Genomic DNA, 53,532 nt, shown 5'->3' with positions numbered 1-53,532 from the left:
GACCAGCGCAATTCCGTGCTGACCCAATGGCTGCACCACTACAACTGGCACCGCCCTCACATGGGGATCGGTGGCCAGCCACCTATTTCCAGAGTCCTGCTGAACAACGTGGTGGGTTTACACAGTTAGTCGACTGCTCTTTCACCGGCCGGGAAAATCCCGCGCTGCGCGCGAGAGTCGACTGACAGTCGACTCTACAGAGTCGCAGGTCACCGGATCTCGGAGATCTCCACGCCATCCAGGCCCTGTGACAGCGTGCGTGCGTCGCCGCCCTGGCTGAGCTTGATGCGCAGGCGCACTTCGTTCTGCGAATCGGCGTAACGCAGCGCGTCCTCGTAGCTGATCTCGCCGGCCTGGTACAGCTCGAACAGGCTCTGGTCGAAGGTCTTCATGCCCAGCTGGACCGAGTCCTTCATCACTTCCTTCAGCTTGTGGATCTCGCCGTCGCGGATGTAGTCCTGCACCAGCGGCGTGCCCAGCAGGATCTCCATCGCCACCTTGCGCGAGCGGCCATCGGGCGACGGCACCAGCTGCTGCGCGACCACGCCCTTGAGATTCAGCGACAGGTCCATCAGCAGCTGGTTGCGGCGATCTTCCGGGAAGAAGTTGACGATGCGGTCCATCGCCTGGTTGGCGTTGTTGGCATGCAGGGTGCACAGCACCAGGTGGCCGGTTTCGGCGAACGCGATGGCGTGGTCCATGCCTTCGCGGGTACGCACCTCACCGATCATGATCACGTCCGGCGCCTGGCGCAGGGTGTTCTTCAGCGCGGCTTCCCAGCTGTCGGTATCGATGCCGACTTCGCGCTGGGTGATGATGCAGCCCTCGTGCTTGTGCACGAATTCGATCGGATCTTCGATGGTGATGATGTGGCCGGTAGAGTTCTGGTTGCGGTAACCGATCATCGCCGCCAGCGAGGTCGATTTACCGGTACCGGTGGCACCGACGAACAGGATGATGCCGCGCTTGGTCATCGCCAGCGTCTTGATGATCGGCGGCAGGCTCAGTTCTTCCACCGTCGGAATGCGCGTCTCGATGCGACGCAGCACCATGCCGACCTGGTTGCGCTGGTAGAAGCAGCTGACGCGGAAGCGGCCGACACCGGACAGGCCGATGGCGAAGTTGCATTCGTGGGTCTTCTCGAATTCCTCGCGCTGCGCCGGGGTCATCACGTTGAGGACCAGGTCGCGGCTCTGCTGCGGCGTGAGCGGGGTCTGCGTGATCGGCGAGATCTTGCCGTTGACCTTCATCGCCGGCGGCATGCCCGCAGTGATGAACAGGTCCGAGGCGCGCTGGTGCGCCATCAGCTTGAGGAACGAAGTGAAATCGATGGTGGTCGCAGTGGTGTTCACGGCAGGCTCCCGGAAAGCGGTTTACCAGGTAACGGTCGGTGGAGGAAACAACACGGGAACAGCAGCGCACTGGCGCACGCTGCCCCGTTACTGCCCCGCCTTACTCGAACAGGCGCTTGTCCTTGGCGTACTCACGGGCCTGGTTTCGGGTGATCAGGCTGCGCTTGACCAGGTCCTGCAGGTGCTGGTCCAGGGTCATCATGCCGTACTGCTGGCCAGTCTGGATGGCCGAGTACATCTGCGCCACCTTGTCCTCGCGGATCAGGTTGCGGATGGCCGGGGTGCCGACCATGATTTCCCACGCTGCGGTACGACCGCCGCCAACCTTCTTCAGCAGCGCCTGCGAAATGACCGCACGCAACGACTCGGACAACATCGAGCGCACCATCGGCTTTTCGCCGGCCGGGAACACGTCGATGATGCGGTCGATGGTCTTGGCCGCCGAGCTGGTGTGCAGGGTGCCGAACACCAGGTGGCCGGTTTCCGCCGCGGTCAGTGCCAGGCGGATGGTTTCCAGGTCACGAAGTTCGCCCACCAGGATGATGTCCGGGTCCTCACGCAGCGCCGAGCGCAGTGCTTCATTGAAGCCATGCGTGTCGCGGTGCACTTCGCGTTGGTTGATCAGGCACTTCTGCGAGGTATGCACGAATTCGATCGGATCCTCGACGGTGAGGATGTGGCCGTATTCGTTCTTGTTGATGTAGTCGATCATCGCCGCCAGCGTGGTCGACTTGCCCGAACCGGTCGGGCCGGTCACCAGGATCAGGCCCTGCGGCTGCTGGATCACTTCGCGGAACAGCGGCGGGCAGGCCAGGTCCTCGAGGGTGAGCACCTCGGACGGAATGGTACGGAACACCGCACCGGCACCGCGGTTCTGGTTGAACGCGTTCACTCGGAAGCGCGCCAGCGACGGGATCTCGAAGGAGAAGTCCACTTCGAGGAATTCCTCGTAATCGCGGCGCTGCTTGTCGGACATGATGTCGTACACCAGCGCATGGACCTGCTTGTGGTCCAGGGCTGGGATGTTGATCCGGCGAACGTCGCCGTCGACGCGGATCATCGGCGGCAGGCCTGCGGACAGGTGCAGGTCGGACGCTTTGTTCTTAACGGAAAACGCCAGCAGTTCGGCGATATCCATGAGCGGCTACTCCCCAATAACGGCTTCGACTGGAAGGATCTTTCCCCGGGCGGCAGTATAGCCTCCTGATTCAACGGAACGCGTTACGTGGCCACTCCCCTGCCCCAGATCCTGAGCAACCTGCATGCCGCCGCCGAGGCCGCTGGCAGGCCCGACCCACGCCTGCTGGCAGTGTCCAAGACCCAGCCGGCCGAGGCCGTGGCTGCGCTGGCCGCGCAGGGCCAGCACGCCTTCGGCGAGAACTACGTGCAGGAGGCACTGGCCAAGATGCAGGCGCTGCAGCACCTGGCGCTGGAATGGCACCTGATCGGCCACCTGCAGTCGAACAAGGCCGAGGCCGTGGCCAGCCATTTCGACTGGGTGCAGAGCGTGGACCGCCCCAAGCTGGTAACCGCGCTGGCACGCCATCGGCCGGTCGCGCGAGGCCCGCTGAACGTGCTGATTCAGGTCAACATCGACAACGAATCGAGCAAGCATGGCTGTGCACCGGAAGAAGTGGATGCACTGGCCGCAGCGATTGCCGCCGAACCCACCCTGCGCCTGCGCGGACTGATGGCGATTCCCGCGCCATGGCCCGAAGCCGAGCGCCGTCGGGATGCATTCGTGCGCATGCGCACACTTTTCCAGTCGCAGGCTGCCCAACACGCGCAGATCGACACGCTGTCGATGGGCATGAGCAGCGACTACGCCGAAGCCATCGCCGAGGGCGCCACCCTGGTGCGCATCGGCACCGCCCTGTTCGGCGCGCGCCCGCGCCCGGCCTGATTTTTCAAGGAGACTTCCATGGCAGCTGATTCCATCACCTTCATCGGCGGCGGCAACATGGCGCGCAGCCTGATCGCCGGCCTGATCCGCCAGGGCGTGCCGGCCCCGCACATCCACGTCGCCGAACCGGTGGCCGAACTGCGCCAGGCGCTGGCCGCCGACTTCGGCGTGCAGGTGCATGACAACACGAGCGATGCCGCCGCGCAGGGTGGCACCTGGCTGCTGGCGGTGAAGCCGCAGGTGCTGCGCGAAGTCTGCCAGTCTCTGCAGGCGCTGGCACAGGCGAGCCGACCGCTGGTGGTGTCGATTGCCGCCGGCATCACCAGTGCGCAGCTGCAGCGTTGGCTGGGGGGCGACCTGGCAGTGGTGCGCGCGATGCCGAACACCCCTGCCCTGCTCGGCGCAGGTGTGACCGGCCTGTTCGCCACACCGTCGGTGGACACGCAGCAGCACGCGCGGGCCGAGCAGGTGCTGGCCAGTGCTGGGCGCACGGTGTGGATCGACAGCGAGGGGCTGATGGATTCAGTGACTGCCGTTTCCGGCAGCGGCCCGGCCTATGTGTTCCTGCTGGCCGAAGCGATGGAAGCGGCGGGTATTGCCCAGGGCCTGCCGGCCGACGCCGCGCGCACGCTGGTGGTGCAGACCCTGCTGGGCGCCTCACGCATGCTGGATGAGGCTGGCGAAAGCCCGGCGGAACTGCGCCGCCGCGTGACCTCGCCCAACGGCACCACCCAGGCCGCGATCGAGAGCTTCCAGGCCGGTGGCTTCGAGGCCCTGGTGGATACGGCACTGCGCGCTGCGCAGGTGCGTGGGCAGGAACTGTCTGCGGCGAATGATTGATCCCGATGTGTGCCGACCAACGGTCGGCACCTACCATCATCCACGCATGGCGTGGATGCTCATTGCCCCAACGTGGTCATGACGAAATCGACGAAGCACTGCAACCGCGGGCGCGGCCTGCGGTCGGGCAGGTAGATCAGGTGCATCGGCCGCGGTTCGGGCAGGTAGTCGCGCAGCAGCGGCTTCAACCGCCCTGCTGCAATCTCCCCGGCCAGCAGTGCGGTCGGCTGCAGCACCAGTCCGGCCCCGGCCACGGCGGCTTCGCGCAGTGCAACACCATCATTGCAGGTCAGGCGCGCTTCCCAGTCCACCTGTTCACCGTTGGCCAGCTGCCAGCCGTGGCCACCGCGCCAGGCCAGATGGCTCAGGCAGTCATGCCCTTCCAGATCGGCGGGCGTACGCGGCGTGCCGCGCCGGCGCAGGTAGGACGGCGCCGCGCACAGGCTCATCGCATACGGTGGCAGCGGCCGCGCCACCACCTCCTGCGACGGCAGCGGCCCGACCCGGATCGCCACGTCGAAGCCGTCCTCGATCAGATCCACACGGCGGTTGCTCAGATCCAGTTCGACGTTCAGCTGCGGCTGCGCGCGCAGCAGGCCGGCCAGTTGTGGCGCCAGCACGCAGCTGCCCCAGGTGGTGGGTGCGCTGACCCGCAGCAGCCCGCGCGGTTGCACCTGCAGTCCAGCCACGTCGGCCTCGGCCTGCTGCACCTGCTCCAGCACCTGCCGGCACCCGGCCAGGTAGGCGCTGCCGGCTTCGGTCAGGCGCTGACGGCGGGTGTTCCGTTGCAGCACCGCGGTGCCCAGGTGCGCCTCCAGCTGCTGGATGTACTTGCCGACCATCACCGCCGAGACCTGCAACTGTTCAGCGGCCCCTGCAAAGCTGCCGCACTCGGCTACCGCGACGAAAGCCTGCATGCAGCGAAGGGTATCCATTGCTAATCCAGAGTTAGGAATCCGCAAAGCATACGCCGCTTACCTAACCCCGCTGTGACGGCGCAGACTGCGCTTACTCCCTCACGCAAGGAACGGCCATGAAGATCCTCCTCGTTGGTGCCAGCGGCACCCTCGGCCAGGCAGTCGCCCGCCAGCTCGGACAACAGCATCAGATTCTCGCCGCCGGCCGCAACAGTGGCGAACTGCGCGTGGACCTGACCGACGACGCCAGCGTCGCCGAACTGTTCTCGCGTACCGGCCCGGTTGATGCGGTGATTTCCACCGCCGGCAAGCTGCACTTCGGTCCGCTGCAGGACATGACGCCGGCGCAGTTCAACCTCGGCCTGCAGGACAAGCTGCTGGGCCAGGTGCGGCTGGCCCTGGCGGCGCAGCACCATCTCAACGCCGGCGGCTCGATCACCCTGACCAGCGGCATCGTCAGTGCACAGCCGATCCGCGATGGCGTCAACGCCACCTCGGTGAATGCCGCGCTGGAAGGCTTCGTGCGTGCCGCCGCGTTGGAACTGCTGCCGCGTGGCCTGCGCATCAACGTGGTCAGCCCGACCGTGCTGATCGAATCGATGGCGGCCTACGCACCCTATTTCCCGGGCTTTGAAGCGGTGAGCGCGCAGCGCGCGGCGCTGGCCTTCCAGCGTGCAGTGGAAGGCATCCAGAGCGGCGAGACGATCACGGTCTGGTAAGAAAGAAGGGACGGAGGGGATCAAGTCGTCAATGCACAAACGACATAATCCCCTCCGTCCCCTTTTCGCGGGTCATTCCCAGCGCATCGGGCCGTCGCCGCGTTCGCCAAGCACATCCCCCGGGTTGGCCAGGCGGCAGCGCTGCAGCGACAGGCAGCCGCAGCCGATGCAGCCGGTGAGCTCATCGCGCAGCAGTTGCAGCATGTGGATGCGCTCCTCCAGCTCGGTGCGCCAGCGCGCGGACAGCCTGGCCCAGTCGGCCTTGGTCGGTGCGCGCCCCTCGGGCAGGCTTTCGAAGGCACGGCCGACCGCTTCCAGCGGCATGCCCACGCGCTGCGCAACGCGGATCACGGCCAGCCGGCGCAGCACGTCGCGGCTGTAGCGGCGCTGGTTGCCCGAGGTGCGCAGGCTGCTGATCAGCCCCTTGCGCTCGTAGAAATGCAGCGCGGAAACCGCCACGCCACTGCGCTGGGCGACTTCGCCCACGCTCAGTTCCTGGGACACCATTGCTTGACCTCAACTGCTGTTGAGGTGTCATGCTGCTATCTTCGCCGCCAGTTGACAAGCGCGGCCCGCATCTGACCCGTATGACCCCGACCCTCTCGCCCGCCGCCGCCCACCTGCCGGCCGACACCTCGATCCTGTCCGCACGCTATCGCGCGACCACCCTCGGCATGGTCGCGCTGGTCGCGCTGCACGCCTTCGAGGCATTGGCCGTTGCGGCCGCGATGCCCACCGTGGCCGAGGCGCTGGATGGCCTGCGCCTGTACGCACTGGCCTTCGGCGGTACCCTGGCCACCAGCGTGATCGGCATGACCCTGGCCGGGCGCTGGGCCGATCACCATGGTCCGGCACGGCCGCTCTGGTACGGATTGGCCTGCTTCGTGCTGGGCCTGTTGCTGGCCGGCTTTGCGATGCGCATGGGCATGCTGGTGGCGGGACGCCTGCTGCAGGGCCTGGGTGCGGGTGCGATGTCGGTCTCGCTGTACGTGATGGTCGGCCGCAGCTACCCGGAGCACCTGCGGCCGAAGGTGTTCGCCGCCTTCTCGGCCGGCTGGGTGGTGCCTTCGATGGTCGGCCCGGCGTTGAGCGGCCTGATCGTGCAGCACCTGGGCTGGCGCTGGGTGTTCCTGGCGGTGCCATTGCTGGCGGTTCCGGCAGGCCTGCTGCTGCGCCCCGCGCTGGCACGCATGCAGCCCCGTCCCCCCGGCACCGCCGACGATGGACGCGGCAAGGTGGTGCGCTGGGCCAGCGGCGCCTCGCTGGCCGCGTTGCTGCTGTACTTCGGCGGTCAGCAACCGGCCCTGCCTGCCCTGCTCTGCATCGGTGTGGCGGTGCTGGCGCTGCTGTTCTGCGTACATCGACTGCTTCCGCCCGGAACACTGATCCTGCGCCGTGGCCTGCCCAGCGTGATCGCGCTGCGTGGCATCGCGGCAGCCGCCTTCTTCGCCTGCGAGGCCTACCTGCCACTGCTGCTGCAGCGCGAACGTGGCCTTTCGCCCAGCTGGGCCGGTGCCGTACTCAGTCTCGGTGCGCTGGGCTGGTTCGCCGGCTCGTGGCTGCAGGGCCACCAGCAGCGTGGCTGGTCACGCCAGCAGCTGCTGCGCGCCGGCACGATGATGATGACGGTCGGCATCGCCGCCACGCTGGCCGTGCTGTTCAACGCGGTGCCACTGCCGGTGTCGCTGCTCGGCTGGGCCGTGACCGGCTTCGGCATGGGCATGATCTACGCCAGCCTGTCGGTGTTGACGCTGTCGTTGTCGGCGCCGCGGGAGCAAGGTGCCAACACCTCGGCACTGCAGCTGAGCGAGGCCCTGTCGGTGACCACCGCGCTGGCGGCCTCCGGCGCATTGTTCGCATTGTTCGTGGAAAGCAGCCCGCACACCGGCTACCTGCTGTGCCTGACCATCACCTTCGGCCTTGCGCTGTTGGCCACGGTGATCGCGCGACGGGTGTAGGCCGCCGCATTACGGTAGTGCCGGCCGCTGGCCGGCAACCTCCGCGCACGCGGGAATCCCATGATGGTGACGGCCAGCGGCCGGCATTACCGCGTACCGGCCCCCACATCATCGATGTCCCGATGCAGGATGCGCCGCACTTCCAGCACCGCCTGCGGGGTCTCCTGCACGCTGTGGCCGGAAATGATCACCTTCTCGGACAATGCACCCGGCAGGTGCGCACTCCAGTACGGCACCAGCCCGTCATCGGATTTGTCCACCGGCAGTTCCGGTTTGCGCTGGGCGATGATCGAGTGGTACTTCAGGCCCGCTTCGATCGGCAGCTGTGCGGCGGCCTTCACGAACGGATCGCTGGCCTTGAGGTTGTCGATGCTGTTCGGAATCTTCGGCTTGGCCGTGCCATCGACCTGCTGTTCGGCCTGCGCCAGTGCCAGGAACACATCCTCGAATTTTCCGAGGATGGTCAGCGGCAGGCGTACCAGGCGACCGATCAGGCGCCCGACCTTGTTGCCGGCAATGTCGGTGCCCTGGTGCGGCGCGGCGATGAAGATCGCACGCTCCACGTTCGGCTGCGCCTTGAAATGCAGCAGCGGCCCCAGCTTGTTCTGCACCCGCTTCAGGCGCTCGCCCTTCAGGTCGTAGTTGGCCAGCAGGTCATTCCACAGTACGTCGCCCGAGTCACTGACCAGCAGGCGCGCCAGCACGCCGCCCATGCTGTGGCCGATGTAGACCATGTCCTTCGATGCACGCGTGCTGCCGTTGGGATCGAAGTGCTTCAGCGTGTCGTTGAACGCATTGGCGATCTCGTAGCGGTTCAACGCGATCGGCGCATTGGTCGGGTAGTACACCTGCCACACCTGGAACTGCTGGCGCAGCTCGGGGTCGCCCATGATCTCGTTGGCCAGGTTCACCCAGGCTTCCGGGCTGCTGGCCAGGCCGTGCAGCATGAAGATAATGCGACGATTCGGGTCCCACGGCTGCATCAGGTAGATGTGCGGTTCGCCGATGCCCTCGCTCATGCCGAACAGGGTGCGCAGCGATTGCCGGGCGAAACCGCTCTGCGCCAGCCACAGGCCATAGGCGGCGGTGAAGTTGCCGGCAAGCGGCACCTGCTCGCCATGCAGGGTGATGCGCTCGGTGGCTTCGGGCGAATAAGCGTCCAGCTCGACCCGGCGCGTACGCATCACATCGTCCAGGTTGCTGCCCTCGAAGCGCAGCAGTGCGGTGACGTTGATCGAGGACATCTCGCTGAACTCGGGCACCGAATCGTCATGGCGATGACGGCGGCCACGGCGTGCGTCGTCCTCATCCTCCTGCGGCGCCTCGGCCTTGGGGCCCTCGGGTGCGATCACCGGTGCAACCAGCTTCGGCGGGTCCATCACCATCACCAGCTCGGCACCGAAGCCATCGCGGCGATAGGTACTGCGCAGGCCGACGAAGCTGACCGTGCCGGCCGGCACCAGCTGCGCGGGAATGCTCTTCAGGTTCAGCTGCTGGTAGTTGGAGGCCAGCGACCAGCTGCCGACCGTGAGCGGCTTCGTGTAATCCTCGCCGGCCAGCGCAGCGGCGCGTGCGCGCACGAACAGCACCACTGCCGCCTTCTCGGCCGCGTAGTTGTAGTAGTCGCGCACCTGCGTCTGGCGGTCCTCGAAGGCACGGTCGGACGGTGAGCGGCCGCTGTAGAACAGGTAGGCATAGGCATAGCGCGCCGCTTCCAGCCAGGCATCCAATGCCGCATCGCTCATCGGCGGATCGCCGGCAGCCGTCTTCTTCGGCGTCATCGCCAGCGCGGCCTTCACCCACAGTTCGGACAGCGCCGACAACCGCTGCTCGACATTGAGGTCGTCGGTCATCAGCAGCGTGCTGCGGCAGACCAGGAAGTCCTTTTCGCACTGCGACTCGTCCAGGCCTGCCGCGCTGAGCGTTTCGCGCGCGGCCGGGCTGAGCTTGCCCGTGTTGAGCACGTCGGCACGCTTGTTGACCAGCGAATCGCTGGACTTGACCTGCTTGACGGTAACCATCGCGCAACCGCTGCTACCCAGCAGCAGGAAGGCAGCGAACAACACCGGCAGCAGGCGCTGCCAGCGGCGTGGGAGGAATCGGGTCATTACTGCGGGTCCTGCTCGGTGCCGGGCACGCCCTGGCGGATTACGGTGGAGAAGTGGTCGCCGCTGCCCAGGTCCAGCGCACGCTGGGTGATGCGGCCCTTGTCATGCAGCTCGGCGTACGGCACACCTGGAGCGAGCGCGCCGACCTCCTGCGCGTACTCGGCCAGGTAACCGGACAGCAGCAGGCGGTAATCCAGCGGCAGACGCGGTGCGATGTGCCGGGCCAGGTCGAAGACGATGGTGGTGCAGTTGCTGGTCAGCGTGTTGTAGAAGCCGGGCTTGGCATCCAGTTCGCGGGCCTGCGCGATGTACGCAGCGAACAGTTCCTTCAGCTGTGCGCGGTTCATGCCATGCAGGCGGTAGAGATAGACGTCCTCGCCGCGCGCGTTGGTGCGGGTGCGGATGATGTCGGTCTCCTCCGAAGCTACCAGGGTCATCTCGAACTTGCGGAAGAAGCCACCCAGCGCCGAGAACGATTCACCGCGCTCCTTGCGGATCTCCAGCGAGAACACCACGTGGCGACCGTCCTCGAAACCAAACGAGATCAGGGTGTGGGCGATGGCCGGGCCCATCCAGTACGACAGCACCAGATCGGCCGAGCGCAACTGGTCCAGGTCGTACTCGCGGCGCACCCAGCGGGCGTCGTAGTCGGTTTCGCTGCGCCAGCTGAAGTCACGTACGTTGTCCAGCACGACGTGGCGGCCATCGAAGGACACCACGTGCAGGCGCTGGGCCACGTCATCGGCCCACACGCGGTCCTGGCGCGGGGTCAGCAGCAGCCACCACAGGCCGGCCAGCGCCAGCGATGCCCCGAACGCCAGGCCCAGGCGGCACGAGACACGGCCCCGCGCGACCCGCCACGACGCCCACAGCGCTACCAGCAGCCACAGCCCGGCGACGCCGGTGGCCAGCCAGCCCGGCCCCGGCAACTGATAGGCCAGCAGCCCGGTCACCCACAGCGCCAGCAGCGCCGTGGCACTTCCCGTCATCCATCGTCCTGCGGCTTTCACTGGCATCCTGTCGCGGTCCTGAAGCCGCATAGTTAGCCACAAGCGGGTTCACCGTGGCATCTACGGCCCGTTCAGGCACACCGGCGCACCGTCTGCGGCGGCCCCCGCGGCCAGACGGATCACACAGGAGCAATGATGGGCATCACTTCCGTGGCCGGCGTTCCGGTCCAACCCCAGCACCGCGCAACCTGCCACTGCGGCACCGTCGAGCTGCTGCTGGACCTGCCGGACGGCATCGTCGATCCCCGCCGCTGCGACTGTTCGATGTGCCGGCGCCGGGGCGCCATCGCCGCCAGCGTCCCCCGCCAGGGCCTGCAGGTGCTGCGCGGGCAGAACCACCTGCAGATGTACCAGTTCAACACCCATGTGGCCGAGCACTACTTCTGTGGCGTGTGCGGCATCTACACCCATCACCGGCGCCGCTCCAACCCCGACCAGTACGGCTACAACGTGGCCTGCCTGGAAGGCATCGACCCGTTCGCGTTGGGGGTGATCCCGGTCAGCGATGGGGTCAACCACCCATCAGACCGCACCGGCTAGTGGCGCGTGCGCCGTGGCGGCGTGGCCACCTTCTGCCAGGGCGCCATGCCGCTGCGCCCCGCCCGCGCCGGGCGTTTCAGCCAGGGCCGGCGCGGCGGTGCCGGTGGCGCATCCGCGGCCGGGGGAGGAAGCGGTCGACGGCCAGGCCAGAGATGATCGAGCAGCCACATGGCAGGTCTCCGTGGGGGACGGGGACGACCAAGGCTAGGCCCGGGTGGGCATAGGCAGCGTGAGCGGGACACGACAACGGGATGACGGCGAAGGCGGGCGATGAGCCTGCTACGCAGTACGCCCGACCAACGCGTCTTTACGTTTCCGCAGCAACAGGTGCAACAACGCAGCACATGCGGCGGTCAGCAGCGCCAGTACACGCAGCAGTGTTGCCAGCGCCTCACTACTGGCGTGCTGCAGCTGCATGCGGCTCATCGCCGGTAGCAGTGCCTGCGCCTGTTCCCGCGCCCCCGTGGCCAGATAGGCACCGGCACGCGCCAGCGATGCCGGCGACGCGCCCTGCAGCTGATGGCCGATCAGCAGCGCAAGCAAGGCAGTGACTGCGGCCAATGCGATGCCCTCACCGGCTACACGCACGGTCCCGAAGATGCCGGCGGCCATGCCCGCACGCTGTACCGGCACCACGCTGACCGACAGCCCATCCATCAGCCCCCATGGCAAGGCCGTCCCTGCACCGACCAGCATCAGCCACGGCACCCACTGCGAAGGCGACGGCTGCGATGCATGGCGCGACAACAGGTACAGGCCAGAGGCACAGACCAGCAGTCCCAACGTGCACAGCCGCGCACTTCCAACGCGCTCCGCCCAGCGCGCAGCCAGCATCGGCAGCACCAGCATCGGCGCGGACAGGGCCAGCATCTGCAGCCCCACCAGGGTCGCGCTCTGTCCGTGCACACCCAGCAGCTGCAGAGGCAATACCACCAGCAGCACCACGTAGCCGAAGCAGGTCGCCACCGGCAGCAGCTGGACACCGAAGAACGCCGGTTGCGAGAACAACGAGAGGTCCAGCAGGGGTGAGCGGTGCAGCCGTTCGATGCAGACGAATACCCCTCCCAGCATCAGCGTCGCCAACAGCGCCAGTTGCACACGCACGGTATGCAGGCCGAACTCGCCCAGCCACAGCAGGGCCAGGGTCAACGCTGCCAGCATCAGGCTGAAGCCCAGCATGCCGCCGACATCCAGCCGCCCGCGTTCACCATGGCTTTCGGGCAGCACACGCGCGCCCAGTACGAAGGCGGCCAATGTCAGCACACCGCTGACGGCGAACACGCTGCGCCATCCCAATGCCTGCAGCAGCAGACCCGCAAGCAGCGGCCCCAGCGCCAACCCCGCACCGAATGTGGCGCCCAGCAGGGCGAACACACGGCCACGCATCGGCCCCTGCCAAGCATGCGCGAGCGCAGCCGTGCCGGACGCCAACGCCGCTGCGGCGGCAACGCCCTGCAGCCCGCGCGCCAGATCCAGCCACAGCAGCGTGGGCGCGAGGCAGACGACGATCGTGGCGACGGTGAAGCCTGCCGTGCCCAGCAGGAACAACCGCCGCCGGCCATAGCGGTCGGCCAGGCCACCGGCAGCGAGCAGCAGGCTGCCGAAGGTGAGCATGAAGGCATTGGTCACCCAGGCCAGCACGCTCGGCGACGACGTCACGGAACGGGCCAGCGCGGGCACCGCGACCGCACCGGCCGAGAAGGACAACGGCAACGCCAGTGCGGCCAGGCAGACGGCAAGCAGGGTCCAGCGCTGCTGCGTCTGGACAGGTACAGGGAGCATCGAAACCGGGGCCATGCGGGCCTCCATCCATCAGGGGCATTGATGATGGACAGGCCGCTATCCCTGAAAAACAGGCTCGATGGACGTTGATTGCGTCCAGATGTTCCGTAATCATATCCCGCATGGACTCCATTTCTGCCCTGCTCGCCTTCGTCCGCACCGCGGAGGCTGGCAGCATCGTCGGTGCTGCGCGTGTACTCGGCCTGTCCGCGTCGGCGGTCGGCAAGCGCATCGCCCGTCTTGAACAGGAGCTCGGCACCCGCCTGTTCCAACGCACCACCCGCCGCGTGCATCTCACCGACGAAGGCGAACTGCTGCTGCAGCGCTGCCGGCGTGCACTGGACGAGCTTTCCGAAGCACAGGCGGACCTGGCGCAGCGACAGCAAGCCCCCAGCGGGCTGCTGCGCATCGGCCTGCCCACCATCGGGTACCGCTTCCTGCTGCCGGTGCTGCCCGGCTTCCAGCAACGCTATCCGCAGGTGCAGCTGGAACTGGACTTCAACGACCGCATCGTCGATGTGGTCAGCGAAGGCCTGGACGCGGTGATACGCAGTGGTGAACTGGCCGATTCCAGCCTGACCGCACGGCGACTGGGCGGCTTTCGTTTCATCCTCTGTGCGGCGCCAGCCTATCTGCAGGCGCATGGCACGCCCGGTGATGTGGGCGAGCTGCGCCTGCATACCGCGCTGCGTTTCCGTTACCCCACCACCGGAAAGCTGCATCCGTGGCAGCTGCCGGGCATCGAAGGCGATGCGGGGGCACGCCTTCCCACGGCGATGACCTGCAACAACATGGAGGCCGTGCTGGCCGCTGCGATCGGTTGCATGGGCGTGGCCTGGATGCCTGACTTCCTCGCTGCTGACGCACTGGCCGATGGCCGCCTGCAACGGGTGCTGCCTGCACTGCCCACGCACCAGGGGCAGTTCTCGCTGCTATGGCCCGGTGGGCGCCATCCCAGTGCACGCCTGCGGGTGTTCATCGACTACGCCGTTGCGCATCTGTTCCAGGGCGACAAGGCGTAGCGGGTCCACAGAATCAGTTGGTGCCCGCCGTCTGCAGGAAATTGCGCAGCACCGGCGACGGCTGTTCCGGCTGCATGCAGAACGGCAGGTCGAAACGCGCTGCTTCGTCCTCCAGCACGCGATAGACGATCTCCTGCGGGCGGAAGCTGGCCATGCTGGCCGGGACGATCGCCACGCCGGCGTCCACCGCCACCAGCGACAACACCGCGTGCATGCCCTGCGCTTCCTGCACCACGCGCGGGGTGAACCCCGCCGCGGTGCACAGGCCCAGCACCTGTGCATGGAAGCCGATGCCCTCGCCCGCCGGCCATGAAACGAACGATTCGTCGGCCAGCATATCCACACTGACCTCCGGCGCGTCGGCCAGCGCGTGAGCGCGCGGCAGCGCAATCGCCAGGCGGTCGTGGTCGAAGTCGTGCAGCACCAGCTCGGCGGCGGGAATCGGTGGAATCAGCACGCCGACGTCGATGCGCTGCTCACGCAGCCACAACTGCTGCTGGCGTGATGTGGCTTCCTGCAGATGCAGCTGAACGTGCGGGTAAATCTGGCGAAAGCGGCGGATCAAACCTGGCAGGCGGCCATACAGCGCACTGCCGACATAGCCTACGCGCAGGCTACCGGACTGTCCGGCAGCAGCTTCGCGCGTGCGCTGCAATGCCTGCTCGGCCTGCTGCAGCGTTGCCCGCGCCTCCACCAGCAAGGTCTGCCCGGCCACGGTCAGGCCCAGCGTGCGGTTTCCACGCACGATCAGTTCACTTCCGAGCTCGTCTTCCAGCCGTCGTATCGCCGCCGTCAGCGGCGGCTGTGACATGTGCAGGCGGGCGGCGGCGCGGTGGAAATGCAGTTCTTCGGCCACGGCGACATACTGGCGAAGCAGGCGCAGGTCGATCATCTCAAAGCAGGCAGTGGGAACCCGCCTAGGGTACGCCCTCAGCCGCGCACGTCGACGCTGGCGCGGGCGATGGCCGGCCACTGCAGCGCCACCGACTCGATGCTGTCGGCACTGACCGCGCACAGATCCCTTGGGTACGCCACATGCTCGGCCTCCTGCAGGCGCAGTGCGTGGAACTGGCCATTGCTTGCGCGCAGCACCCAGCCGCCGTCCTGGCAGCGCGTGGATGCCAGATAGGCCACACCTTGCGCAACAGCTTCCGGATGCAGCTCATCGGGCTCACCCTCGATGCCCCACATGCGCGTCTTTGCCACCGGCGAAACCGCATTGACCACGATGCCATGCTCGGCGCCCTCCAGCGCCAGCACATTGACCAGGCCAAGCGCGGCCAGCTTGCCCATCGCGTAAGCGGACAGCCCGCGCTGTGCGTACTGCGGATACAGCGCGCGATCGGACGTGGTGATGACGATGCGCCCACCGCCCGCCGCGCGCATCGCCGGCCACGCCGCCTGCGCCAGCCACAGCGGCGTCTTCGCCGTCAGGCACAGCATCTGCTCCAACGTATCGTCCTCGATCACTTCCAGTGGCTGGTACTCGACCCAGCCCGCGTTGTGGATCAGGAAGTCGATGCGGCCGTGCGCCTGCAGCAGTTCCTGCATCAGCGCATGGCAACCGCTGCGATGATCGATGGGACCATTTGCGGCCTGCACTGGCAAACCCTGCCGCTGCAGCGCTTCGACGCTGCGCAGGATGCGCTGTGGATCGGCGCCGCGGCCATCGGTACCGGCACCGACGTCATGCATGACCACCTGCGCACCGCGCTCGGCCAGCAGGCGGCTGTAGGCCAGGCCCAACCCACCCGCGGCACCGGTCACCAGGCCCACCTGGCCCTCGAAGGAAATATGCGAAATCGGCTTCATGCGCACAGCTTCAGCCAAGCTCACCGGCCCCGCCAATACCGTTGACCATCGGCCACGATACGCTCTCGCTATCACCGAAAAAGGGGACGGAGGGGATTAAGTCGTAACTCGCCCTACCGTGCCTGAAACGACTTAATCCCCTCCGTCCCCTTTTTCGTTCAGCGGCTGAAGCGGCGCGCGCCGGCCACGCAGATCACCGCGACCACGGTCACCAGCACCATGCTGAGGCTGACCGACTCGTGCAGCAGCAGCGCGGCCAGGGCCAGGCCGAAGAACGGTTGCAGCAACTGCAACTGGCCGACGGCGGCGATGCCGCCCTGCGCCAGCCCGCGGTACCAGAACAGGAAGCCGATCAGCATGCTGAACACTGCCACATAGCCCAGCGCCCACCACGCCGAGGCACCAACCGCAGTGAACGAGGCCGGGCGCATCAACGCCGTCAGCGGCAGCATCACCGGCAAGGCCAGCAGCAACGCCCAACTGATCACCTGCCAACCGCCGAGATGACGGGCCAGCCGACCACCTTCGGCATAGCCCAGCCCGCACACCACGATCGCCGCCAGCATCAGCAGATCGGCCTGCAAAGATGCCTCGATGCCGTTGCGCACCGCATAGCCGACCACGCAGGCACTGCCCAGCAACGAAAACAGCCAGAACGCCGGGCGCGGCCGATCGCCACCGCGCAGCACGCCGAACACCGCAGTGCTCAACGGCAACAGGCCGAGAAACACGATGGTGTGCGCCGACGATGCGTGGCGCAGCGCGAGTGCGGTCAACAACGGAAAGCCGACTACCACCCCGAGGCTGACCACTGCCAGGCCTGGCAGGTCACTGCGCCGCGGCCACGGCTGGCGCAGCAGAAGGAGCAGGCCGAGGCCGAGCACGGCGGCAATGGTCGCGCGTGCAGCGGTGACGAATCCGGCGTCCAGCTGCAGAACCGCCAGGCGGGTGGCCGGCAGGGAGCCGGCGAAGATCACCACACCGATGAAGCCATTGATCCAACCACTCGCCGACCGTTCCACGCCTGTACTCCTGAAGGTGCCGGACGATGCCCGGCTGGACCTGCATGGAAGCATCCGGCGCGGGAAGACCCCAGCTACAATCCAGTACAGTCGCAAGTAACTGTACTGCCCACACTTCCACTACGGTTCCACCATGCCGCGCCCCCTTACCCGCATCGAATCGGTCATCCAGACCGTCCGCACCCGGATCAGTGCACGGGTCGATGGCCCCGGCTCCCGCCTGCCCTCGGTACGCGCGCAGGCGGCGGCGATGGGAGTTTCAGTCTCCACCGTGGTCGAGGCCTACGAGCGCCTGGCGGCCGAAGGCCTGATCAGTGCGCGCGCAGGCTCGGGCTTCTACGTCAGTGGCCCGGCCGCACCGCTGGCGCTGGCCGAACTGGAGCCACGGCTGGATCGCGCGGTGGATCCGCTGTGGGTATCACGGCAATCGCTGGAAACGCCCGCGGGCGACCTCAAGCCAGGGTGCGGCTGGATGCCCAGTGACTGGCTGTATCACGATGGCGTGCGCCGCGGCCTGCGCCGGCTGGCGCGTGCCGATGCCATGCAACTGGTGGACTACGCCGGCCCGCTCGGGCTGCCCGCGTTGCGCCAGCTGCTGCAAAGGCGCAGCGCCACGCTTGGCATCGATGCACCGGTGGAGCAGATCCTGCTGACCGAATCCGGTACGCACGCGGTCGATCTGCTCTGCCGTTTCCTGCTCAAGTCCGGCGACTGCGTGCTGGTCGACGACCCGAGCTACTTCAATTACCACGCGCTGCTGAAGGCGCACCAGGTGCAGGCCATCGGCGTGCCGTACACGCACAGCGGCCCGGACCTGGAGGCGTTCGCGCAGGCCCTGCAGGCACATTCGCCGCGGCTGTACATCACCAATTCCGGATTGCACAACCCGACCGGCGCGGTGCTTTCCGCGAGCTCCGCACACCGCCTGCTGGGCCTGGCCGAACGCAGCGAACTGATCATCATCGAGGATGACATCTTCGCCGACTTCGAACTGCAGCCGGCACCGCGGCTGGCCGCGCTCGATGGACTGTCACGGGTGATCCACGTCGGCAGTTTCTCCAAGACGCTGTCGGCAGCGTCGCGCTGCGGCTACATCGCCGCGCGCCACGATTGGATAGAGGCATTGACCGACCTGAAGCTGGCGACCAGCTTCGGCGGTGGCCATCTGGCCGCGCAGTTGATGCACATCGCGCTGACCGACAGCGGTTACCGCCGCCACATGCAGTCGATACGTTCGCGGCTGGCCGATGCACGCCGGCACACACTGCGGAAACTGCAGACGCTGGGTATCACGCCGTGGCTGCAGCCGGAAGCCGGCCTGTTCCTGTGGTGCCAGCTGCCCGATGGCCGCGACGCCGCCGCACTGGCGCGGCAATGCCTGCGCGAAGGCATCGTGCTGGCGCCGGGCAACGCGTTCAGCCAGTCGCAGCGCGCGGCCGACTATGTGCGTTTCAACGTTTCGCAGTGCCAGGACCCGAGGATCTGGCAGGTGCTGGCGCGCGCGCTGCGTTGAGCTGGTAATGCGCGACCAGCGCATCCACCACCACGCGGACGCCCGGCAACTGGCCGCGACGGTGCGGCAGCAACACGCTGGTGGTGACTTCGCCGGCATGCCACGCTGGCAGCACCTGCTGCAGGCGGCCGTCGGCGATGGCCGCAGCACACAGGCTGTGTGGCAGCACGGTGATGCCAAGACCCGCTTCTGCCGCCGCGATCAGCAGCTGCGATTCATTGCCGACCAGCGCCACCTGCGGCTCCACCTGCACGGTGTGGGCGTCGGCGCCGTGCAGCGTCCAGCGCGTTGCATGGCGCGCGGTCAGCAGGCCTGCATGCGCGCGTAGCTGTTCGGGCGTGTCCAGTGCCGGCGCGGCTGCCAGATAACCAGGGGACGCCACCAGCACGATGCGTTCGCTACCGAGCATGCGCTGCACCAACCCGGAATCCGGCAGCGGACCGAAGTGGCTGCGCAGGGCGATGTCGATGCCTTCCTGCGCCAGATCGATGAAACGATCACTCACTTCAACTTCGATGCGCAGCCGTGGATAGCGGCGGGCCAGTGCAGGCAAGCACGCGGCGAGCTCGCCCTGCACCACCGGAATCGAAGCGCTGATCCGCACGGTGCCGCTGGGTTCGGCCTGGCGGTCGCGGACAATGGCCTCGGCGGCCTCGACCTCGGACAACGCTGCGCGTGCGCGCTCGAAGAACTCCTGACCGACCTCGGTCAATGCGAAGCGGCGCGAACTGCGCTGCAGCAGCCGCACCTGGAGCTGTTCTTCCAGCAGCGCCACGCGCTTGCTCAGGGTCGAGCGCGGCAGGCCCAGATGGCGCCCGCCTGCAGCGAACCCGCCCTGCTCCACCGCGGTCACGAACAGGGCCAGATCGTTGAGGTTGAGCATGGACAACGTCCACAGATGTGGACTTCAGGATGCCATTCGAACGGCTTCCGGGGCAATGTCCACGCAGGCACGCTTCCCTCACCCGCCGCATCGCGGCTTGAACCGGAAATCTGCCATGACCCCGATCCTCTTCTACGGCGTGCCCTCGGGCTGCTCGTTCGGCTCCATCGTCGCCCTGGAATGGCTGCGCCAGCCGTATCACCTGTGCCGCATCGACATGCCCGGCCAGGTGCAGGGCGAGGACTACCGCCGCCTCAATCCACTGGGCGAAACCCCGACGCTGCGAACCGCGCAGGGCGAGCTGCTCAGCGAAAGCCTGGCCATCCTCAACCACCTGGCCGCGCTGGGTATCGCGCAGGGACTGGGCTTCGCACAGGGCACCTCCGGCTTCGATCGCCTCAACCATCGGCTGGCCTATCTCAACACCAGTTTCTTCGGTGCCTACGCGCCGCTCTGGCACGCACTGGAGCATGCGCAAGGCGATGACGGCGAGGCGCTGCGTGCCTATGGCACCACCAAGGTGCGCCACGCCCACCAGGCGCTGGAGCAGATGATCGGCACGGGCCCGTGGCTGCTGGGCGAACAGCGCAGCTTTGCCGATGCCTACTTCGCCGGCATCGCGCGCTGGAATGACTATCACCAGGTGGTCGATCGTCGCGAGTTTCCCAGGGTGCAGCAGCTGTTCGAGCGCCTGCAGGACGACGCCGGCGTGCAGTTCGCCCACGCCATCGAAGCGCAGCAGCCGGCAACCAGCAGCGGTGGCTTCCTCGGCGAGGTGCGGCTGGAAGACGTGCTTGAGGCCACAGCGGCCTGAGCCCTGTCCTGCCCGTGTGGCAGCGGCGCGCAATGCCTCTTGCGCGCCGCGCTACAGTGGTATGTCCCCCGCCGCAGGAATCCGCGCATGTCCACGTTCTCCGACCCGCAGGCGGTGGCCCGTTATGCCGAAGCGCCGCTGCGCCAAGTGCCCGGCTTCCTCGCCTTGCAGCAGATGAGCCGCCTGCTGCTGGCCGAACGCGTTCCCGCGCAGGGCCGTGTGCTGGTGCTGGGCGCCGGTGGCGGGCTGGAGCTGAAGGCTTTTGCCGAGGCGCAGCCGGGCTGGCAGCTGCTGGGCGTGGATCCGGCCGCGCCGATGCTGGCTCTGGCCGAGCAGACACTGGGTCCGCTGATGCCGCGCGTGCAGCTGCTGGAAGGCTACATCGACGATGCGCCCGCTCTGCGCTTCGATGGGGCCAGCTGCCTGCTGACCCTGCACTTCCTCGATGCCGGGCAGCGCCTGCACACGCTGCGCGAGCTGCACCGGCGCCTGCAGCCCGGCGCGCCGCTGGTTGTGGCCCACCACAGCGTGCCGCAGGAACCGGCCGGCAAGCTGCGCTGGTTGCAGCGCTACGCAGCGTTCGCCGAAGCCTCGGGCGTTGCCCACGCCGATGCACAGCGCGCGATCGAGGCCATTGCCGAGCGGCTGCCGCTGCTGGCCCCCGAACAGGAAGTGGCGCTGCTGCAGGAGGCCGGCTTCGACGGCGTGGAGCTGTTCTACGCAGGCTTCAGCTTCAAGGGCTGGGTGGCGTACGCCGGGTGATGCCTACGGCACCACGGTGATGCCGATGCGCTGCATCAACAGCGCCACCTGCTGCACGTCCAGCGTGGCACCACGCAGGTTGGTGCTGCGCAGGTCCAGCTCACCCAGCTCCGAGTTGGTCAGGTCGCAGTCGGTGAAGTTGGCGCTGTTCCAGTCGACGCCCTCGAACTGGCCGCCGGACAGGTCCGAGCCGGCGAAGCTGGCGCCACTCACATTCGCGCCATCCCATCGGTTTTCCCACAGCTCGCACTTTTCCAGCGTTACCCGCGAAAAATTGGCATAGCGCAGGTTCGACTTCTTGATGAACGCGCTGCAGAACCAGCTGCGCGTGGTGATCTGGTTCATGAAGCTGGCGTTGCTGAAATCCGCGCCCTGCGCACGGCACTCGCTGATCTCCAGGCCCAGCGCCTTGATGAAATTGAAATGGCACATGCTGATATCGCAGCTGTGGAAACTGGCTTCCTTCAGCGTGGCGCCATTGAAGCGGCAGCCGGCGCGGCTGTCGGCATCGTAGAAACTGCAGTTGATGAACTCGGTGCCGGTCAGGTCCGCACCGGAGAAATCGCACTCGTGGAACTGCTGGTCGACCACTTTCTGGCCGGTGTACTGGTCCGCGCCGATGCGCAGCTTGCGGTGAACGGTGGGAGACATCAGGGATTCCATGCCAAGTGCCCCGTCATGATGCCGGGCCGCGAGGCCGATCCATAGACCCCGGGGCGGGCGGGTTCACCGGCAGTCCAGCCGCCCTGTGCCCTCCCGACCAATGCATGTTGTTGCACGATTATGCACGAACGTGCAGACTTGCGGCATGAGCGCCGACCCCAGCCCCCTACCCGCCCAGCGCACCCGGCAGATCCTCGAGGAGCTGCGCCAGCAGGGCCGCGTGGTCGCCGCCGAACTCGCGCGCCGTTATGCCGTCTCCGAAGATTCGATCCGCCGCGACCTGCGCGAGCTCGCCGCCCAGGGCCTGTGCCAGCGCGTCTACGGCGGCGCCGTGCTGCCGCCGCCCAAGGAACGGCCGCTGCGCGAGCGCCTGACCCGCGACCGCGGCGACAAGGCCGAGCTGGCCGCCCGCGTCTGCGCGCTGCTGCAACCCGGCCAGGTGGTACTGCTCGATGCCGGTTCGACCAATCTGGCGATCGCCCAGCAGCTGCCGGCCGCTCTCGGGCTGACGGTGATCACCAACGCCCCGCAGATCGCCACCGCCGCCAGCATGCTCGAAGGCACTTCAGTGCAGCTGATCGGCGGGCGCCTGGCCAGCGGTGGCGGTGCGGTCGGTGCCGAGGCGTTGGCCCAGGTGCAGCGCCTGCGTGCCGACGTGTACCTGCCCGGCCCCTGCGCGGTGGACGGCGACACCGGTGTGTGGGCAATGGATTCGGAAGAAGCCACGCTGAAGCGCGCGATGGTGGCCTGCAGCAGCCGCGTCATCGTCGCCGCCACCACTGAAAAGCTCGGTGCCCGCGGCAACTGGCAGATCGCCAGCCTGGACGAGATCGACGACCTGGTGCTGACCACCACCGCACCGCCCGCCTTGGCGGCTCGCTTCCACGCCGCCGGTATCGCGGTGCACCCCACGCCTCCCTGACCGTACTGCTCATGTCCCTTGCCAACCGCGCGCGTGCCGAACAGCACGCGACCCGCGCTGCGTTCTTCATTCCCGGCTTCGCCACCGCGTTGTGGGCCACCCTGGTGCCATTCGCCAAAGCGCGCACCGGGATCAATGACGCCACGCTGGGGCTGGTGCTGCTCTGCCTCGGTGCCGGCTCGCTGCTGGCGATGCCCTTGTCCGGCGTGCTGGCCGCACGCCTCGGTTGCCGCCGGGTGATGGTGGCCAGCAGCCTGCTGATCTGCCTGACCGTGCCCGGCCTGGCGCTGGCGGGTTCGGCCTGGACGCTGGGCGTGGTGCTGTTCGTGTTCGGTGCGGCCGTGGGTGCGATGGACTGCACGATGAACGTGCAGGCCGTCATCGTCGAGCGCGAAGCACGGCGAGTGATGATGTCTGGCTTCCATGCTTTCTTCAGCATTGGCGGCTTCCTCGGCGCGGCCACCATGACCGTGCTGCTGTCCGCACAGTTGCCGCCCTTGGCATCGGTGCTGATCGGTGTCGGCACCATGCTGCTGGTGATGCTGTTGTCGGCGACGTACTGGCACAGCGAACGCATGCCGCACGACACACCGATGCTGGCCCTGCCGCATGGCATCGTGCTGTTCATCGGCGTGCTGGCGTTCGTCGCCTTCCTCGGCGAAGGTGCGATGCTCGACTGGAGCGCGGTGTTCCTCAGCGATGTACGTCGCGTCGATGCCAGCCTCGCCGGCGTCGGCTATGTGACCTTCACCCTGACCATGACCGTCGCGCGCCTGTTCGGCGATGCACTGGTGGCACGCGTGGGCCGCCAGCGCGCGATCGTGTTCGGCGCGCTGCTCGCCGCTGCCGGCGTGCTGGTGCTGACCCTGGTCACGCCGTGGCAGGCATCATTGGCGGGCTATGTGCTGATCGGCCTCGGTTGCGCCAACATCGCTCCCGCGCTGTTCTCGCTGGCCGGCCACCAGACCCGCATGCCCGGCGCGCTGGCCATCACCGCCGTTTCCACGCTGGGCTTTGCCGGCATCCTTGCCGGACCGGCGTTGATCGGCTTTGCCGCGAATCATTTCGGTCTGATTGCTGCGTTCATCGGTGTGGCCACGGCCTTGTTGCTGGTGGCCGCGTCCACACGTTGGCTGCGGGTTTAGTCCAAGGCATCAGCGCCGCCTGCGCCGCAGCTTCATCCGCAACCGGCGGTAGCCGATCACCGTGGCCGTTGCACACAACGCAGCGCCAGCCAGGCTCAGCAGCAGCAACACCGCCAGCCGGGCGGTGTCCTGACGCAGCATCGCCGGCAGGTCCCAGCTGTGCAGGAAGTAGAACAGCCAGCGACCCACGCGCTCGCGACGCCCCATCGTCAGCAACGGGTCGCCAGTGGCCAGATCGAGGTAGACCCGCGTCGCCTCGGCATCGCCGAAATCAGCCACCGCCACCGGGAAGCGGCGTACCGCTGCGCCGTTCATGGCTTCCGGTGCACGCGGGTAGAAGTACGCATCCGCTGCGAGCTGGACCCCGTACCCCTGCACGGGCGCATCGGACAACGCCCGCACCTTCTGCTGCAGCCATGCGGCCGGCAGCAACCGCGCAACCTGCAGATGACCATCACTGCCGGACACAATGCGGGTCTCGCCCTGCCCGTCCAGTAACACCGCGAACAGCTCACCATCGATGCGTCGCCACTGGATCTCCACCGGCTTGAAGCGCGCGTCGTCGACGGCCGCCAGCAGCGCCGCCGGTTCACCCAGCGCGCCATCCACCGCTACCGCGCCGCCACGATAGCGTCCGCTGTCGATCGCTTCGCGCGTACTGCTGAAGACGCCCAACGGGTTCATCGACATCAGCCCGCTGAAGATCCAGCTGAACACGAAAGCCGCAGCCACCAGCCCGATCAGATGGTGCCAGCGCATCCATGGTTCGACGTATGGCGTCTTCGCACCCGAACGGTAGTGCCCACGGAAACGCCAGCGCCACACACCCACCACGATGCCGCTGATCGCCGCCACCGTGCACAGCGCGGACAGCACGATCACCACCCACGTCCACACCGGGTCCACCGACTGCATGCGCAGGAAGTACAACCAGTGCAGCCAGGCGCCCACATAGTTCCAGCGCTGCTGCACATGCGGTGCGTCCTGCACCACTTCGCCGGTGTGTGAGGACACATACACATCCCCTGGCTGCGCGCCGCCCACTTCAACCCGGTACAGCGGCCGATGCGCATCCAGCGCACGCGAATGCGTCCAGCGGTCCTCGTCCACGCGTGTCGCGCCGACGAAGGCTTGGCCGCCCGCGAACTGTGCGGCGGATGCTTCGGCTCTCTGTGCCGACACCGGCAGCAGCGCCTGGCCGGTCACGGCAGACCAGGCGCCCACGTTGCTGCCATTGCGCACCACGTACGCAGGCTCGCCACGCAGCGTCGTCAGCGCCACAACCTCCGGCTCGGCCTGCACCACGGCAGGCAGTACCGACAGCCCCTGCAGATCGCGAGCATCCCCCAGCACCGGCAACGCCGCCAGCCGCTCACCGGGTGTCAGCTTCGGGTAACCAATGAACAGCATCACCATGCCGCTGACAAACCACAGCAACATCAGCAGGCATCCGCCGATGCCCAGCCAGCGGTGCACCAGATAGGTCCAGCGCTTGGCGGTGGATCGCAACGTCATCGCCAGCCTCCTCAGAAGCGATGATCGACGGTGAATTCGACGCGCCGGTCCGCACCCAGCAGCCACTGCGTGCTGGTGTAGTACGCGGTGGCGTAGTACGCCTTGTCGAACACGTTGAACAGCCGCGCCGACAGCCGCGTGCGCGGTGCCGCCTGCCAGGTCAGTGCCAGGTCGGTGGTGCTGTAGCCGGGCAGCTCCAAGGTGTTGGCGTTGTCGGCGTAGCGCTTGCCGACGTAACGCACGCCACCCGCCGCACTCCAGTCCGGTGCGAACTGCCAGCTCAGCCACACATTGGCCAGGCGCTCGGCCACGTTCGGTGGCACATTGCCATCACGCGACACCAGCACCGCCGGCGAACCGGTGGTTTCCAAGAAGTCCTCGAACTCGGCCTTCAGCACCGTGGCGTTGGCATCGAGCGACCAGTGCGGCGCGAAGTTCCAGTTCAAGGAGGCTTCAACGCCACGCGAGGTCTGTGCGCCCACCTGCACGCGGCGATCCGGCACCAGCGGATCGCGGCTGAGCAGCCCGGTCTTGCGGATGCGGTACGCCGCCAGCGTCCACTCGCCGCCATCGAAGGCCTGCTTCAGGCCCAACTCGATCTGCCGGCCCTTGGCCAGGTCGAAGGCCCCGTTGGCCGGGCTGATCATCAACAGGCCACTGACCGGGTCCGCCGCCTGCGAGTACTGCGCATACAGGTTCAACGTCGGCTGCAGCGCGAATACCGCGCCTCCACGCCAGCCGGTGCTGCGGTAGGTCTTCGAAAACGCGTTCTGGCCGCTGATCAGATCGGTACGATCAATGCGCGCGCGGTCGTGGCGCAGCCCACCCAGCACCGACCAGCGCTCGCTCAGCGCCAAGCGGTCTTCCACGAACAGCGCGTACTGCTCGGCACGATTACGGTAGCGCGGCAGGTTCGGCGCGTCGCTGGTGAACTGGCCCGGCACCGGATCGAACGGATCGACCGGGCCCGAGCTGCCGGCATAGGTGTTGTTGGTGTGCTTGAAGTGCGCGCGGTTGGCGTCCAGGCCCACCGCGAAGCTGTTTGCCCAACCGCCCACATTGCCCAGCACGCGCAGCGTCGAGGTCAGTCCGGTCTGGTCCTGGTTGTGGGTGATCTCGGTGTTTCCTGATCGATCGATCAAGCCGGTAGCGCGGTTGTAGACATAGGCTTCGGCATTGCGCCAATCGCGCTGGCTGTCGATCTGGTAGAGGCGCGTGCGCCATTCGACGCTTGCGTTCGGCGTCCATAGCGCATCAAGCTGGGTCCAGCGATCGCGATAGCGGATCTCGCTGTCGCCCACGTTGTAGTTGCGGTGGCGCAGCGCTTCCAGCTGGCGGCCATCCACCAGTGGCGTGCCGAAGTAGCGCATCGGCCTCTGCTGGCCCTGCGCGTGGGTCAGGGTCAGCTGCAGATCCGTGCGTGGCTGCCACAGCAGTGCGCCGGAGAAGGTGGCATCACTGCTGCGCCCGCGATCAACCCAGCCACCGCTGTAGTTGCCGCTCACGTCCAGCCGGTAGGCCAGCTCCGGCGCCAGCGCGTCGCCACTGCCGAAGCCCAGACGTGCGGTGTCCTCGCTGCCCACGGTCACGCTGATCTCGTTCTCGATGGCACCGCGCGTCGGCTTCTTCGGCACGATGTTGATGACCCCGCCAATGGCACCATCGCCATGGATGACCGAGGCCGGACCGCGCAGCACTTCGATGCGCTCGATGGACCAAGTATCGAACGGAAAGGTGATGCCCACGCCGCCATACTGGCGCAGCCCGTCGTACAGGCGCATCACGGAAGCGCCATCGGTGAAGCCACGGCTGGACAGCGCACTCAGGCCGTTGCCCGGGTGCGGCATCGCACTGATCGCACCGGCGCGGCTGATCGCATCATTGAGGTTGGTGTCGCCGCGCTGTTCCAGTTGCTCGCGCGAAATCACCGTCAGGCTGGCCGGTGTCTGCAGCACGCTCAGGCCCAACGCAGAGCCTGCGCTGGAGGTGGAAGACAGCTCGCCGCTGCGGGTATCGACCACGCGCACGGTATCCAGCGTGGTCGGTGGTGCCGCATCGGCGGCAAGTACAGAGGCGGTGTGCAGGAGCAACGCGCACATGGCAGGCAGCGTCGCCCGGCGCAGGCGCGCGGAGTTGGGGTTCGTTTTCATCTGTTCACGGCATGCAAGGCCCCCCTGCAATGGCAGGGCAGCAATCAGAAAGGGACAGACACGCGCGTGCGGGCACCGGCCGTGGCCGGCAACCTCATGAAAAAAGATCAATGCACCGCGCGTGTGGCTCAGGCAGCCATCAAGGCCGGCGGCCCACGCGCTCCCAATGTGCCGCTGATCCGTTGCGGCAACGCCCGCACCGCACCGCGCAGCGCGCGGCATATGGGCGCCATCGGCGCCAGCAGCAGCAATGCCGCCACCAGCAGGGTGATCAGCCGCGCGGCGATCAGGCAGTAATCGCAATCCACGCCCATCTCATGGTCGGCATGTGGATCGGCAGCTGGCTTCGGCGTCGATTCGCCGTGCTGCATCGCCATCGCGTGATGATCGTGGTGCCCTTCCATCGCGTGCTGCGCATGCTCTGCGTGCATCGCATGGTCCATCGCCGCCACCGGCGCAGCGGTGGCCACGTGACCGTGCGCCAGCCAACGGCTCACCAACGGGGCGAGCAGCACCAGCAGCATGGCAAGCCATGCCAGGGACTGGAACCGGCGGTGGAGGACAGAACGACGCACACCACCATTCTACGGGGCTGCCGCCAACCCTGGACCACGTTGAGGATTTCCAGAAGGGTGGTGCGACGTTATGACGCAGCCACGGACGCAAGCGCTCTCCATGGCACCAAGGGGGACGGAAGGCACCCATACGGCCCCTTCCGTCCCCGCATCACATCGCTAGAACCGCGCCGGTTGCTGCACCGCGCGCTCCAGGAACATGACACCCGCCTGCAGGCTGTTGCGGGCGTTCTCCAACCAGCGCTCCGGATCGGCTACCGCAAATCGCTCCTGTGCATCCACATCACCCGAGTCGGCCAGATCAGCCAGCTGCAGATGGATGTGGTTCTCCACCAGGCTCACCAGCACGGCGAGCTCGGCCGATAAACCGGCGATGCGTTCGGTGAAGCCAGCGTCGTTGCTGTTCAGAGACATGTCCCCTGTTCCTATGCGTTGCGGTGTTGATGGATGGCTTCGAAACGCTCGGCACAGGCAGGCCCGCAGAACAGTCTTGCCGGATCGTTGTCGAAGTCCTCGCTGCAGTCCGGGTTGTGGCATTCCCCCATGGGAGTGAGAGGGGCAACATTGCTGGCCCGCGTTGCGTGCTGGGCCAGGGCGCGCTGCAGGTGGCGCGCTTCCATTTCCTGCGCTTCGTCGATGGTGTCCGTCATGCGGGTTGTATTTTATCGAGGGGTGGTCGCACCGATTGAGAACGTCGCAACGACGGTCAACGACGCGGATTCCGCGGCGGATCGGCGTTCGTGGTTGCAGTGGATTTCAGGCATGCAGGCTCCTTGTGCACGGGCGCCCGAAGGCGCGATGGAGAGAAACGATGGGCCGTCGTTGACGGCGATCGCATCATCCGAAAACCGGTTCTCGCCAACTGCGACGCATCGGCACGATCACAGTGATCTGCGAACGCCATCGCAGATCCAACGCGTACTGGGTGGCGCCATCGCGGTCAGGGATGCAAGGTGCTGGAAGGTGTTGCAAATGAAGCCCCGTTCCGACACCATGACCGTATCACCACTCCCATCACATCCTGACCACACTGCGTCGGTCGGCCGCTGCGTGACCTGCGCACGCCGGACACTGCACAGCACGTTGGCCGCCATCGGCCGCCGTGGACCGATCCACGTTCCCAGGGGCCTTGTCGAATGCACACACCGCATCCCACGCAGGACATTGTTCCCGCGTTCCTGCAGGCCATGCACGCGCACGGCATCGTGCCGGACGCGCGCGGCCGCGACGCGCTCAACGCCGATGGCACGCTGGTGCGCTTCCATGTGGAAGGCGACCGTCGTGGCACGCGCAATGGTTGGGCGGTGTTGTTTGGAGACCACGTGCCGGCCGGCGAGTTCGGCAGCTGGCGGACCGGCACCCGCCATGCCTGGTGCGCGAAATCGCCGACCGCGTTGAGCGCCGCCGAGCAGCGTGCCATCAGGCAACGCCAGGAGGCGGCCCGCAGCGAGCGCGAACGGCATCAGCGCGAACGCGAGGACGCCGCCGCCAAGGCGGCCAACGTGCTGTGGAACCGAGCCATTCCTGCCGATGCCCACCACCCCTATCTCGTACGCAAGGGCATCCATGCACATGGCCTGCGTGTGGCGCCATGGCCGGTGCGCAACAGCGATGGCCTTGTCTTCCGCCACATCGACAACGCCCTGCTGGTACCGGTAATGAACAGCGCGGGCCGTATCGTCTCGTTGCAGGCGATCTTTCCCCGCGTGGATCCAGCACTTGGCCGCGACAAGGACTTCCTTTCCGGTGGCCGCAAGCAGGGCTGCTTCCATGTCATCGGCAAGCCGGTTACCGGCCAGCCGATCGCCATTGCAGAGGGCTATGCCACCGCCGGATCCATCCACCAGGCCACGGGCTGGTGCGTGGTGGTGGCCTGGGATGCAGGCAACCTTGGCGCGGTCGCCCGGGCCTGGCGCGGCGCCATGCCGGACGCGTCATTCGTGCTGTGTGCCGACAACGATCAGTGGACGCGGCAGCCGCTGGACAACCCTGGCGTCACCCTGGCCACGCAGGCTGCCGCGGACATCGATGCCCGCGTGGTCTGGCCCGAGTTCGCCACGCTGCATGGCGACGATGACCGCCCTACCGACTTCAACGACCTGCATCTGCGCGAGGGGCTGGACACCGTGCGTGCCCAGTTGTTGCCCCCCATGCCGCCGGCAGGGGGCGACGACGTGGCACTGGACGATGCGCCGTCATCGGCCAGCGCGCGCTACCAGGTGCCTGGCAACCTGTCCGCATTCGATGCCTTCACCCCGTTTCCCGATACCAGCGCGCGCGGGCGGCCGTTGCCAACCGCGCGCAACCTGGCCGAGCTGTGCCGTCGTACCGGTGTGACCGTGCGCTACAACGTCATCCGCAAGGATCTGGAGATTCTGGTCCCTGGGCTGCAGACGACCGTGGACAACGCCAAGGAGGTCGCGGCGGGCGAAGTGATGGATTGCATGCACCGCGCCGGCATGGCCACCGCCAGCTTCGAGACCAACCTGTGCCAGGTGGCCGAAGCCAATCCCTACAACCCGGTCGCCAGCTGGATCACCTCACGGCCGTGGGATGGCCAGTCCCGCCTGCAGGCGTTCTTCGATACCGTGCAGGAAGCCAAGCCCACGCACATGGCCGACGGCCGCGTGCTGAAGGAAGTCCTGATGCGACGCTGGCTGATCTCCGGCGTGGCTGCGGCGTTTGAGCCCGATGGCGTGGTCGCGCGCGGCGTGCTGACGTTCGTTTCGAAACAGAACCTGGGCAAGACACGCTGGGCGCGGCAGCTGGCGCCGGTAGAGCTGCAACTGATCGCCGATGGGGTGGTGCTGGATCCGGCCAACAAGGACAGCGTCAAGCAGGTCATCTCCAGATGGATCGTCGAGCTGGGCGAAGTCGATGCCACCTTCCGCCGTACCGATATCGCGGCACTGAAATCATTCATCTCGCGCAGCCATGACGAGATCCGTCGCCCCTACGCGCGCACCGAATCCCGCTATGCGCGGCGCACCATCTTGTTTGCCAGTGTCAACGACGAACGCTTCCTCCGCGATGCCACCGGCAACACCCGCTGGTGGACCGTGCACGCCGTGGCGCTGGGCGAACCGGCGCGGATCGACATGCAGCAGGTCTGGGCTGAGGCCCATGCGTTGTACTGCAGTGGCGAGACCTGGCACTTGAGTGCCGAGGAACTGGATGCGCTCAATGCCACCAACAGCGAACACGAGCCCATCTCGCCGATCGCCGAACTGATCGATCGTCATTTCGACTGGTCGCTCCCTGCCGAGCACTGGAGCGCGCACTACCGCGCCACCGAGATCGTCATCGCGGTGGGCATCGACAGGCCCAACCGTCGCGAGGTGAACGAGGCCGCCGCCTACGTGGTGAAGCGGCATGGTGTGCGCACCCGCGTGGTGGGCAAGGAGCGCGCCAAGGTCTGGCTGATGCCACAGCGCAAACGCAGTCTGGCCGAGCACGCGGCAGGGCCGTTCTAGATGCCGCGCCTCCATGATGGTCGCGACGTTGACAGCAGCAGCGGCGACTGGCGCCTGCACTGCGAAGCACGTCGCCTGCTGCAACTGGACGGCTACCGGCGCGTGGGCACCGACGGGCGCTGGACGGTGGTCAGTCCGCGCCGGCACCGCCAACAGTATCTCGAGGGTGTCCTGGCCGCACGCGGCCCGGTTGAGCGTGAGCGTCTGGCAGCAGCGGCATTGCGGCTGTGGATCGCCAGCCCGCCCGCCCAACCGCATCATGATGCAAGTAGATGAAAGGTGTTGACTAGAGGCGTCTACAGGGGCAAGATGCCGGTATCGGCCCGCCACCTTCCAGGAGCGCTTCCGCCATGTCCCGTCCCCGACTGCATGCCTTCGAAGGTGAGCAGCTGACCGTGCAGCAGATCCACCAGCGGGTACCGGTGCTGTCCGAGCGGACCATCCGCGACCACCTTGCTGCCGGCCGGCGTACCCGCACCGCCATGTTGTGCTTTGACCCGATCGCCGCGGCGGCCCGGGGCGGGCACATCACCCAGCGCATCCTCCGCGCCCGCAGCGTCGTCGGTCGCGATTCCTGATCCTCCGGCACCTGCCGCATTTCTCCAGGAGTAGATTCCGCATGATTCCCGCCTCCCTCGACAGCGGTCATCGCCTGATTGCCGACACACTGGCCGCGTTCCGTGCCGGCCCTGCACTGGGCAGCGTTGCCCTGCGGCCGGCGCCACGCTCTCGTGTGCCGCTCTACATCGGCATCGCCGGCAGCAAGCGCTCGGGCAAGGACACACTCGCCAATGGACTGGCGTCGGCGTTGTCACTGCCATGCGACAGCTTCGCGGCCCCACTGCGGCAATTGGTCGCCTCCCTCCTCGGGCTTTCCCTGCACGAACTGGACAGCCGCAAGGAGGACGCCATCGACTGGCTGGCCGAACTCACCCCGCGCCAACTGATGCAGACCGCCGGTACCGAGTGGGGGCGTGACCGCGTCCATCCCGAGCTGTGGGTACGCTCGCTGTTCGCACGCCTGCCCGAGGGCGGGCTGGTACCCGACGTCCGCTTCGCCAATGAGGCCCGCGCGATCCGCCGTCGTGGTGGTGTCGTGATCCGCGTCAATCGCCCAGGCCATCGCAGCAGCGACCCTCATGCCAGCGAGCAGCCGCTACCGCATGAGCTGGTCGACATCGAAGTCGACAATGACAGCACCGCGGCCGATCTGGTCCGCAGATCGCTGGACCAGCTGCGTTCGCGCGGTGTGATCTGATCCGGAATGCCGGCCCGCCATCCGGTCCATCCCCCGAACCCAGCGCAGGCCCCGACCCATCATCGGCGAAAATGATGTAAGGTCATCCCCCATCACCGACGACACCTGTCGTCACCCTGCATCCCCAACCCATTTCGCAAAGAGGAAACGCCATGGAGGTCGAACAGTTCACGTCGACGCGCCTGAAGGCCATCGAGTTGTTCAAGTCCCAGCCCAAGGGCAGCAAGGACATCGTGAGCCTGGATGCGATCTTCATCTCGCTGTGCACGCTGGCCACTGCCCGGGCAGGCGCAGGCAGCGCCCAGCAGACGCGTACCGTGGCCCGCCCGGGCAGCCAGCAGCCGCCCGCGCCATGGTTCGTCGAAACCCTTGCGGCCCTGAAGGGCAAGGGCGAGTCGATCACCGTGGCGCGCTTCCTGATGTTCGCCAACCGCTTCCCGGTCAAGCGCATGGACCAGGTCAACGCCGCACGCTGGCTGCGCGACGCCGGGTACATCCCCCGCAAGACCGGCGGCAACCTGGTGTTCGATCTTTGATCCAGCGCCCCCTGCAGTCCTGAAGCCCCGGCATCGTCCGGGGCTTTTTCGTTTCCGGCCAGTACACGGCGCATGAGGCTGTGTGGCAGGTGGCCGTCCTCACCCTGTACCTGCCCCATCCCCTTGATCTGCCTCTGTTCCTGCCAGGTGAGGACAACGAGTACGGATGTACAGGAAAACACCAGCGGCCAGAGCAAGCGGATTCGGCTCACTGCAAGCAGGCGTGTCGTGCTCCTCCCCCCTCCTCACGCACGACTGAACGTCTTCAGCGCACCGATATAAAAGTAGATGAAAGGTGTTGACTGGTCATGCGGGATGGCAACAGTGGAGATCAATGCCACTGAAGACATCCTCCATGAACGCCCTGCCCGACAGCATCCAGACCCTGGCCGAGGTCATCGGCGAATCCGCAGCCCTCACGCTGGTGCGTGCCTGGCCGCCGACCACCTCCAGCACCACCGGCCGTCACCGCGTCATCGTCTACGTCCCCTCCACCCTGCCCGACCAGCACCGGCTGATCGACATCCTTGGCCACGACGTCGCCCAGCGGCTGGTCGCGCACTTCGGCGGCGAACTGTTGTTCCTGGCATCCTGCTTCGCTGCCGGCGCGCACGAACGCCGCGAGCAGATTGCCCGCGCGGTCGCCAGCGGCATGCCACGCGACCATGTTGCGCGTGAGTTCGGCGTCTCACAGACCACCATCAAGCGCGCCCTGCGCGGTGCGCGCACCGCGTTGCCACCGGCTGTCCACCCGGCCCTGCTCAAGGGATACGCACGCGCATGAACGAGAGCGACCTGCTGGCCGGCGTGCCGGATTGGGCCAAGTACCTGGGCGGGACCTCGGGCGTGCTGATCGCGGTGTCGCTGTGGCTGCGCCAGTGGTTGTCGTCGGCCAAGGTCGACCGCACCGCCGATGAAGCCACCAGCAACACCCTGCGCACCCTGCAGGAACAGCTCGCGGCCGAACGTACACGCGCTGATGGGCTGATGCACGAGCGCGAGGCAATGGCCCAGGAGATCGGGCAGCTGCGCGGTGAAGTCAGCGCCCTGCGTGCACAGATCGCCCAGCAGAGCGTACAGATAGACGCTCTGTTGAACCTGGTGCGCAAGCAGCCGGGGGCCGCCGCATGACCGCCGCTGCAGCCAACGCCCTCGGTGGCACCAACGTTGCTGCGTTCCTGGACATGCTGGCGGTGTCCGAAGGCACCGACATACCCAGCCAGCGCTCGCGTGACCGCGGCTACGACGTCATCGTCGGTGGCCAGCTGTTCACCGACTACCGCGACCATCCCCGCGTGCTGGTGTCGCTGCCGCGCTACGGCATCAAATCCAGCGCCGCAGGCCGCTACCAGTTCCTGCGCAGCACCTGGGATGACCTGCGCGCGCGACTGGGCCTGCCTGACTTCGGCCCGGTTTCGCAGGACCGTGCGGCGGTCGCCCTGTTGAAACAATGCGGTGCCTACGAGCTGATCCGGCTGGGACGCTTCGATGCCGCCGTCACCGCGGCCCGGCGCATCTGGGCATCGCTGCCGGGCGCCGGCTACGGCCAGAAGGAGCACGCACTGGAAACACTGCGCGCGGCGTACCGTGCCGCCGGCGGAGCCCTGCAGTGACGCCCCCGGGACTGAGGTTGGGCATCGGGTTGCTGGTCCTTGCCGGTAGCCACGCGAGCTGCGCCTGGCTGGGATGGACCCTGCGCGACCGCACTGCGGACCTTGCCGTTGCCACCACCCGGGCAGCGCAGCAGGAGGCCCGCACCGATGCAGTCCAGCGCGCGCACCAGCAGGCCCTCGCCAACAGCGCCGCAGGCGCGCAGGCCGAATCACAGCGCCTGGCCCACCAGGCCCGGCACACCGAACAGTTCAACACCCTGCAACGGGACATCGAGACCCATGCCAAGACTCCTGGTCGTGATCGCGGCGACGCTGACGGTGAGTTCGTGCGCATCTGGCGCGAGGCCAACGCCGGCCACGCCCTGCCGCGCTGACCTCAGCATCGCACCTGCCCAGCTGCTTCCCCCACCCCGCCTGCCGGACCTGCACGCAGCCAGCGATGACGCGCTGCTGCGCAATCACGTTGCGGTCGCACAGCAGTACCACGCGCTGGCCGACCAGCTGAGTGCGCTGCTGTGCAGCCTCGGCAGCCAGCGCGGCATCACCATCAATGGCGCCGCGCCGGCAGCACCCGCCGACTGCGGCAGCAGTGCCACTCCCACGCACTGAGCCTTCCGGACAAGGCCACGCCTGCAATGCCGCCTCACTGCGGTGATGGCAACACTGGCTGCAGACCGTGCGCGCCTTGCAGCGCTACGCCCCTCCTTCCTTCCCTGCATGAGCTGACATGGCGAACGATTCCTTCCCTCCCACGCTCGATCCGCTGATTGCCGCGATCGAAGCCGCTATCCGCGCACGCTTTCCGGGGTTTGCAAGCGTCGAGTTCCATCGCGAGGCCAACGCTGAGGGGATGCCCCTGCCGGCCTGCCTGCTGGCGATGACCCGCTGTGACCGCAGCAGGGACAACAATGATGGCAGTGGCCTGCTGCAGGCCACGCTACGCTTCGAAGCGCGCATTGCGCTGCCGGCGACCGATGCAACCACAGCGCTGCAGCTGCGCAACGCGGCCCTCGCCCTGGCGACCTGGCTGCACCAGCTCGGCCGCTTCCCCGGCGTTGCCAGCGGTGCGATCGATGTGATTGCAGCATTGCCGGAAGACCCCGCGGCGGCACAGCCGGGCCTGCGCACTTGGATCGTCGAGTGGTCACTGCCGGTCGCGCTGGGCGACAACCCGTGGGACGACGCCGGTGGCGTGGTGCCGCAGGCGTCCTACAGCTTCGCGCCGGAGATCGGCCGCGCCCATGAGTCCCGCTACCAGCCGTTGCCGGAGCGCGCACGATGAGCGCCGAACACGCGCGGCTGATCGGCAACCTGCTGATGATCGGCGTGGTGCGCGAACTGGACGAGGCGAACGGGCGCGTTCGCGTCGATGCCGACGGCATGCTTACCGACTGGATTCCCTGGCTGGAGCGCCGCGCCGGACCGGGCATGCGCAGCTGGTGCGCTCCCGAACCGGGCGAGCAGGTCGTGCTGGCGTGCCCCTATGGCGACCCTGGCCAGGCACTGGTACTCGGCAGCCTGTACCAGGACCGCTTTCCGCCGCCGGCCGACTCGCGCCTGCGGCAACGCACCGAGTTCGCCGACGGCAGCAGCGTCGAGTACGACCAGGAAACCACCACGCTCAACGTCCATGTCGGCAGCGGCAAGGTCATCGTCACCTGCGCGAATGCACAGGTGATCGCCAGCGAATCGATCGTGCTCGATACACCCTCGATCAAGGCGACCGGCGATCTGGATGTCAGCGGCGCGATCAGCGCCGGCAAGGACATCAGCACACCGGGCGAAGTCAAGGCCGGTGCCATCGGCCTGAAGGCACACACACACACCGCACAGGGCCCAACCGCCCCGACCACGCCGGCCCAGGCCTGAGCGGCCACGCCTGCAATGCCCTGAAAGCCCGCACTCCACGACGATAGAGGCCATGCGAGGAATCGACGCCAACACCGGCAAATCACTGGATGGGCTCGCCCATCTCCACCAGTCCGTGCGTGACATTCTCACCACGCCCCTTGGCTCCCGCGTACTGCGCCGCGAATACGGTTCACGCGTATTCGAACTGATCGATGCGCCGACCAACCGCTCGCTGCGCATGGACCTGATCGCGGCCACCGTCGACGCGCTGGCGCGATGGGAACCGCGTCTCCACGTCGAGAACGTCGACGTCTCCCTCCCCGCCCCCGGCGTGATGATCCTGGCAGTGACCGGGATCCACCTGCCGGACGGCGAGGCCATCACCATCGAAGGAATCGAGGTTCGCTAACCGTGGCATCCGGCTCGTTCACCAGTGTCAATCTGTCCCAGCTGCCTGCACCGGCGGTCATCGAAGTGCTCGATTTCGAAGCCATGTTCGATGAATCGCTGACCGCACTGCAGGCCCTGGATCCCACCTTCGACGCGCTGCTGCCGTCGGACCCGGCCTTCAAGATCCTGGAGGTCTGCACCTACCTGCGCCTGCTCGACCGACAGCGCGTCAACGATGCGGCGCGTGGCGTGATGCTGGCCTACGCGGTCGGCAGCGACCTGGACCAGTTGGCCGCGATCTTCGGCATCGGCCGCCAGATGCTGGACCCGGGCAAGCCGCAGGAAGGCATTCCGCCACGCTACGAGAGCGATGAAGATTTCCGTCGGCGCATCCAGTTGGGTCCGGAAGGCTTCAGCGTGGCCGGGCCGGAAGGCGCCTACATCTTCCACGCGCTGAGCGCCGATCCGCGGGTGCTCGACGCCAGCGCGACCAGTCCGTCGCCGGGTGAAGTGGTGGTCTCGGTGCTGTCGCATGAAGCCGATGGCACGGCCACCCAGGCGCTGCTCGACGCAGTGGAAGCAAAGCTGAGTGCGGCCGACGTGCGGCCGCTGACGGACCACGTGCTGGTACGCACGGCGGCAATCATCAACTACGCGGTCACCGCCACGCTCTACACCTACGCCGGCCCGGATTCGCAGGTGGTGCTGGCCGAAGCACGCTCGCGCCTGGATCGCTACATCGCCGAGTCGCATCGGCTCGGCCGCGATGTCACCCGCTCCGGCCTGTTCGCCGCATTGCATGCCGAGGGCGTGCAGCGCGTGGAGATTTCCAGCCCGGCGGCTGACGTGGTGGTGGACCGGACCCAGGCCACCTACTGCACCGCGGTGACCCTGACCCATGGCGGCAACGATGAATGATTCCACCGCACGCCTGATCAATGCACGCCTGCGTGGCGTGATCGATGGGCACAACCTGCAGTTCCGCCATCCAGGTGGCGCACTGGCCACCCTGCAGGCGGTGTACCGCGCCGATTGGCAGGGGCGATTGAAGCTGTCGGACACGATGCGGCGCAACCTGCAGCGTTTCTCGGCAGCCTTCGACCATCCACGATGGAAAGGCTTCTACGTGAAGCCGGCGAACCTGTCGTACAGTCATCCCGCTCCGGATGGCAGCTCCAGTGCCTGGTCCTTCCCGGTCTCCGATGCGATCGGGGGCCCGGAGCAGAACTTCGCCGGCGTGGTGGACGAGGATGGAAGCGCGTTTCCCAATGGTGCCGTGCGCACCATCAGCATCTGGCTGCGTGCAACCGAACCCTGTGCGATCGACTTCGGCATGCGCACCACCGGTGCAGGCAGGACCCGTCTGCAGGTGGGCACCGAGTGGAAGCGCTACAGCTACACCTATGCCGCAACCGCGGATGACGCCCCCCGGGGCGTGAGCATCGTGCTGGATCGGCGGGCGGGCGGGAACGCTGGCCTGAAGCCGGACAGCCGCATCCACCTTTGGGGCGTGCAGGTGGAGGAAGGCCGCGAGGCGACCAGCTACATCCGCACCATGCCCGAGCCGGTGGGCGTGATCGATTACAGCGTGCTCAACAATGTGATCACGCTCAGCCGGCCACCCGCTCCCGGTTCGATCATCGACGCCGACGTGCTGATCAGGGTGCCGACGGCAACCACCCTGCTGCCGCCCAACGCCACCCGCGCGGAACGGGCGCTGGCCCGTGCTGCGGTAACCCGCCCGCTGCCGGTGGACATCACCGCGCTGTGGGATGCGGACCGCTGCCCGACCGCGTTGCTGCCTTGGCTGGCCTGGGCCTTGTCCGTCGACGAATGGAAGGCCTACTGGCCGGAAACGGTAAAGCGTGCCCGCGTGCGCGCCGCGATCGCGATCCAGCGCCGCAAAGGCACCTGGGGCAGCGTCCGCGATGTGGTGGCTGCGTTCGGCGGTTCGATCCTGATCCGCGAATGGTGGGAAATGCAGCCGCGAGGTGCACCGCACACCTTCGAAGCGGTGATGACCATCGCCAACCAGGGCGGCGAGACCGCCACCGCCAAGTTCGTCGACGACGTGATCGGCGAGATCAGCCGCACCAAGCCGGTGCGCTCGCACTTCACGTTCACCCAGGGCATGCAGGCCAGCGCACGTATCGGTGCACTTGCCGGCGCCCATGGCACCACCTTCCGCCGCATCCAACTGATCGGAGAGTAAACCCCGCATGCGCTTGAAAATCACCGACGCCGGCTTCGCCAGGCTGGTCAATCCACCCAACACCGGCACCAGTGCCGTGCTGATCACCGAGATCGGCCTGACGTCCACGGCATTCACGCCGACGGCAGGGCTGACCGTCCTGCCCGGCGAGATCAAGCGGGTCTCGACGTTCGGCGGCAAGGCCGTGGGCGACGACACGCTGCACGTCACGATCCGTGACGACAGCGCTACCGCCTACAGCCTGCGCGGCTTCGGCCTGTACCTGGGCGACGGTACGCTGTTTGCAACCTTCGGCCAGACCGATCCGATCATGGAGAAGACCGCAGCCTCGATGCTGCTGCTCTCCACCGATACCCGCTTCAGTGAAGTCGATACCGCGCTGATCGAGTTCGGCAATGCCGAATTCATCTATCCGCCCTCCACCACCGAGGTGCAGGGCGTGGTCGAACTGGCCACGACGACCGAGACCGAAGAGGGTGCAGATGCCCAGCGTGCGGTGACACCGCGCGGGCTGCGTGCCTTCATCGACAAGCGCTTTGGCGCCAGCGCCCCCACCCAGTTCGTCCGCACGCTGTTGTCGATCGCCACCGATGCCGCGTTCCGTTCCGCCTTGGGGCTGAAATCGGCCGCGTTGAAGGACGAGGGCGCCGACAAGGGCCTGGATGCCGACCTGCTCGATGGCCGCCACGGCACCCACTACCTGGACTGGCGCAACATGACCGGCGTGCCATCCAGCGTGCACGTGCCCGGACAGGTGATTCTGTTCGCCGGTGCCACCGCGCCCAACGGCATGCTGCTGTGCAATGGCGCCGCTGTTCCGCGTGCCAGCTACCCGGCCCTGTTCGCCGCCATCGGTACCCGCTACGGCGCCGGTGACGGCGCAACCACCTTCAACCTGCCGGCAATGCAGGAAGGCACGGTGGTCACGCACACACTGAACGCGGAAGCGGTCGGCAGCTTCACCCAGGGTGAGGTGATCCGCCATGCCCACAGCGCAAGCACGGCAACAGCAGGCAGCCACAGTCATGCCATCTCCGTAGGCGCAGGCGGCGCGCACTCCCACGGTGCCAGCGCCAGTGCCGTCGGCGACCACGCGCATGGTGCGTGGACCGACTCGCAGGGCCACCACGCGCATACCGGTGGCACCTCGTGGGCTGGCGACCACCAGCATGGAGGCGTCGTTCCCTCCAATCCTGCCCTCAACGGCTACGGCGTCTATCGCGAACGCGACAACGACGCGCTGTATCCGGACGGCGCCACAGCACCTGCCGGCGGCCACGCCCACAGCTTCACCACCGACGGCGCTGGTGGCCATGGTCACAACATCGGCATGAACGGCGCCGGTGGTCACTCGCACACCATTTCCATCGCCCAGGTCGGCGACCACGGCCATGCCGCCTCGGCGGCGGACGCCGGTGCACACAGCCATGCCATCGTGGTGGAGGCCGCCGGTGGCGACCGCAACCTGCCGGCGGGCCTGCGGATGATCTATTGCATCGCGTACTGAGGACATGACCTTGCCTACTGAACCGCGCTTCGCGCACTCCTACGATCCCCACACCCGTGCCTACATGGGCAAGGTCCGTCTGCAACCTTCGCCCGATGGCGCGTGGAACCTGCCTGACTTCACTGTGGACGTCGCCCCCCGCCAGGCCGCAGGCGAATACCAGTCACTGCGCCTGGCCGAGGATGGCTCACGCTGGGAACTGGTGGCCGATTTCCGCAACTGCATGCTGTGGGACACGCGCACCGCGATGGCGGTACCCAATCGCCTCGCGCTGGGTGAGCCGTTGCCCAAGGACGTGACCCTGTCCGAACCGTTCAAGCTGGATGGCACCACCGCGCAGTACAACGCGTGGAATGCCAGCCGCCGCGAATGGACGCTGTTGCCGGACTACAGCACGCGCCCCCTGTGGAACAAGCACGATGCCAGCTTCGCCACTCCCCTGCCCCGCGGCGTGGCGCTGCCGTCCACGGTCACCGACCTGGCACCACCCGGCGATCGCAGCTATCCGGTCACCTTCGATGAAGCCAGCGCCGCCTGGGCAAGGGTGAGTGCGCCCGATCCCGAAGCGGGCACGCCGCCGCAGCCGTGACATCGGGCCACGGCTGCAATTAAGCCAGCCGCGGCCAGATACGAACATGTACCCATGCGGCGCAGATCGCGACCGCAGCACCCACCCAACCAAGGAAAAAACAACGCATGGCCGAATTTCTGCATGGCGTGCAGGTCGTCAACATCGATGGTGGTTCCCGCTCGATCGCTGTTGCCTCGACCAGTGTCATCGGCATTGTGGGCACCGCGCCCCGCGCCGACAAGATCGCCTTCCCGTACAACACCCCGGTCCTGGTGACCTCGCGTTCGCAGGCAGCCAAACTGCTCGCCAACGCCGCAACCGAAGTCGATGAGGGCACCCTCCCGGGCCAGCTCGACGCCATCTTCGACCAGTCCAACGCGGTCGTCGTCGTTGTCCGCGTCGAGAAGGGCGCCACCGAGAACGACACCTTGGCCAACGTACTGGGCGGCGTGAACGCGCAGACCGGTGCCTACACCGGCGTGCATGCACTGCTGGCGGCAAAGTCGGTAGTGGGCATCAAGCCACGCATCCTGGCGGTACCGGGCTTCACCCACACCCACGAAAAGCGCGATACCGAACTGCTGGCCAACCCGGTCGTAGCGGAACTGCTCGGCATTGCCGACAAGCTGCGCGCGGTCATCATCAAGGACGGCCCGAACAGCAACGACGACGCTGCCAAGTCCACCGCCGCCCTGACCGGCTCCAAGCGCGTCTACGTGGTCGACCCCGCGCTGCTGGTGCAGTCCGGTGATGCCATCGTCACCCGCCATGCCTCCGGTGCCGTGGCCGGTGCCATCGCCCGCAGCGACAACGAGCGCGGCTGGTGGGCGTCGCCGTCGAACCTGGAACTCAACGGCGTGGTCGGTACCGCGCGTGCGATCGACTTCGGCCTGTCCGATGCCACCAGCCGCGCCAACCTGCTGAACCAGGCCAACGTGGCCACGGTCATCCGCGAAGGGGGCTTCCGCCTGTGGGGCAACCGCACCACCAGCATCGATCCGAAGTGGCAGTTCCTGTGCGTGGTGCGCACCGCCGACATCATCGCCGACAGTCTGGAGGCCGCCCACCTGTGGGCCGTCGACCGCGGCATCAGCAAGACCTACGTCGATGACGTGCGCGAGGGCGTCAACGCCTTCCTGCGCGGCCTGAAGACCCAGGGCGCGATCCTCGGCGGCAACTGCTGGATCGACCCGGAACTGAACGCAGCGGACAGCGTGGCCCAGGGCCGCTTCTACTGGGACTTCGACTTCACTCCGACCTACCCGGGTGAGCAGCTGACCTTCCGCATGCACATGAACAACAACTACGTCTCGGAGATCTTCTAAGCATGGCGCGCAAGATCCGTAAAAACTTCAACTTCTACGTCGACGGCAAGGGTTATGCCGGCAGCGTGATGTCCTTCACCGCCCCCAAGCTGTCGCTGAAGACCGAGGACTTCCAGGCCGGTGGCATGCTGGCCCCGACCGAGATCGTGCTCGGCCATGAAAAGCTCACCGCCGAGGTCGAGTTCGCCTCGGACGACGCGGAGATCATGACCAAGTTCCACGTCATCGAGAGCAAGGAGTACGGCTTCACCGCTCGCGAAGCGCTGGAAGGCGACGACGGCGAAGTGACCCAGGTCGTGCACAACATGCGCGGCAAGGTGAAGCTGCTGGACCGTGGTGAAACCAAGGTCGGCGAGAAAGGCACGATCAAGGTCAGCCTGGCGCTGAGCTACTACAAGCTGACCCATGGCGCCCAGGTCGTGCAGGAGATCGACGTGGTCAACATGATCGCCCGCCAGGGTGGCGTCGACGTCTTGGCCGGCATCCGCGGCGGGCTGGGCATCTGAGCCCACGCCGCACCGAAGAACCCGGGGGCGCCTCGCGCCCCCGCATCCATCGCACCGCATCGCATTCCAGGAACGCCTTCATGTCCAGCAAGACCAAGACCCCCACCGACACCGTCATCGAGCGCGATGGCTTTGCCGAGATCACCCTCACCCGTCCGCGCCAGGTCAATGGCATGGAAACCGCCGTGCTGCGCATGCGCGAGCCGACCGTGGAAGACATGGAGCGCTACCAGGACGACAAGGGCAGCGACGCCCAGCGTGAGGTGCGGATGATCGCCAACCTGTGCGAGATCTCGCCGGACGACGTGCGCAAGATGCCGTTGCGCGACTACGCCCGGCTGCAGGCAGGCGTCGCGCTTTTTACCACCTGACCCTGCCACAGATCAGGCAGGGAGTGCTTGCTCTGGCCGGTCATACCGGCTGGGGCCTGCGCGAAATCATGACACTGCGGGTGTCGAAGTTCATCTGGTGGATTCAGGGATTGCCGGTACATGGCCAGTAACGTTCAAACGACAACGATCACGATCGGCGGTGAGGTGTCCAAGTCGCTGAAGGACGCATTGTCCTTCGCCAATGATGGCGTGAAGCGCCTCGGCGATGAAGCCGGCAAGCTGGAGCTCAAGCTCGCCGCGATGAAGAAGTCGGGCACCGCATACACCCGCATGCGCGCGCAGGCCGATGCGCTGCGCGCCTCTCAGGAAGCGCTGGAGCGTGTCGAAGCCAAGCGCACCGCCAACCTGGAGAAGCGCGAGAAACTCGGCGCCTCGTTCAAGGCAGCGCGCGGCACACTCGGCACCGCCGTCACCGCACTGGCCAAGCCGGTCGAGAACGCCTCCGGCTTCGCCCGCCAGAACCAGCAGATCGGCGTGGCAGCCAACCTCAGCCGCGCGCAGGTGAGTGCGCTAGGCCAAGCGATCCTGCAGCAATCGCGTGCAACCAACCAGGGCGCCGACGATCTGCAGCGGTCGATCAAGCTGATGGTAGCGGCCGGCATGGATGCACAGTCCGCGCAGGCCAGCCTCGGCGCCGTTGGACGGACCACCACCGTCACCGGTGCCAGCATCGATGATGTGGCCCAAGCTGCGGCCGCCCTGCAGCAGTCGTTCGATATCGATCCCTCGCGCATGCAGAACGCGCTGGACGTGCTGGTGGTGAACAGCCAGCAGGGCAGCCTGGGCCTGAAGGACATGGCCCAGGTGCTGCCGGTGCTGGGTTCCTCGTTCGAGGCGATGAAGCTGCAGGGCACATCGGCGGCGGCTACGCTGGGTGCGGCACTGGAAGCCACGCTGGACTCGGCAGGTGGCGCCGACAAGGCCGCCAGCAACATGAAGAGCTTCATGTCCGAGGTGCTCTCGCCGGACATTCAGGAGAAGGCCAAGAAGAGCCTGAACCTGGATCTGCGCAAGATCATCGGCGATGCACAGACCAGCGGCGGCAATCCCTTCGACGCTGCGATGCAGGGAATCATCCAGGCGACCGCGGGCGACCAGAAGAAGATCGGCACCCTGTTCAGCGATGCACAGGCGAAGAACTTCGTCCAGCCGATGATCGAGAACTGGAATACCTACATCCGTGTCCGCGACAAGGCCTTGAATGGATCGGCGGGTACCACCGATGCGGCCTATGCCGATGCGATGCAGACCGATCCGCAGAAGATCGAAGGTGCCAAGATCGCCGTGGACAACCTGTCCAAGGCCTTCGGTGCGGCACTGCTGCCCGCGGTGGGCGAGGCCGCGGTCAAGCTGACCGAGCTGTTGAACGGGGTTACCTCGTTCGTGCAGGAAAACCCGAAGCTGATCGCCAACACCACGCAGATCGTGGTCGGCATGCTGGGCATGCGCACGGCGGTGCTCGGCGCTCGCTACGCCTGGACTTTCCTGCAGGGCCCGATCCTGGGCGTGCAGAAGGCCTTCCAGCTGTTCCGTGGCGGCAGCCTGCTGGCACAGCTGGGGCGCTTCGGGCCGATGGCCATGCGTATCGCCTCGGTGTTCCGCGTCGTCGCCACCGCAGTGGGCGCCATTGGTGGCGGCCCTATCGCGGTAGCTGTGGCCGCGCTCACTGCCGGTGCCCTGCTTGTCCGCAAGTACTGGGAGCCGATCAAGGCCTTCCTGGGCGGTGTATGGGAAGGTCTCAGCAGCGCGGGCACCTCCGCGATGGGAGAGCTGATGAATGCCGTTGCGCCGCTGCGTCCGGCCTGGGAGGCCGTGAGTGCCCTGCTGGGACAGGCCTGGGACTGGCTGTCGCGGATGCTGGCCCCGGCGCAGTACACCGGAAACGAACTCTCCCGAGTGGGCGAGATCGGCATGCTGGTGGGCGAAGCGCTGATGTTCAACTTCCGCGCCGTCATCCAGGTCGCTGGCTTCGTCGCCGAGGTCTTCAGGATGATCGGTGAGGTCATCGGCACGGTGGCTGGATTCATCGTCGTCACCTTCGGCAGTGCCTGGGACTGGGTTTCAGCGAAGGTCAGCAGCGTGATCGACACGATGATGGCCAAGATCGCCCCCTTCATGGAGGTGGTGGGCACCATCATGGACAAGGTCGGGGGCGTGCTGGGCACCGCCAAGGACAAGATCGCGCTTGGTGTGAACACCGCGGCTGATGCCTACGGCGCGATACGCGCAAACGGCGGCATACAGCTGCCTCAGGTGATGCTGGCGCCCGCCAGCATGCACAGCGCCAGCGTGCAGCCACGCATGCCGAATGCCTTTGGTACGCCGGCCGGGCGTGCCGCACCGGAGATGCCTTCGCCCACCCCGCGCAGCGCCACCACCGTGCAGCAGCAGCAGACCAACCACATCACCATCCACCAGCAGCCAGGCGAATCCAGCGAAGCGGTGGCGCGCCGCACGGCCGACGAGCTGCAGCGTCGCAACGCGGTTGCCGCCCGTGGTGGCCTGGCAGACAGGAACTGAGCATGAAACGCGAATTCGTAACCGGCACTGTGGACAAGCTGCTGTCGCAGTTCAAAGCCAATGACTCCGGCAACGCCCCGGTCCTGCTGATGCTGGGCGGCTTCAAGTTCAGCCTCAATACCGCGGTCTTCCGGGAGATCCAGCAATCCAACGAGTATCGCTGGCAGGCGCAGGACCGCATCGGCCAGATGGCGGCCCTGCAGTACACCGGACCGGGCTCAGCCAGCATGACCCTGCCGGGCGTCATCTACTACCAGTTCCGCGGCGCCGGCAATGAGCTCTCACAGCTGCGCAAACTGGCCGCGCAGGGCACGCCTCATCGACTGCTGACCGGCAAAGGCGGCAACCTGGGCCTGTGGGTCATCGAGAAGATCGATGCCACCGCCAGCGAGTTCACCGCCGACAGCGCGATCCTGAAACAGGAATTCACCCTTTCACTGCGGAAGCACAGCAATGGCACGAACGTATAGCACCCGCGACGGCGACGTCGTAGATCGTATCGCGTACGCGCATTATGGCGAGCAGTCACCGGCCATCCTGCGCGCGGTGTTCGATGCCAACCCGGGCCTGGCCGCACGCGGCCCGGTACTGCCTGCCGGCGTAGCGATCACCCTGCCGGAGGTGCAGCGCCCGGCCAGCGAGCGCAAGGGAGTCGCCCTGTGGGATTGAACATCACACCGGCCTTCCGCGTGGTGGCCAACAGCCAGGACATCACCGACAAGATCATGGCGCGCTTCAAGTCGCTGCGCATCACCGACGAGACCGGCAACACGTCCGACACGCTGGAACTGCAGCTGGCCGACCACGATCCGTCCGATCCGATCCAGCTGCCACCGGTTGGCGCGGAACTGGAGGCCTTCATCGGCTATGACGGCGAAGTGCGGCGCGTAGGCCTGTACATCTGCGACGAGGTGGAGATCTCCGGCTTTCCCGGCAGCATGACGCTGCGCGCCCGGGCGGCACCGTTCGAGACCAGCAAGGGAGGCAAGAGCGACCTGCAGACGCAGAAGACACGCACCTGGAAGAAGGGCACCACGATCGGCGACATGGTGCGACGCATGGCCGGCGAGCATGGGCTGAACGCAGCGGTGAGCGCATCGCTGGCGTCCATCGTGCTGCCGCTGACGGTGCAGTCGCAGGAGTCGGACATGAACCTTCTGCTGCGCCTGGCCAAACAGCACGATGCCATCGCCAAGCCCGGGGCCGGGCGCCTGGTGTTCGTGAAGCGGGGCGAATCCACCAGCGCCAGCGGCGAGCGCATTCCCGATGTCACCCTCACCCCGGCCGATGGCAGCGACTATCGGGTAACCCTTGCCGCACGCGAAGATGCCGGTACCACCATTGCGTACTACCGCGACGTGCGCAGTGCCAAGCGCCAGGAAGTGAAGGTCGGCAGCGGTGAACCGATCATGCGCCTGCGCATGGCCTATGCCGACCGGGAGAGCGCAGAGGCGGCGGCGCGCGCCAAGCATCGCGAACAGGCACGGCAGACGCGGACGCTCAGCTACACCCTGCCCGGCCGCGAAACACTGATGGCCGAAGCCACCGTGGTGATGCAGGGGTTCCGCGAGGGCGTGGATGGCCAGTGGTTGGTCAAGCGTGCCGAGCACAGCATCGGCAGCGAGGGCTATCTCACCCGCATCGAATGCGAACAACCCAACAGCGCCGACGCAGTGAAAGCGGCCAGCAATGCCCCGGCCAGCGAAGGCGAACAGGTCGGCAGCGAGGTGTAGATTCACGCCATGCGTGGTGCTTTCCGCGCATCAACTCACGTACTGCGCCACGCCATTACCGAACGACCAGTTCTCCTTTTTTACTTCAACAAGATTGATGAACACATCCTCGCGGCGGATGCCCACCGCCGCGTGCAGTCCATCGGCGATGCCGGCGTACAACGCCTTCTTCTGCTCCAGCGTACGCCCTTCGTTCCAGGTGATCTGGATGCAGATGAAATCGTCGGTGCGGTCCACGCCCAGGTATCCGGGGTCGTAGATGAGCGTGCCTGGCTCGTGTTCTTGGAAGATCTGGAAGCGATCGTTCTCCGGCACGCCGACCGCACGCATGGCCTGGTAGATGGTTTCGCCGACGCGTTGCAGGTAGTCGGCGGGTTTACCTTTGCGAAGATCGATGCGGGCGAGCGGCATGTGGCAGTCCAGGGAATGGGGGCACGGCACTGCCTCGAGAGTACGCTAGCCGTGAACCACGCAACAGCGCATGGATGGAATCCTGTGCCCGCATCGGTGAAGTGCGTCCCCCGAGCGCCTCGCGCGGTTGAGGGAGCCGGTGAGTCGCGCTGCCAACGATACCGGAAAGCCGCGCTGATGGTCAGGCAACAAAAAAGCCCCCATTTCTGGAGGCTTCTTTCGTTCTACAACATGGTGGGCGGTACAGGGATCGAACCTGTGACCCTTGCCGTGTGAAGGCAATGCTCTACCGCTGAGCTAACCGCCCGGTGTGTTGCTGAGCCGCTCATTATAGGGGCTTTTCAGAGGCCGTCAACAGTTTTTCACATTCGTGTTCACGGGTGTTTCAAGGTCGTCGCCGGGCATGGCCCGGCGCTACCGGAATCACATCGTATGGGTCGGCTTGTCCGAGCTGGTCAGGCCGGCCAGCAGGGTCTCGATCTTGTGGCGTACGCCCTCGCCTTCGGCGCCATCGGCCAGCTGCACGCCGATGCCGGCGGTGCGGTTGCCCTGCGCGCCGGCCGGGGTCACCCAGATCACCTTGCCGGCCACCGGCAGGCGCTCACTGGAATCGGGCAGGGTCAGCAGCAGGAACACTTCGTCGCCCAGGAAGTAGCGCTTGGGCGTGGGCACGAAGATGCCGCCGTTCTTCACGAACGGCATGTACGCGCTGTACAGCGCGGCCTTGTCCTTCACAGCCAGGGACAGGATGCCCTGGCGGGCGTTGCTGGCACTCATCGATTTCCCCTTGCGGCAGGCCGCTCGTTCACCTTGTTCCAGGCCAGCAGCAACTCGACCACCGCAAGGTCTGCACGCACCGTGGTGCGCAGCAGGTCGCGGGTGCGGTTGGCCGCATCGAACCAGGCTGCAAGCTTGTGCAATCGCTCCGGCGTGGTCAAGGCATCGGTGCTGGCCTGGGCCAGCGCCAGATCGGCGGCAAAGCGCAGGCGCAGCGCCGCGTTGTCGTCACCACACCACTTCTGCGCCAGCTCCACCGCGCCGGTCTTGCCGGCGGCCAGCTGTTCCAGATCTCGACCGACTTCGCGGCGCAGGCTCAGGCCGTCTTCGCGCAGCCAGTTGTCGGCCTGGCCGGGATGGCCGCGGGCGGCCTCCAGCGCTTCGCGCGCCGATGCTTCGCTGTGGCCCTGCTGCTGCAGCCAGGCCAGCGCTTCGTGCTGCGGCGGCAGCTTGAATTCCAGGCGCTGGCAACGGCTGCGGATGGTCTGCGGCAGGCGCGCCGGGTCGCTGCTGATCAGCCACAGGTAGCGGCCGGGCTGCGGCTCTTCCAGCGTCTTCAGCAGCGCGTTGGCCGCCGAGCGGTTGATCGCATCGGCCGGGTCCACGATCACCACCTGCGCCACGCCGTACTGCGGGGTCAGCGCCAGCTTGTCGGTGATCTCACGCACCTGCTCGATGACGATCTCGGTGCGCAGCTTGTCGCCGCTCTTGTTTGGAATGAAGCTGACCAGCTGCAGGTCCGGATGGGTACCGGCGGTGATCAGCTGGCGCGTGCGCGTGGCATGCGCGGCATCACCGCGCGCCAGCACGTGGTCGGCCAATGCCAGCGCCACCTCACGCTTGCCCAGCCCGGCCGGCCCGCAGATCAGCAGGCCATGGCCGAGGCGACCGGCATCGAGCGCGGCCACGGTCTGGTCGAACGCGCGCTGCTGCCAGGGCGAAAACGTGCTCATGCGCCCTCCCCGTCCTGCAGCCAGCGCTCGACACGCGCGACCACATCGGCGGCGACGCGCGCCTGTACCTGGCCGGCGTCGATCAACGCGAAGCGCTGCGGATCCTGCTGCGCACGGCTGCGGAACACTTCGCGCACGCGCTGGAAGAAATCATCCTGTTCGCTCTCGATGCGGTCCGGCCACAGGTCACGGCCATTGGCGCGTGCCCGGCCGACGGCCACGTCCACGTCCAGCAGCAGGGTCAGGCCCGGCAGCAGGCCCACCGCGCGGCGCTCCAGATCGGCAATCCACTGCGGATCGAGGCCACGGCCACCGCCCTGGTAGGCATAGCTGGAATCGGTGAAGCGATCACTCAGCACATAAGCGCCGCGCTGCAGCGCCGGCTGGATCACCTGGCGCACATGCTGCGCGCGCGCGGCGAACACCAGCAGCAGCTCGGCTTCGGCGCTGAGCGGTTCGGCGGCGATCTCGGCATCGGGTTTCAGCACCAGGCCACGGATGCGCTCGGCCAGCGGCGTACCGCCCGGCTCGCGGGTCAGTACCACCTCATGACCGTGGCTGCGCAGGCAGTCACGGATGGCATTGATGGCGGTGGTCTTGCCCGCGCCCTCGCCGCCTTCCAGGCTGACGAAACGCGGGTGGCGAAGCAGCGCGGGACTCATTGCGCCGGGGTCTCCTGGGTACGTTGCTGGCGCAGCTGCTGCAGGTAGCGGGCGACTGCGGCGTTGTGCTGGTCCAGGCTGGGCGAGAACACGTGCGCGCCGCTGCCATCGCCCACCGCGACGAAGTACAGCGCGTCGCCCGCAGCGGGTTGCGCGGCGGCCATCAGCGCATCGCGGCTGGGCATCGCGATCGGGGTCGGGGTCAGGCCGGCACGGGTGTAGGTGTTGTACGGCGTATCGGTGGTCAGGTCGCGACGGCGGATGTTGCCGTCATACGCGGCACCGAGGCCGTAGATCACGGTCGGGTCGGTCTGCAGGCGCATGCCGATCTTCAGGCGGCGCATGAACACGCCGGCAATCTGCGGGCGTTCGCTGGCCAGCGCGGTTTCCTTCTCGATGATCGAGGCCATCGTCAACAGCTCGTAGGGCGTGTTGATCGGCAGGTCCGGCGCACGGCTTTCCCAGGCCTCATCCAGCGCCTTTTCCATTGCGGCATGGGCGCGCTTGAGCACGTCCAGATCGCTGTCGCCACGCTGGTAGACATAGGTCTCCGGCAGGAAGCGGCCTTCCGGATGCTGGCCACCGAAGCCGAGGCGCTGCATCAGCGCGGCATCATCAAGATTGTCGGTGGTGTGCAGCAGCGGCTCGGCGCGCTTGAGCGCAGCACGCAGCTGGCGGATGTTCCAGCCCTCGACGATCGTGACGCGGTGCTGCAGCACCTTGCCCGCGCGCATGCGCAGCAACAGCTCGCGCGGGGTCAGGTCGGCGCTGAGCGCGTACTCGCCCACTTTCAGTTTGCCGGCGGCGTCGAGCTGGCGCGCCAGCAGCTGCCATTGGGTGTCCTGGCCCTCGTCCACGCCGGCATCGCGCAGCTTGCGCAGCACGCTGTTCATGCCATCGCCGCTGGCGATGACCACGCTCTCGGCAGTCGGGGTGATCGGGGCATCGGCGAAACGCGTCTGCTGGTAGAAGAACCACGCGCCCACGCCGGCCACGACGGCGCCCAGCACCACCACCAGCGTTACCACGAACAGACACCCGCGCTTGGCTCCCGCCATGGACTACCTCTGAACTCGATTCCGTCGTGCAGGATACCGTGCCGCTGGTGTGGGGTCATGACCAGAGCCACACACCCAGTGCCGACCAACGGTCGGCACCCACCGGAACAACGGCACCCGCCGGTACCGGTAGTGCCGGCCGCTGGCCGGCAATCGCGTGGATCGTGGATGAATGAGGTTGCCGGCCAGCGGCCGGCACTACCCCTGCTGGCCCAGTGCGCGCAGCAGGCCGCGGGCCTTGGCACGGGTCTCGTCCAGCTCCTTGTCCGGGTCCGAATCGACCACGATGCCGGCGCCGGTGCGGAAGCTCACCTCGTGGCCATCCACTTCGGCGGTACGGATCAGGATGTTCAGGTCCAGGTCGCCATCGCGGTTCAGCCAGCCGAACGCGCCGGTGTAGGCACCACGCGGCACCTGCTCCAGCTCGCTGATGATCTGCATGCAGCGCACCTTCGGGCAGCCGGTGATGGTGCCACCCGGGAACGTGGCGGCGATCACCTCGCCGGGCGTGACCTCCGGGCGCAGATGGCCGCTGACGTTGCTGACGATGTGGTGCACGTGCGCGTAGCTCTCCACGGTCATCAGCTCATCGACCACCACGGTGCCCGGCAGGCAGATGCGGCCCAGGTCGTTGCGCTCCAGGTCGATCAGCATCACGTGCTCGGCGCGCTCCTTGGGGTGGCCGACCAGTTCCTGGATGCGCGCGGCATCGTCGTCGCCTTCGAAGCGTGGACGGGTACCGGCAATCGGACGGGTCTGCGCATGGCCGGCGTGCACCGACACCAGCCGCTCCGGCGAGGAACTGACCACATGGCGGCCGTGCGCGCTGAACAGGCCGGCAAACGGCGCCGGGTTGGCACGACGCAGCTGTGCGTACAGCGCCTGCGGGCTGACCGGCGCAGCGAACTGCGCGTTCCAGCGCCGCGACAGGTTCACCTGGAACACGTCGCCGGCGCGCAGGTACTCGATCACCCGGCGCACGCCATCGGTGAAACGCTGCGGCGCGTCCTCGCCGACCGCCTGCGGTGGCCGCCAGCCCTGCCCGGCTTCGGGCAGCGCGGCCGAGGCCATCGCCACCAGCGCATCCAGCAACGCCTGCTCGCCGGCTTCGGCGATGACGAAGCTGGCATCGTTGTGGTGGTCATGCAGCACCGCCGCCGGGCAGCGCAGCGCCAGCGCGGTCGGGCGACCATCCTCGCGTGCGCGCGCCGGCAGCACCGGTTCGATCTGGCTGGCCACTTCGTAATCGAGCATCAACGCCCAGCCGCCGCGGAACGGCAGGCTGTGGCTGCCGTCATGCGGCAGGCGCTCATGCTGCCAGGCGCGATCCAGTGCCTGCAGGAACGTGCCGGGCTGCACCAGGTCGTGCTGGTCGCGCACCTGGCCGTCGGCATCCAGCCGCAGGCCATCGCCCTGCGCGACCAGCAGCAGGCTCCAGCGGCCCTGGGCGGTGCCCGAGGCGGTGGATTCCATCAGCAGCGGGAAGCGCGCCGGGTCGTGCTGCTGCAGGGCCAGCAGATCGATCGGGTGCAGCAGCGGGTGGATCAGCGGTGCGTGGGTCATGGCAGCCAGTTCGGGAATTCAGATGCACGGAAGCCGCCTTGCGGCGGCTCCGTGGTGCACGGCGTTGATCCGATTCTCCGGACGCCGAACGGTAGAGTCGACTGTCAGTCGACTCTCGCGCGCAGCGCGGGAATTTGGCTTCCCGCGAAGAGCAGTCGACTAACTGTGATCTCTCTGTACGTTGTTCATCCGGGACATCTTTGGAAAATGGTGGTTACCACACCTCTCCAGACCCCAAAGAGCCCGGATGAACCACCATAAAAATGCCCGTTTGACCGTCCATAGTCGAGCACT

Annotated in this window: 58 protein-coding genes, 1 tRNA gene and 1 pseudogene; 36 read left to right on the top strand and 24 right to left on the bottom strand. The window is 67.0% G+C overall.

Annotated features, from left to right (window positions below; all coding sequences use genetic code 11):
• The coding region (locus tag AC5P60_RS19150; RefSeq protein ID WP_141097864.1) for an integrase core domain-containing protein at positions 1-129 on the top strand (129 nt) is incomplete at its 5' end.
• A gap of 80 nt (positions 130-209) precedes the next feature.
• On the opposite strand, the gene AC5P60_RS19145 is transcribed toward AC5P60_RS19150, so the two are convergent.
• Positions 210-1,352 (bottom strand): PilT/PilU family type 4a pilus ATPase, encoded by a 1,143-nt coding sequence (locus AC5P60_RS19145; RefSeq protein ID WP_005408369.1) that lies wholly within the window; start codon positions 1,350-1,352, stop codon positions 210-212.
• Between the two features lie 100 nt (positions 1,353-1,452).
• Positions 1,453-2,490: a type IV pilus twitching motility protein PilT gene (locus AC5P60_RS19140; protein WP_004147099.1), complete on the bottom strand. Its 1,038-nt coding sequence runs from the start codon at positions 2,488-2,490 to the stop codon at positions 1,453-1,455.
• Between the two features lie 87 nt (positions 2,491-2,577).
• Between AC5P60_RS19140 and AC5P60_RS19135 the strand changes: the two genes are divergently transcribed.
• Entirely contained in the window at positions 2,578-3,255 is a 678-nt protein-coding gene (locus AC5P60_RS19135; RefSeq protein ID WP_483693905.1) for a YggS family pyridoxal phosphate-dependent enzyme, read from the top strand.
• Positions 3,256-3,273: 18 nt separating this feature from the next.
• Positions 3,274-4,095 (top strand): pyrroline-5-carboxylate reductase, encoded by an 822-nt coding sequence (gene proC, locus AC5P60_RS19130; RefSeq protein WP_483693904.1) that lies wholly within the window; start codon positions 3,274-3,276, stop codon positions 4,093-4,095.
• Between the two features lie 59 nt (positions 4,096-4,154).
• Here proC and AC5P60_RS19125 read toward each other — a convergent pair whose 3' ends face one another.
• Entirely contained in the window at positions 4,155-5,030 is an 876-nt protein-coding gene (locus AC5P60_RS19125; RefSeq protein ID WP_005412485.1) for a LysR family transcriptional regulator, read from the bottom strand.
• Positions 5,031-5,107: 77 nt separating this feature from the next.
• On the opposite strand from AC5P60_RS19125, the pseudogene AC5P60_RS19120 reads away from it, so the two are divergent.
• Positions 5,108-5,731, top strand: a pseudogene (locus AC5P60_RS19120) (short chain dehydrogenase); the annotation flags it as partial.
• A gap of 72 nt (positions 5,732-5,803) precedes the next feature.
• Here AC5P60_RS19120 and soxR read toward each other — a convergent pair.
• Positions 5,804-6,238 (bottom strand): redox-sensitive transcriptional activator SoxR, encoded by a 435-nt coding sequence (gene soxR / locus AC5P60_RS19115; RefSeq protein ID WP_005412484.1) that lies wholly within the window; start codon positions 6,236-6,238, stop codon positions 5,804-5,806.
• A 29-nt stretch (positions 6,239-6,267) separates the two neighbouring features.
• On the opposite strand from soxR, the gene AC5P60_RS19110 reads away from it, so the two are divergent.
• On the top strand, positions 6,268-7,689 hold the full coding sequence (locus AC5P60_RS19110) for an MFS transporter (RefSeq protein ID WP_483693903.1): 1,422 nt from the start codon (positions 6,268-6,270) through the stop codon (positions 7,687-7,689).
• A gap of 86 nt (positions 7,690-7,775) precedes the next feature.
• Here AC5P60_RS19110 and AC5P60_RS19105 read toward each other — a convergent pair whose 3' ends face one another.
• Both AC5P60_RS19105 and AC5P60_RS19100 read right to left on the bottom strand, forming a co-directional pair.
• A complete protein-coding gene (locus tag AC5P60_RS19105; protein ID WP_005408362.1) occupies positions 7,776-9,797 on the bottom strand; it encodes an esterase/lipase family protein in 2,022 nt (673 codons plus the stop codon).
• Positions 9,797-10,786, bottom strand: a complete 990-nt coding sequence (locus tag AC5P60_RS19100) for an Lnb N-terminal periplasmic domain-containing protein (protein ID WP_495201803.1) — start codon at positions 10,784-10,786, stop codon at positions 9,797-9,799. The genes AC5P60_RS19105 and AC5P60_RS19100 overlap by 1 nt, the downstream gene beginning before the upstream one ends.
• A gap of 156 nt (positions 10,787-10,942) precedes the next feature.
• Here AC5P60_RS19100 and AC5P60_RS19095 point away from each other — a divergent pair, with 156 nt between their 5' ends.
• Positions 10,943-11,347 carry a GFA family protein gene (locus AC5P60_RS19095; protein ID WP_033834825.1) on the top strand — a complete coding sequence of 135 codons (405 nt, stop codon included), beginning with the start codon at positions 10,943-10,945 and terminating at the stop codon, positions 11,345-11,347.
• Positions 11,348-11,626: 279 nt separating this feature from the next.
• On the opposite strand, the gene AC5P60_RS19090 is transcribed toward AC5P60_RS19095, so the two are convergent.
• Positions 11,627-13,144, bottom strand: a complete 1,518-nt coding sequence (locus tag AC5P60_RS19090; protein ID WP_483693900.1) for an MFS transporter — start codon at positions 13,142-13,144, stop codon at positions 11,627-11,629.
• 107 nt (positions 13,145-13,251) lie between these two features.
• On the opposite strand from AC5P60_RS19090, the gene AC5P60_RS19085 reads away from it, so the two are divergent.
• On the top strand, positions 13,252-14,151 hold the full coding sequence (locus tag AC5P60_RS19085; protein ID WP_483693899.1) for a LysR family transcriptional regulator: 900 nt from the start codon (positions 13,252-13,254) through the stop codon (positions 14,149-14,151).
• Positions 14,152-14,164: 13 nt separating this feature from the next.
• On the opposite strand, the gene AC5P60_RS19080 is transcribed toward AC5P60_RS19085, so the two are convergent.
• The 3 genes from AC5P60_RS19080 to AC5P60_RS19070 all read right to left on the bottom strand — a co-directional run bounded on the left by AC5P60_RS19080 (position 14,165) and on the right by AC5P60_RS19070 (position 16,985).
• Entirely contained in the window at positions 14,165-15,043 is an 879-nt protein-coding gene (locus AC5P60_RS19080) for a LysR family transcriptional regulator (RefSeq protein WP_483693898.1), read from the bottom strand.
• Positions 15,044-15,081: 38 nt separating this feature from the next.
• A complete protein-coding gene (locus AC5P60_RS19075) occupies positions 15,082-15,963 on the bottom strand; it encodes an SDR family NAD(P)-dependent oxidoreductase (protein WP_483693897.1) in 882 nt (293 codons plus the stop codon).
• A 158-nt stretch (positions 15,964-16,121) separates the two neighbouring features.
• Positions 16,122-16,985, bottom strand: a complete 864-nt coding sequence (locus AC5P60_RS19070) for a DMT family transporter (RefSeq protein ID WP_049433238.1) — start codon at positions 16,983-16,985, stop codon at positions 16,122-16,124.
• Between the two features lie 133 nt (positions 16,986-17,118).
• On the opposite strand from AC5P60_RS19070, the gene AC5P60_RS19065 reads away from it, so the two are divergent.
• Positions 17,119-18,498 carry an aminotransferase-like domain-containing protein gene (locus tag AC5P60_RS19065; RefSeq protein WP_495201802.1) on the top strand — a complete coding sequence of 460 codons (1,380 nt, stop codon included), beginning with the start codon at positions 17,119-17,121 and terminating at the stop codon, positions 18,496-18,498.
• Here AC5P60_RS19065 and AC5P60_RS19060 read toward each other — a convergent pair.
• Complete coding sequence (locus tag AC5P60_RS19060) at positions 18,437-19,381, bottom strand: LysR substrate-binding domain-containing protein (RefSeq protein WP_483693896.1); 945 nt, start codon at positions 19,379-19,381, stop codon at positions 18,437-18,439. The two genes, AC5P60_RS19065 and AC5P60_RS19060, sit on opposite strands and share 62 nt — an antisense overlap.
• A 115-nt stretch (positions 19,382-19,496) precedes the next feature.
• On the opposite strand from AC5P60_RS19060, the gene AC5P60_RS19055 reads away from it, so the two are divergent.
• Positions 19,497-20,195: a glutathione S-transferase family protein gene (locus AC5P60_RS19055; RefSeq protein ID WP_111188189.1), complete on the top strand. Its 699-nt coding sequence runs from the start codon at positions 19,497-19,499 to the stop codon at positions 20,193-20,195.
• A gap of 87 nt (positions 20,196-20,282) precedes the next feature.
• The gene (locus AC5P60_RS19050) at positions 20,283-20,957 is read left to right on the top strand and encodes a class I SAM-dependent methyltransferase (RefSeq protein ID WP_049403294.1); all 675 of its coding nucleotides are present in this window, start codon (positions 20,283-20,285) and stop codon (positions 20,955-20,957) included.
• A gap of 3 nt (positions 20,958-20,960) precedes the next feature.
• Here the strand turns inward: AC5P60_RS19050 and smqnr are convergent, their stop codons facing one another.
• On the bottom strand, positions 20,961-21,608 hold the full coding sequence (smqnr, locus tag AC5P60_RS19045) for a SmQnr family pentapeptide repeat protein (RefSeq protein WP_111173234.1): 648 nt from the start codon (positions 21,606-21,608) through the stop codon (positions 20,961-20,963).
• A 157-nt stretch (positions 21,609-21,765) separates the two neighbouring features.
• On the opposite strand from smqnr, the gene AC5P60_RS19040 reads away from it, so the two are divergent.
• Both AC5P60_RS19040 and AC5P60_RS19035 read left to right on the top strand, forming a co-directional pair.
• Positions 21,766-22,542 (top strand): DeoR/GlpR family DNA-binding transcription regulator, encoded by a 777-nt coding sequence (locus AC5P60_RS19040; RefSeq protein ID WP_012479318.1) that lies wholly within the window; start codon positions 21,766-21,768, stop codon positions 22,540-22,542.
• An 11-nt stretch (positions 22,543-22,553) separates the two neighbouring features.
• A complete protein-coding gene (locus AC5P60_RS19035) occupies positions 22,554-23,687 on the top strand; it encodes an MFS transporter (RefSeq protein ID WP_483693894.1) in 1,134 nt (377 codons plus the stop codon).
• 9 nt (positions 23,688-23,696) lie between these two features.
• On the opposite strand, the gene AC5P60_RS19030 is transcribed toward AC5P60_RS19035, so the two are convergent.
• From AC5P60_RS19030 to AC5P60_RS19010, 5 genes are all read right to left on the bottom strand, one after another.
• Complete coding sequence (locus AC5P60_RS19030; protein WP_483693893.1) at positions 23,697-25,202, bottom strand: PepSY domain-containing protein; 1,506 nt, start codon at positions 25,200-25,202, stop codon at positions 23,697-23,699.
• An 11-nt stretch (positions 25,203-25,213) separates the two neighbouring features.
• On the bottom strand, positions 25,214-27,352 hold the full coding sequence (locus AC5P60_RS19025; protein WP_483693892.1) for a TonB-dependent receptor: 2,139 nt from the start codon (positions 27,350-27,352) through the stop codon (positions 25,214-25,216).
• Positions 27,353-27,480: 128 nt separating this feature from the next.
• Positions 27,481-27,876, bottom strand: a complete 396-nt coding sequence (locus AC5P60_RS19020; protein ID WP_483693891.1) for a DUF2946 family protein — start codon at positions 27,874-27,876, stop codon at positions 27,481-27,483.
• A gap of 210 nt (positions 27,877-28,086) precedes the next feature.
• Complete coding sequence (locus AC5P60_RS19015) at positions 28,087-28,341, bottom strand: hypothetical protein (RefSeq protein WP_005408345.1); 255 nt, start codon at positions 28,339-28,341, stop codon at positions 28,087-28,089.
• An 11-nt stretch (positions 28,342-28,352) separates the two neighbouring features.
• Complete coding sequence (locus AC5P60_RS19010) at positions 28,353-28,577, bottom strand: hypothetical protein (protein WP_005408344.1); 225 nt, start codon at positions 28,575-28,577, stop codon at positions 28,353-28,355.
• A gap of 486 nt (positions 28,578-29,063) precedes the next feature.
• On the opposite strand from AC5P60_RS19010, the gene AC5P60_RS19005 reads away from it, so the two are divergent.
• The 24 genes from AC5P60_RS19005 to AC5P60_RS18890 all read left to right on the top strand — a co-directional run bounded on the left by AC5P60_RS19005 (position 29,064) and on the right by AC5P60_RS18890 (position 47,814).
• Positions 29,064-31,400, top strand: coding sequence for a VapE domain-containing protein (locus AC5P60_RS19005; protein WP_483693890.1), 2,337 nt, complete (start codon positions 29,064-29,066; stop codon positions 31,398-31,400).
• A complete protein-coding gene (locus AC5P60_RS19000) occupies positions 31,401-31,676 on the top strand; it encodes a DUF7696 family protein (RefSeq protein WP_033835996.1) in 276 nt (91 codons plus the stop codon).
• 74 nt (positions 31,677-31,750) lie between these two features.
• A complete protein-coding gene (locus tag AC5P60_RS18995) occupies positions 31,751-31,978 on the top strand; it encodes a hypothetical protein (protein ID WP_033835197.1) in 228 nt (75 codons plus the stop codon).
• A gap of 41 nt (positions 31,979-32,019) precedes the next feature.
• Positions 32,020-32,658, top strand: a complete 639-nt coding sequence (locus tag AC5P60_RS18990; RefSeq protein WP_033835196.1) for a deoxynucleotide monophosphate kinase family protein — start codon at positions 32,020-32,022, stop codon at positions 32,656-32,658.
• Positions 32,659-32,810: 152 nt separating this feature from the next.
• Positions 32,811-33,194 carry a hypothetical protein gene (locus AC5P60_RS18985; RefSeq protein WP_033835195.1) on the top strand — a complete coding sequence of 128 codons (384 nt, stop codon included), beginning with the start codon at positions 32,811-32,813 and terminating at the stop codon, positions 33,192-33,194.
• A 355-nt stretch (positions 33,195-33,549) separates the two neighbouring features.
• On the top strand, positions 33,550-33,978 hold the full coding sequence (locus AC5P60_RS18980) for a helix-turn-helix domain-containing protein (RefSeq protein ID WP_223846372.1): 429 nt from the start codon (positions 33,550-33,552) through the stop codon (positions 33,976-33,978).
• Positions 33,975-34,325: a hypothetical protein gene (locus AC5P60_RS18975; RefSeq protein ID WP_005408337.1), complete on the top strand. Its 351-nt coding sequence runs from the start codon at positions 33,975-33,977 to the stop codon at positions 34,323-34,325. Before AC5P60_RS18980 ends, AC5P60_RS18975 begins: the two co-directional genes overlap by 4 nt.
• Positions 34,322-34,807 carry a glycoside hydrolase family 24 protein gene (locus AC5P60_RS18970; RefSeq protein WP_049403301.1) on the top strand — a complete coding sequence of 162 codons (486 nt, stop codon included), beginning with the start codon at positions 34,322-34,324 and terminating at the stop codon, positions 34,805-34,807. The genes AC5P60_RS18975 and AC5P60_RS18970 overlap by 4 nt, the downstream gene beginning before the upstream one ends.
• Positions 34,804-35,181 (top strand): hypothetical protein, encoded by a 378-nt coding sequence (locus tag AC5P60_RS18965; protein WP_033835193.1) that lies wholly within the window; start codon positions 34,804-34,806, stop codon positions 35,179-35,181. The genes AC5P60_RS18970 and AC5P60_RS18965 overlap by 4 nt, the downstream gene beginning before the upstream one ends.
• Entirely contained in the window at positions 35,126-35,416 is a 291-nt protein-coding gene (locus AC5P60_RS18960; protein ID WP_049403302.1) for a hypothetical protein, read from the top strand. The genes AC5P60_RS18965 and AC5P60_RS18960 overlap by 56 nt, the downstream gene beginning before the upstream one ends.
• A gap of 118 nt (positions 35,417-35,534) precedes the next feature.
• Positions 35,535-36,089: a hypothetical protein gene (locus AC5P60_RS18955; RefSeq protein ID WP_049403303.1), complete on the top strand. Its 555-nt coding sequence runs from the start codon at positions 35,535-35,537 to the stop codon at positions 36,087-36,089.
• Positions 36,086-36,676 carry a phage baseplate assembly protein V gene (locus tag AC5P60_RS18950; RefSeq protein ID WP_012479303.1) on the top strand — a complete coding sequence of 197 codons (591 nt, stop codon included), beginning with the start codon at positions 36,086-36,088 and terminating at the stop codon, positions 36,674-36,676. Before AC5P60_RS18955 ends, AC5P60_RS18950 begins: the two co-directional genes overlap by 4 nt.
• 52 nt (positions 36,677-36,728) lie before the next feature.
• Positions 36,729-37,067: a GPW/gp25 family protein gene (locus tag AC5P60_RS18945; RefSeq protein WP_005408332.1), complete on the top strand. Its 339-nt coding sequence runs from the start codon at positions 36,729-36,731 to the stop codon at positions 37,065-37,067.
• A gap of 2 nt (positions 37,068-37,069) precedes the next feature.
• The gene (locus tag AC5P60_RS18940; RefSeq protein WP_483693887.1) at positions 37,070-37,966 is read left to right on the top strand and encodes a baseplate assembly protein; all 897 of its coding nucleotides are present in this window, start codon (positions 37,070-37,072) and stop codon (positions 37,964-37,966) included.
• Positions 37,959-39,260: a phage tail protein I gene (locus AC5P60_RS18935; protein ID WP_495201801.1), complete on the top strand. Its 1,302-nt coding sequence runs from the start codon at positions 37,959-37,961 to the stop codon at positions 39,258-39,260. Before AC5P60_RS18940 ends, AC5P60_RS18935 begins: the two co-directional genes overlap by 8 nt.
• A 7-nt stretch (positions 39,261-39,267) precedes the next feature.
• On the top strand, positions 39,268-40,767 hold the full coding sequence (locus AC5P60_RS18930) for a tail fiber protein (protein ID WP_049433224.1): 1,500 nt from the start codon (positions 39,268-39,270) through the stop codon (positions 40,765-40,767).
• 4 nt (positions 40,768-40,771) lie between these two features.
• The gene (locus AC5P60_RS18925) at positions 40,772-41,356 is read left to right on the top strand and encodes a hypothetical protein (RefSeq protein ID WP_049433223.1); all 585 of its coding nucleotides are present in this window, start codon (positions 40,772-40,774) and stop codon (positions 41,354-41,356) included.
• A gap of 107 nt (positions 41,357-41,463) precedes the next feature.
• Entirely contained in the window at positions 41,464-42,663 is a 1,200-nt protein-coding gene (locus AC5P60_RS18920; protein WP_483693885.1) for a phage tail sheath C-terminal domain-containing protein, read from the top strand.
• A gap of 2 nt (positions 42,664-42,665) precedes the next feature.
• Positions 42,666-43,169 (top strand): phage major tail tube protein, encoded by a 504-nt coding sequence (locus AC5P60_RS18915; RefSeq protein ID WP_495201800.1) that lies wholly within the window; start codon positions 42,666-42,668, stop codon positions 43,167-43,169.
• A gap of 80 nt (positions 43,170-43,249) precedes the next feature.
• Positions 43,250-43,540 carry a phage tail assembly protein gene (locus AC5P60_RS18910; protein WP_005412456.1) on the top strand — a complete coding sequence of 97 codons (291 nt, stop codon included), beginning with the start codon at positions 43,250-43,252 and terminating at the stop codon, positions 43,538-43,540.
• A 120-nt stretch (positions 43,541-43,660) separates the two neighbouring features.
• On the top strand, positions 43,661-46,081 hold the full coding sequence (locus tag AC5P60_RS18905; RefSeq protein WP_483693882.1) for a phage tail tape measure protein: 2,421 nt from the start codon (positions 43,661-43,663) through the stop codon (positions 46,079-46,081).
• Positions 46,082-46,083: 2 nt separating this feature from the next.
• Positions 46,084-46,551, top strand: a complete 468-nt coding sequence (locus AC5P60_RS18900) for a phage tail protein (protein WP_005408323.1) — start codon at positions 46,084-46,086, stop codon at positions 46,549-46,551.
• Entirely contained in the window at positions 46,535-46,750 is a 216-nt protein-coding gene (locus AC5P60_RS18895) for a tail protein X (protein ID WP_005408322.1), read from the top strand. The genes AC5P60_RS18900 and AC5P60_RS18895 overlap by 17 nt, the downstream gene beginning before the upstream one ends.
• Positions 46,741-47,814 (top strand): phage late control D family protein, encoded by a 1,074-nt coding sequence (locus tag AC5P60_RS18890; RefSeq protein ID WP_049453871.1) that lies wholly within the window; start codon positions 46,741-46,743, stop codon positions 47,812-47,814. The genes AC5P60_RS18895 and AC5P60_RS18890 overlap by 10 nt, the downstream gene beginning before the upstream one ends.
• Positions 47,815-47,844: 30 nt before the next feature.
• Here the strand turns inward: AC5P60_RS18890 and AC5P60_RS18885 are convergent, their stop codons facing one another.
• From AC5P60_RS18885 to AC5P60_RS18855, 7 genes are all read right to left on the bottom strand, one after another.
• A complete protein-coding gene (locus AC5P60_RS18885) occupies positions 47,845-48,225 on the bottom strand; it encodes a tautomerase family protein (protein WP_049403312.1) in 381 nt (126 codons plus the stop codon).
• A 232-nt stretch (positions 48,226-48,457) separates the two neighbouring features.
• Positions 48,458-48,532, bottom strand: a tRNA-Val gene (locus tag AC5P60_RS18880).
• 116 nt (positions 48,533-48,648) lie between these two features.
• Positions 48,649-49,002 (bottom strand): PilZ domain-containing protein, encoded by a 354-nt coding sequence (locus AC5P60_RS18875; RefSeq protein ID WP_004146965.1) that lies wholly within the window; start codon positions 49,000-49,002, stop codon positions 48,649-48,651.
• Positions 48,999-49,955, bottom strand: a complete 957-nt coding sequence (locus tag AC5P60_RS18870) for a DNA polymerase III subunit delta' (protein WP_012479293.1) — start codon at positions 49,953-49,955, stop codon at positions 48,999-49,001. Before AC5P60_RS18870 ends, AC5P60_RS18875 begins: the two co-directional genes overlap by 4 nt.
• Positions 49,952-50,617 (bottom strand): dTMP kinase, encoded by a 666-nt coding sequence (gene tmk, locus AC5P60_RS18865; RefSeq protein WP_005408317.1) that lies wholly within the window; start codon positions 50,615-50,617, stop codon positions 49,952-49,954. Before tmk ends, AC5P60_RS18870 begins: the two co-directional genes overlap by 4 nt.
• Complete coding sequence (gene mltG, locus AC5P60_RS18860) at positions 50,614-51,675, bottom strand: endolytic transglycosylase MltG (protein ID WP_049403323.1); 1,062 nt, start codon at positions 51,673-51,675, stop codon at positions 50,614-50,616. Before mltG ends, tmk begins: the two co-directional genes overlap by 4 nt.
• A gap of 198 nt (positions 51,676-51,873) precedes the next feature.
• On the bottom strand, positions 51,874-53,238 hold the full coding sequence (locus AC5P60_RS18855; protein ID WP_483693505.1) for an aminodeoxychorismate synthase component I: 1,365 nt from the start codon (positions 53,236-53,238) through the stop codon (positions 51,874-51,876).
• Positions 53,239-53,532 lie beyond the last annotated feature (294 nt).

The organism is Stenotrophomonas sp. YJH_SMC_120 (genome assembly GCF_059368675.1).
The sequence above is the reverse complement of the archived record's forward strand: the minus strand, read 5'-3'. Positions and strand labels throughout refer to the sequence as shown.

What these genes read in the sequence shown, in the direction of transcription:
- AC5P60_RS19140 (WP_004147099.1), bottom strand. Translation starts at nt 2,490, where the DNA reads ATGGATATCGCCGAACTGCTGGCGTTTTCCGTTAAGAACAAAGCGTCC.
- proC (WP_483693904.1), top strand. Translation starts at nt 3,274, where the DNA reads ATGGCAGCTGATTCCATCACCTTCATCGGCGGCGGCAACATGGCGCGC.
- AC5P60_RS19125 (WP_005412485.1), bottom strand. Translation starts at nt 5,030, where the DNA reads ATGGATACCCTTCGCTGCATGCAGGCTTTCGTCGCGGTAGCCGAGTGC.
- soxR (WP_005412484.1), bottom strand. Translation starts at nt 6,238, where the DNA reads ATGGTGTCCCAGGAACTGAGCGTGGGCGAAGTCGCCCAGCGCAGTGGC.
- AC5P60_RS19110 (WP_483693903.1), top strand. Translation starts at nt 6,268, where the DNA reads ATGCTGCTATCTTCGCCGCCAGTTGACAAGCGCGGCCCGCATCTGACC.
- AC5P60_RS19105 (WP_005408362.1), bottom strand. Translation starts at nt 9,797, where the DNA reads ATGACCCGATTCCTCCCACGCCGCTGGCAGCGCCTGCTGCCGGTGTTG.
- AC5P60_RS19100 (WP_495201803.1), bottom strand. Translation starts at nt 10,786, where the DNA reads ATGACGGGAAGTGCCACGGCGCTGCTGGCGCTGTGGGTGACCGGGCTG.
- AC5P60_RS19095 (WP_033834825.1), top strand. Translation starts at nt 10,943, where the DNA reads ATGGGCATCACTTCCGTGGCCGGCGTTCCGGTCCAACCCCAGCACCGC.
- AC5P60_RS19090 (WP_483693900.1), bottom strand. Translation starts at nt 13,144, where the DNA reads ATGGCCCCGGTTTCGATGCTCCCTGTACCTGTCCAGACGCAGCAGCGC.
- AC5P60_RS19085 (WP_483693899.1), top strand. Translation starts at nt 13,252, where the DNA reads ATGGACTCCATTTCTGCCCTGCTCGCCTTCGTCCGCACCGCGGAGGCT.
- AC5P60_RS19080 (WP_483693898.1), bottom strand. Translation starts at nt 15,043, where the DNA reads ATGATCGACCTGCGCCTGCTTCGCCAGTATGTCGCCGTGGCCGAAGAA.
- AC5P60_RS19075 (WP_483693897.1), bottom strand. Translation starts at nt 15,963, where the DNA reads ATGAAGCCGATTTCGCATATTTCCTTCGAGGGCCAGGTGGGCCTGGTG.
- AC5P60_RS19065 (WP_495201802.1), top strand. Translation starts at nt 17,119, where the DNA reads ATGCCGCGCCCCCTTACCCGCATCGAATCGGTCATCCAGACCGTCCGC.
- AC5P60_RS19060 (WP_483693896.1), bottom strand. Translation starts at nt 19,381, where the DNA reads ATGCTCAACCTCAACGATCTGGCCCTGTTCGTGACCGCGGTGGAGCAG.
- AC5P60_RS19055 (WP_111188189.1), top strand. Translation starts at nt 19,497, where the DNA reads ATGACCCCGATCCTCTTCTACGGCGTGCCCTCGGGCTGCTCGTTCGGC.
- AC5P60_RS19050 (WP_049403294.1), top strand. Translation starts at nt 20,283, where the DNA reads ATGTCCACGTTCTCCGACCCGCAGGCGGTGGCCCGTTATGCCGAAGCG.
- smqnr (WP_111173234.1), bottom strand. Translation starts at nt 21,608, where the DNA reads ATGTCTCCCACCGTTCACCGCAAGCTGCGCATCGGCGCGGACCAGTAC.
- AC5P60_RS19040 (WP_012479318.1), top strand. Translation starts at nt 21,766, where the DNA reads ATGAGCGCCGACCCCAGCCCCCTACCCGCCCAGCGCACCCGGCAGATC.
- AC5P60_RS19035 (WP_483693894.1), top strand. Translation starts at nt 22,554, where the DNA reads ATGTCCCTTGCCAACCGCGCGCGTGCCGAACAGCACGCGACCCGCGCT.
- AC5P60_RS19030 (WP_483693893.1), bottom strand. Translation starts at nt 25,202, where the DNA reads ATGACGTTGCGATCCACCGCCAAGCGCTGGACCTATCTGGTGCACCGC.
- AC5P60_RS19025 (WP_483693892.1), bottom strand. Translation starts at nt 27,352, where the DNA reads ATGAAAACGAACCCCAACTCCGCGCGCCTGCGCCGGGCGACGCTGCCT.
- AC5P60_RS19020 (WP_483693891.1), bottom strand. Translation starts at nt 27,876, where the DNA reads ATGCTGCTGGTGCTGCTCGCCCCGTTGGTGAGCCGTTGGCTGGCGCAC.
- AC5P60_RS19015 (WP_005408345.1), bottom strand. Translation starts at nt 28,341, where the DNA reads ATGTCTCTGAACAGCAACGACGCTGGCTTCACCGAACGCATCGCCGGT.
- AC5P60_RS19010 (WP_005408344.1), bottom strand. Translation starts at nt 28,577, where the DNA reads ATGACGGACACCATCGACGAAGCGCAGGAAATGGAAGCGCGCCACCTG.
- AC5P60_RS19005 (WP_483693890.1), top strand. Translation starts at nt 29,064, where the DNA reads ATGCACACACCGCATCCCACGCAGGACATTGTTCCCGCGTTCCTGCAG.
- AC5P60_RS19000 (WP_033835996.1), top strand. Translation starts at nt 31,401, where the DNA reads ATGCCGCGCCTCCATGATGGTCGCGACGTTGACAGCAGCAGCGGCGAC.
- AC5P60_RS18995 (WP_033835197.1), top strand. Translation starts at nt 31,751, where the DNA reads ATGTCCCGTCCCCGACTGCATGCCTTCGAAGGTGAGCAGCTGACCGTG.
- AC5P60_RS18990 (WP_033835196.1), top strand. Translation starts at nt 32,020, where the DNA reads ATGATTCCCGCCTCCCTCGACAGCGGTCATCGCCTGATTGCCGACACA.
- AC5P60_RS18985 (WP_033835195.1), top strand. Translation starts at nt 32,811, where the DNA reads ATGGAGGTCGAACAGTTCACGTCGACGCGCCTGAAGGCCATCGAGTTG.
- AC5P60_RS18980 (WP_223846372.1), top strand. Translation starts at nt 33,550, where the DNA reads ATGAACGCCCTGCCCGACAGCATCCAGACCCTGGCCGAGGTCATCGGC.
- AC5P60_RS18975 (WP_005408337.1), top strand. Translation starts at nt 33,975, where the DNA reads ATGAACGAGAGCGACCTGCTGGCCGGCGTGCCGGATTGGGCCAAGTAC.
- AC5P60_RS18970 (WP_049403301.1), top strand. Translation starts at nt 34,322, where the DNA reads ATGACCGCCGCTGCAGCCAACGCCCTCGGTGGCACCAACGTTGCTGCG.
- AC5P60_RS18955 (WP_049403303.1), top strand. Translation starts at nt 35,535, where the DNA reads ATGGCGAACGATTCCTTCCCTCCCACGCTCGATCCGCTGATTGCCGCG.
- AC5P60_RS18950 (WP_012479303.1), top strand. Translation starts at nt 36,086, where the DNA reads ATGAGCGCCGAACACGCGCGGCTGATCGGCAACCTGCTGATGATCGGC.
- AC5P60_RS18945 (WP_005408332.1), top strand. Translation starts at nt 36,729, where the DNA reads ATGCGAGGAATCGACGCCAACACCGGCAAATCACTGGATGGGCTCGCC.
- AC5P60_RS18935 (WP_495201801.1), top strand. Translation starts at nt 37,959, where the DNA reads ATGAATGATTCCACCGCACGCCTGATCAATGCACGCCTGCGTGGCGTG.
- AC5P60_RS18930 (WP_049433224.1), top strand. Translation starts at nt 39,268, where the DNA reads ATGCGCTTGAAAATCACCGACGCCGGCTTCGCCAGGCTGGTCAATCCA.
- AC5P60_RS18925 (WP_049433223.1), top strand. Translation starts at nt 40,772, where the DNA reads ATGACCTTGCCTACTGAACCGCGCTTCGCGCACTCCTACGATCCCCAC.
- AC5P60_RS18920 (WP_483693885.1), top strand. Translation starts at nt 41,464, where the DNA reads ATGGCCGAATTTCTGCATGGCGTGCAGGTCGTCAACATCGATGGTGGT.
- AC5P60_RS18915 (WP_495201800.1), top strand. Translation starts at nt 42,666, where the DNA reads ATGGCGCGCAAGATCCGTAAAAACTTCAACTTCTACGTCGACGGCAAG.
- AC5P60_RS18910 (WP_005412456.1), top strand. Translation starts at nt 43,250, where the DNA reads ATGTCCAGCAAGACCAAGACCCCCACCGACACCGTCATCGAGCGCGAT.
- AC5P60_RS18905 (WP_483693882.1), top strand. Translation starts at nt 43,661, where the DNA reads ATGGCCAGTAACGTTCAAACGACAACGATCACGATCGGCGGTGAGGTG.
- AC5P60_RS18900 (WP_005408323.1), top strand. Translation starts at nt 46,084, where the DNA reads ATGAAACGCGAATTCGTAACCGGCACTGTGGACAAGCTGCTGTCGCAG.
- AC5P60_RS18895 (WP_005408322.1), top strand. Translation starts at nt 46,535, where the DNA reads ATGGCACGAACGTATAGCACCCGCGACGGCGACGTCGTAGATCGTATC.
- AC5P60_RS18885 (WP_049403312.1), bottom strand. Translation starts at nt 48,225, where the DNA reads ATGCCGCTCGCCCGCATCGATCTTCGCAAAGGTAAACCCGCCGACTAC.
- AC5P60_RS18875 (WP_004146965.1), bottom strand. Translation starts at nt 49,002, where the DNA reads ATGAGTGCCAGCAACGCCCGCCAGGGCATCCTGTCCCTGGCTGTGAAG.
- AC5P60_RS18870 (WP_012479293.1), bottom strand. Translation starts at nt 49,955, where the DNA reads ATGAGCACGTTTTCGCCCTGGCAGCAGCGCGCGTTCGACCAGACCGTG.
- tmk (WP_005408317.1), bottom strand. Translation starts at nt 50,617, where the DNA reads ATGAGTCCCGCGCTGCTTCGCCACCCGCGTTTCGTCAGCCTGGAAGGC.
- mltG (WP_049403323.1), bottom strand. Translation starts at nt 51,675, where the DNA reads ATGGCGGGAGCCAAGCGCGGGTGTCTGTTCGTGGTAACGCTGGTGGTG.
- AC5P60_RS18855 (WP_483693505.1), bottom strand. Translation starts at nt 53,238, where the DNA reads ATGACCCACGCACCGCTGATCCACCCGCTGCTGCACCCGATCGATCTG.